The following is a 41,349-nucleotide window of genomic DNA, read 5'->3' on the forward strand; positions in this document are numbered from 1 at the left end:
CCAGCAGGTTCTGGTGGCCTCGCGCGGCGACCGCAAGATCCAGTGGGTGCGCTTCGCGTCCAATGGCGACAGCGGCAGCGTGGTGCGCGAATTCCGCGACACCCGGATGACCGACCCGATCGCCGTGGAAGACGCCGACAACTTCGCCAGCGACAACATGGTGCTCAGCGTGGCCGACTATGCCGGCAAGAAGGTCTCGAACTACCGCTATGGCGCGGTGGTCTTTGCCAACCGCGGCGGCCAGTGGGCCTGCCAGCCTCCCAATGGCTGCGCCGTGCAGGGCACGGCCGGCGTCAACGTCGAGTTCGGCGGCAGCTATGCGGTGGAAGGCCGGCCCTTCCACGTCCGAACGTCCAACGTGCCCTGACGCTGCAAGGGCCTTCGACCCGACGACACACGGCCCGCCTCACGCGGGCCGTGGCGTTCAGGGGAGGGTCTTGTCGGCCTCCGTCGTGAAAGCATCCGCGAAGAACTCCTCTTCGGGCAGGCCGCGCTTCGACACGTAATCGCGCTTGGCCGAGTCGACCACCACCGGCGCACCGCAGGCATACACCTGGTAGCCCGACAGGTCGGCGATGTCCTCCATCACGGCCAGGTGCACGAAGCCCGTGCGGCCGCGCCAGTTGTCTTCGGGCACCGCGTTTGATACCACCGGCACGTAGCGCAGATTGCGCATCGCGGCCAAGGCGGAACGCACCCAGTCGTCCATGTACAGGTCTTCCGGCCGCCGCCCGCCCCAATAGAGCGTGGCCGGCCGGTCGATGTTCTTGAACTGCATGTGCTCCAGCAGCGCCTTGATGGGCGCGAAGCCCGTGCCCGACGCCAGCAGCACCATCGGCTTCTCGGAGTCGTCGCGCAGGAAGAAGCTGCCATAGGGCCCTTCGATGCGAAGGATCTCCTTCTCCTTCATCGCGCCGAACACGTGGTCGGTGAACTTGCCGCCCGGCAGGTGCCGGATGTGCAGCTCGATGCCCGTGCCCGGCTCGCCCAGCGTGTGCGGCGCATTGGCCATCGAATAGCTGCGCCGCGTGCCGTCGCGCAGGATGAATTCGATGTACTGCCCGGCGTGGAACTGCAGCGGCTCGCCGGCCGGCAACTGCAGGCGCAGCATCACCACGTCGTGCGACTTGCGCGATATCGACTGCACCCGCACCGGCATCTTGCGGATCGGGAAGGCATTGGCGTCCGTCACTTGGCGCGATTCGAGCACCACGTCGCTCTGGGGCTGCGCACAGCAGGTGAGCACGTAGCCAGCCTGTTCTTCTTCGGCGCTCAGCGCCTTGCTCTGGTGAAGTCGATGCGTCACCGCACCCGACAGCTTCTTGCACTTGCAGGAGCCGCATGCCCCGTCCTTGCAGCCGTAGGGCAGGCCGATGCCCTGGCGGATGCCCGCTGCGAGGATGGTTTCGTCGGCATGTGCGGTGAAGCTGCGTCCGCTCGGCTCTACCGTGATGTGAAAGCCCGCCTCGTCCGGCGCTGCACTCGTCATGGGTATTCTTCGTGTCTCGTTCAGCAGAAGGAACCGATTTTGCCCGCATTCAACAGCCCGGCCGGCAGCAGGCCTACGCGCTTCCGCCGGCAACGGGTGCTCGTGGTCGGCTGCGGCGACGTGGGGCTGCGCGCCGCGCGCCTGTTGCGCGGCCGCGTGCGCCTGTTCGCGCTGACCTCCTCGCCGGACCGGGTGGCCGCCCTGCGCGAGGCCGGCCTCACGCCCATCGTGGCCGACCTCGACCGCCCCGGCTCGTTGCGCCGCCTGTCGGGCCTGGCCACCCGCGTGCTGCACCTCGCCCCACCACCGCGCGTCGAAGGCAGCGGCTGGTCGCGCGACGCACGCACCGTCGCCCTGGTGCGGGCCTTGCGCCTGCGCAGCCTGCCCGATGCGCTGGTCTACGGCTCCACCACCGGCGTGTACGGCGATTGCGGCGGCGCGCGCATCGACGAGACGCGCACCGTGCGCCCCGACACCCCACGCGCCCACCGCCGCGTCGATGCCGAGCGGGCCGTGCGTTGGCTGGGCCGCGCCGGCGTGGCAACGCGCATCCTGCGAATTCCAGGCATCTACGCCCCCGACCGCGAAGGCGGCACGCCGCGCGAGCGGCTGCACAAGCGCACGCCGGTGCTGCATGCCGAAGACGACGTCTACACCAGCCACATCCACGCCGATGACCTGGCGCGTGCCTGCGTCGCGGCGCTCTGGCGCGGCGGCACGCAGCGCGTGTTCCACGCCAGCGACGACACCGAACTCAAGATCGGCGACTACATCGACCTCGCCGCCGACCTCTACGGCCTGCCGCGCCCGCCCCGCATCTCGCGCGCCGAGGCACGTGCGCAGCTGCCGTTGCTGCAGATGAGTTTCATGAGCGAGTCGCGGCGGCTGGACAATACGCGGCTCAAGCGCGAACTCCGCTTGCGCCTGCGTCACCCGACCGTGGCCACGGGCCTCGTGCCCTGATCGAACGAACGAGTCAAAGGATCTTCATGCCGGCAGCCCAGCTTTCCGTCTACTTCTTCCTGCAGGTCGCGGTGATCATTGCCGTGTGCCAGCTGGTCGGCCGGCTGGCGCAGCGCCTGGGCCAGCCGCAGGTGGTCGGCGAGATGATCGCCGGCGTCATGCTCGGCCCTTCGTTGCTGGGCCTGTTCTTTCCCGAGTTGCAGCGCGCGTTGTTCCCCAAGGAAACGCTGGGCATGCTCTACGTGGGCGGGCAGCTGGGCGTCGGCATGTACATGTTCCTGGTCGGCACCGAGTTCCGCGCCGACCATTTCCGCCGCCGCTTCAAGAGCGCAGCCGCCGTGTCGCTGGCCGGCATCGTCGTGCCCTTCGTGCTGGCCTTCATGCTGGTGCCGTGGCTGCAGCACATCCCCGGCCTCTTCTCCGAGCGCGTGAAGCCGTTCGAGGCCTCGCTCTTTCTGGGTGCTGCGATCGCGATCACGGCCTTTCCCATGCTGGCGCGCATCATCCACGAGCGCGGCCTGGCCGGCACCTCGCTGGGCACACTGGCGTTGACGGCCGGCGCCGTCGACGACGCGGCCGCCTGGTGCATCCTGGCCGTGGTGCTCGCCAGCTTCGGCGGCTCCTGGGGCGGTGCCTACGCGGCCATCGGCGGCGGCGTGGCCTACGCGCTCTTCATGATCTTCATCGGCTCGCGCCTGCTGCGCCGCCTCGCGGCCCACGTGCGGCCCGAGGCGCCGCTCTCCGCGTCGGTGCTGGCCCTGGTGCTGGTGCTGTTCTGCCTGAGTGCCTTCGCCATGGACGCCATCGGCATCCACGCCGTCTTCGGCGGCTTCCTGCTCGGTGCGGGCCTGCCGCGCGGGCCGCTCACCGACAAGCTGCGCGAACAGCTGCAGCCCTTCGTGGTCATCTTCCTGCTGCCCATGTTCTTCACCTACTCGGGCCTGAACACGCGGCTGGCCGTGCTCTTCGAGCCGGCCATCCTGATGGGCGCCGTCGCCATCCTGGCGGCATCGTTCTGCGGCAAGGGCATCGCCTGCTGGGCCGCGGCGCGCATGGCCGGCGAGCCGCAGCGCGATGCGATGGCCATCGGCGCGCTGATGAATGCGCGCGGGCTGATGGAGCTGATCATCATCAACATCGGCTTGCACGCCGGCGTGATCCTGCCGGGCCTGTTCTCGATCCTGGTGATGATGGCGATCCTCACGACCTTGATGGCGACGCCCTTGTTCAACTGGGTCACGCGCGAGCGTCACGCCAAGAGCGCGGCGGCGAAGCTGCACGCTTAGCGTTTCGCGCTTCGACTCGTGGCGTCGCGAGATTGCGCGGCACCGATCGCGCGACACCGTTACTCGTCCCCAGGCTCGCTGAGCCGGCGCGAGCACTTCGCGCGATCCAAGACACCCGAGAAGAGTTTTATGAGCGACGAAAAGTTCACGCCCTTCTGCGTGCGCGTCACCGCGGCCCCCCTGAGCTCGAATGGCTGCAAGCAGGCAACCCGACCATTTCGAGAAGACTTCAACGCATGGACTCGGCCGACATCCAACGCCGGCACCGCCCAAACGTTCCGGCACAGAACCGCCATTCGATTCGATCGCCTGTCATCGGCGGTTGGAGTTCGCTGAACAGGATGCACGATCGCCTCCTCGGCATCCTCGACCAAGCCAGCTTCGTCGCTTTGAGCCTCAAGCACACGCGGCCAAGCTGGTGTTGGGCACGTTCGGGCTGACCGACGCGAAGCTGGCACCTCATGTCGCGGCCCTGCAGCTCAACCATTCGCTGCAGGCATTCGAGACACGCAAGCGCGATATCGAGGGCGAGAACTGGCATGCCTTGCAAGCGCTGACGAAGCGCAACCGCCTCACGCTGGCCCGTTCATAGCCGATGCGCGATGAGGCGAATGCGTTAACCGTCCCTCGAATCGATGGACCGATCGGCGCGCGCCGTTGCTGTGGAACGGCTGCCTCGCTGCGGGTGACAGAGCGCAGGGTCCGACGCATCACGCGCGCGCTGCGCACCAGAAAACGGTGGCGACCCCTCGCCGTGATGCAACGCCCTGTTCTTTGATCCTGAATCCCCGGAGCAACCCATGTACTTCCCTCACACGATATCGAGGACCTCGCTACCGAGCCAGCAGCCGCTGCCGTACTCGAAAGACGACAACGACACCGAACAGCGCGCCATGATCGGCGATGTCCCCGCAGCGCAATCGACTTCGCTCGACCGGCCCTCCGATCTCGTTTCCCACGTTGTCTTTGGGATGGGGCCCCGCTTCCCCAACGGCAAAGCGATGCTCGATAGGTATCGCGAGGCCGCCGGAGGCCTGGAACTGCAGGTGCTCGGTGATGGCGTTCGAGGGCTGAAGCTCGACGACTTCCAAGAGATGGCGAAGAAAGTTCCTCCTGGCACGCCCGTCATCCTGCAGATACATGGGGAGATGCAAGAGATGATGGGCCATGTGCTTGAAATGGACGAGCGCGGCAACAGGATTCCGACCGTAGAGGTGATGCGAGCCTGCGTGCAGGCGGGCTTCTCAAAGGTAACGTTGGTCGGTTGCTATGCCAGGCGCGCCACGGGGGAGCTCTGCCGGGATCCAGACTTGACAGGCCAGCCGGGCTTGAGCTTCAGGCTCGATGGGGGACGCAGGAAGTTCGCTCAAGGTGATGGTAGTTCGGCGATCGTGGAGCAGCTCAGCTACTACAGCGACTGCTATCGAAACGGCGAGGTGCCGACCGACGTCAAGGAGGTGCTGCATGCGCTGGTGCACACGTCCCACTGCTTGGCGATCATGCAGAGCCACGCGGATCCCTTGTCGGACGCGACGGTAGCCCATTTTCACAAGTGCAACCTCCAGGGGATCGATCGGCAGATCGTCATGTCGCGCATCGAAGGACTCGATGTTCACTACAGCTCTGGGCAGCGAGCGCACGATGTCGAGAGGCAGCTGAAGGACGGACTGCTGAATGCCGTCGGCGAACCATTGGACGACGCGCAGGTGGCCAAGCTGCGCAACACGGCCCTGTTCAGGGCCGCCAGTGCCGGCAAGATTGAAGTCGTCGACCTGTTGCTCCAGGAGCGCGACGTCAACATCGACTTCCGCTCGGAGGACGGGCTGACGCCGCTTGCGGTCGCTGCGGCACGGGGACACTTCCAAGTCGTCAAGATGCTTTGCGAGGGACGCGCCAATCCCGACATTGCGGACGAATTGATGTGGACGCCCATCCATTTTGCCGGCCAAGACGGTCGACTCGACATCGTCAAACATCTCGTCAATGCCGGCGCAGACATCAACCGGCAATGCGTCAGAGGCATCACGCCCTTGGCGCAGACGATCGGGGTCGGTTCGGTCGAAGTGGTGGGCTACCTCTTGGATCACGGCGCGAATGTGAATGTAGGGCTGAAGGACGGGACGATGCCGTTGTGGTTGGCCGTCGAGCGAGGGGACGTATCCATCCTGAAAAGTCTTCTGAAAAAGCAGCCGGCGATCGACCTCGGGCATGCCGATGGTTCGACGCCGCTGTCGCTTGCCGCAAGGCGAGGCCGTGTCGATCTGGTGACGGTGCTGCTGGACGCGGGCGCCAATATCAATGAGCCCGACATGGCTGGTTGCACGCCACTTTTCAAGGCAGCAAGAAATGGTCACCTGGACGTCGTGAAACTGCTTCTGGAACGTAAGGCGGATCCCAACGTCGAGAGCGAGGGTGTGACTGCGGCCGAGATCGCGAAGATCCTTGGTTTCCAAGAGGTCGCCAACGTACTGCTGAACGCTTCTTAGCCCGAGTGCGCCATCGACCGCAGCGCCTGCCCATCCGGGCAGTAGCCGCAGGCCATCCGGCTTTCGACAATGACATCGAAACCAGGAGCCGACATGCCAGACACCCCTTCCAACTTCTCCCTCGACGCATGGTCCACCGCCGTGGCCGATGCGGTGAGTTCCGCTGCACCCGCCGTGGTCGCGATCCAGACCCGCCATGCACGCGCCAGCGGATTCGCATGGCGACCCGGCTGGATCGTGAGTTCCGACGAAGGCTTGCCCGAGGACGAAGACGCCGAGATCACGCTGCCGGGCGGCGCGACGCTGCCGGCCAAGGTGGCGGGGCGCGACCCCACCACCGACGTGCTGCTGTTGCGCTGCGAAGGCCTCGAGGCCGGGCAGGTCGAGTTCGACGCCACGCCGCTGCGTGCGGGTGAACTCGCGATCACGGTCGGCGCGCGCGAGGGGCTGCCGGTGGTGGCGAGCGGGCTGGTTTCGCTGGCCGGCCCGGCTTGGCGCAGCCTGCGTGGCGGCGACATCGATGCGCGCGTCGAACTGGACCTTCGCCTGCGCCTGGGCGCCGAAGGCGGGCTGGTGCTCAATGCGCGCAGCCGGCCGGTAGGCATGGCGACCTTCGGGCCGCGTCGGCGCGTGCTGCTGATTCCCGGCAGCACGGTGGAGCGCGTGGCGGCGCACCTGGTGGCGCACGGCCGCGTGGCGCGGGGCTATCTGGGCCTGAGCCTGCAGCCGGTGCGGGTGGACCCGCGCGGCGTGGGCGCGATGGTGATGGGCGTGGCCGCACAAGGGCCCGGCGACGCGGCCGGCTTCCGGCAGGGTGACGTCATCGTCGCGGTCGACGGACAGCCGATTCGCAGCGTGCCGCTGCTGCTGCGGCGGCTGGGGCCGGCGAGCGTCGGCGCGGTGCTCGCGTTCACGCTGCAGCGAGCGGGCGAATCGCTGGAGGTGACGCTCACCGTCGGTGAAAGGCCGGCGGATTGACCGCTGCCGCGGCCCACAATGGCGCAATGAAGCCGATCGTGATCGCGCTCGAGTTCGACGATGCGGCGCTGTCGCAGCGTCTGGCCGCTGCCTTGGCCACGGTGCCCGACATCCGCATCGCCGATCGCGGTGAAGCGGCCGACCTGGCCGTGGTGCTGCCGGAGGCGGCGCAGCGTGGCGACCCTGCGGACTCGACGCTGACGCCGCGCGAGCTGGAGGTGCTGGCGCTCGTTGCCGAAGGCGCGTCGAACAAGCTCATCGCGCGCCGGCTCGGCATCTCGATGCACACCGCGAAGTTTCACGTCGGGTCGCTCATCGACAAGCTCGATGCAACGGGCCGCACCGATGCGGTGGCGCATGCCGCGCGCTTGGGTGTGCTGAATCTTTGAGTTCAGCCTTGCCGCAGCGGGCAGAAGGGTCGTCCCTCGACGACGGCCCATACGCAAGCCCGAATGCAGGCGATGGCAAGGTGCGCATCGGGCGCGCACGGCACGGTCTTCATGACGATGAACATGATGTTTCTCCCGTGGGAGGTGCGCCGTCGTCAGGTCGCCCAGTGCGAGTAGTGCAAGACCACATAGCCCAGCGAATGCCAGAAGCAGGCTTCCGAATGGCTGCGGGTCAGGATGCGGGAGCCATTGAGGCCGAGGCATTCGTAGCCCCTGCCATCGCCCGTCGAGTCCAGGATGTTTTTGTCCATGACGCATCTCCAATGACTTCTTTGTAGGCCGCCAAGGCGCCAGCGGCCAGCGGTTGGCGGCCCGGAGAGTCGTCGGCACGCGAATGCAGCGCGTGTCCGCTTCTTCCACGCAACGGATATCGGCATCGGCTGACACTCGTGCATGCGTGCCCAGCGTGGGGGCCTCGACATCCAGGCCGAGGCGATGCAAGCTACGCGGGTGCTTGGCGGGGTTGGAGACGTGAGCATCTGCGCGCTGGCACGCTGACCTTCAGGGATCCATGGCTTCAAGAAAGGACACTCCATGAACAGCACGCCAGCCCAGACCAAGAAGGGCCTGCCGCCCGCGGCCTGGATCATGATCGCGATGGTGATCGGCATCGTGATCGGATACATGGTCTTCGTGAGCTTCCCCGACAAGAAGTCGGCGACCCAGATCGCCGGCTACATCTCGATCTTTTCCGATGTGTTCCTGCGGTTGATCAAGATGCTGATCGGCCCGCTGGTGTTCTCCACGCTCGTGGTGGGCATCGCCCACATGGGCGACGCGGCCTCGGTGGGCCGCGTGTTCGGCAAGGCGCTGGGCTGGTTCGTCACAGCCTCGCTGGTGTCGCTGGTGCTGGGCCTGATCATGGCCAACCTGCTGCAGCCGGGCCACAACCTGGGCCTGCCGCTGCCCGACATCGGTGCATCCGCCAACCTGGCGACATCGAAATTCACACTCAAGGATTTCGTCAGCCACCTGGTGCCCAAGAGCTTCGCCGAGGCCATGGCCAACAACGAGATCCTGCAGATCGTGGTGTTCTCGATGTTCTTCGGCGTGGCGCTGGCGTCGCTGGGCGACAAGGCACGCACGCTGGTCAACGCCATCGACGAGCTGTCGCACGCGATGCTCAAGATCACCGGCTACGTGATGAAGCTGGCCCCGCTGGCGGTGATGGCCGCCATGGCCGCCACGGTGGCGGTCAACGGTCTGGAGATCCTGCTCAAGTTTGCCGTGTTCATGGGTGACTTCTACCTGGGTCTCTTCGTGCTGTGGGGTGTGTTGATCCTGGCGGGCTTCCTCTTTCTCGGCAAGCGCATCCTCAAGCTGCTGGTGCTGATCAAGGAAGCGTTTCTGCTGTCCTTTGCCACCGCCAGTTCGGAGGCGGCCTATCCGAAGATCCTGGACGCGCTCGACCGCTTCGGTGTGAAACGCAAGATTTCGAGCTTCGTCATGCCCATGGGCTATTCGTTCAACCTCGACGGCTCGATGATGTATTGCACCTTCGCGGTGCTCTTCATCGCGCAGGCCTACGACATTCATCTGTCGCTGGGCACGCAGGTCACGATGCTGCTGATCCTGATGCTCACGTCCAAGGGCATGGCCGGCGTGCCGCGCGCGTCGTTGGTGGTGATCGCGGCCACGCTCAACCAGTTCAACATCCCCGAGGCGGGGTTGCTGCTGATCCTGGGCGTGGACACCTTCCTCGACATGGGCCGCTCGGCCACCAACGCGGTGGGCAATTCGATCGCCACCGCGGTGGTCGCCAAGTGGGAAGGCGAGTTGCTCACCGAGAGCGAGGCGACGGCCAACGAGCAGGCCCTGGACGCCGAGCGTGCCGCCACGCTGTCGCACCCGGTGCATGCCTGACGGGGCGCGGCCATGAAATCCCTGCGACTGCTGCTGGCCGTGGCCCTGATGGCGGGCACGGCGGCCTGGTCCCAGACCGAGCCCGCGCCGAGCGCGCCTGTCGCGCTCGCCGGCACGCTGGCCAAGGTGCGCGATACCGGCGCCGTGGTCATCGGCTACCGCGAATCGTCGGTGCCCTTCTCATACCTGTCGACGCGCAACGAGCCCATCGGCTACTCGATCGAGCTCTGCAAGCTGCTGGTGGCCGCGATGGAGGAGGCGGTGCACAAGAGCCTCGAGACCAAGTGGGTGCCCGTCACCTCCGAATCGCGTATCGACGCGGTGGAAAAAGGCCAGGTCGACATCGAGTGCGGCTCGACCACCAGCAACCTCGAACGCCAGAAGCGCGTGGCGTTCTCGCCGACCATCTTCGTGTCGGGCACGAAGCTGCTGGTGAAGAAGGGCTCGCCCATTCGCGAGTTCAAGGACCTGGCCGGCCGCAAGGTGGCCGTGACGCGCGGCACGACCAACGAAAAGACCATGCAGGAGCTGTCGCAGAAGTTCAAGCTCAACCTGCAGCTGCTGGTGCAGCGCGACCATGCCGAATCGTTCGCGCAGGTGGTCGGCGGCAACGCCGACGCCTTCGCGACCGACGACGTGCTGCTCTATGGCCTGATCGCGCAGAACAAGGGCAAGGTGCCGGGCGACTATCTGGTGGTGGGCGACTTTCTGTCTTACGACCCCTACGGCGTGATGTACCGCAAGGGCGACCCCGAGATGACGCGCGTGGTCAACGAAAGCTTCGCCGCCATGGCGCAGGACGGCGAGATCGAGCGGCAGTACAAGCGTTGGTTCCTGCGGCGGTTGCCGCTGTCGACCACCAGCATCGACCTGCCGATGAGCCCGCAGCTCGAAACGATCATCCAGACGATGGCGGTGAAGTCGGAATGACGTCCGAACGCCACCGGCGCAGGGCTGAACGAGCGTCATAGAACTTTTGGTGGATCGCGCCGCGCCCAGTTTTCGGTAGAAAGTGAGAACTAATGCGTGACAAGATGTTTACAAGAGCGCTTGCACCTACAGCGCCGCCCCGTCGACTGAAGCTACAAGAGTTCAGTTTCCGCTCGCTTCCGCCAAGGAGGATTCGATGTTCAGCTTTTTCCAGTCCAACCGAAACGGCCATCTGCGGCGTGTGATGACGCTGCTCGAGGAGGCGCAGCTCGCGCGCATCGAACACCAGGCGGCCGCGGAGCACCACAAGGCACTGGCGACCATGTACGGTGAGCGCGCGAAGCGGCTGGAGCGCGAGCTCTACGGCACGGCCCAGGTGCCGATCGGCGATGCCACCAAGGACGAGAAGGCGGTGCTCTACGCGCTGGACGCCACCCGCCGGCTCGAATCGCAAGCCAAGGGCTAGGGCTAACGCAAGGGCTAAGCTTCGGCGCCGGCTGGCATCTGCGCCAGTGCCGCGGCAGCCACACCCGGAATCAACCCCGCCAGCGCCTTGCTGGCCAGCGTGAATGGCCGCTGCGCGCTGGTCGCCAGCAGCACGTGCTGCCTGAACATGCGTTCCGCCAAGGGCACGGCAGCGAGCGCGCCGGTGCGCAGTTCCTCGGCCACCGCGTGCCGCGGCAACACGCTGGCGCAATCGTGGCGGGCCAGCATGCTTTTCACGATCACCGACGAGCTGCCTTCCAGCACCAGGTTCAACGCCAGCCGATGCCGGTGCGCGACCTCGTCGAGCAGGTTGCGGATCGCGTTGGGCGGCACCGGCAGCACCAGCGGCAGTCCGGACAGGCCTTGCAGCGTCGTCTGCTGCGGCCAAGCGGACTTCGTGCCGGCCTTCTTCGGCGCCAGCGCGCGCTGCAGGAAGGCGCGCCGGCCGACCACGCACAGCTGGGAATCGAAGAGCCGCCTGTAGCTGTTGCTGCCCTTGGCGCGATAGCGGTTGAGCACGGCCAGGTCGATGCGGCCCTGCGTGAGCGCGGTTTCCATGTCGCCGCTGTAGCCCTCGATGACGCGCAGCCGCACCTGCGGGTACTGCTGCGTGACGACGCCGTAGAGCGCCGCGGCCAGAAAGCCCGAGACGCCCGGCACCAGGCCCAGCGTGACCAGGCCACTCGGCGTGCCCGACAGTTCGCGGCCCGTGTGGGCCAGCTCCTCGGCCTGGGCGAGCAAGGCCTCCACGCGCGGCAGGATGCTGCGGGCCAGCTCCGTCGGCTGCACGCCGCGGCCGGTGCGGTGGAAGAGGGCGCCGCCGAAGGCCCGCTCCAGTTCGCCGACCTGCCGGCTCACCGCCGACTGCGCCAGGCCCAGCGCCACGGCCGCGCGCGTGAGGCTGCCGGCCTGCGCGACGGCGGACAGGGTGCGCAGTGCGCGCAAGGTCAAAAGGTCGGCGATGTCGCCCGTGGTCGAAGAAGCCTGAGTCATCTCGAAAGCGGATAGCTGATTTCCAGATTGGACATTGGCCCGCGAAGTCCGCGCAACTAGAGTCTTCCTCAGGAGACGCAACGACATGACCGGACCCCTCACAGGCCTTCGCGTGCTGGACATCGCCACGATCATCGCGGGCCCTTCGGCCGCCGCGCTGCTGGGCGACTACGGCGCCACCGTGGTGAAAGCCGAGCTGCCCGGCAGCGGCGACGGCGCCCGCGACTTCCCCCCGCACAAGAACGGCAAGCCGCTGTGGTGGAAGGTGACCAACCGCGGCAAGCGCATGATCACGCTCGACCTGCGCAAGCCCGAAGGCGCCGCGCTGCTGCTGAAGATGCTGCCGCGCTTCGACGTGCTCGTCGAGAACTTCCGCCCCGGCACGCTGGACCGCTGGGGCCTCGACAAGGAAGCGCTGTGGGCGGCGCAGCCCAGCCTGGTGATCCTGCGCGCCACCGGCTTCGGCCAGACAGGCCCCTACCGCAACCGGCCCGGCTTCGCACGCGTGTTCGAGGCGATGGGCGGCTTGACGCACCTCACCGGCGAGGCCGGCGGCGAGCCCATGCACGCGGGCTACCCGGTCGCCGACAACGTGGGCGGGCTGTTCGGTGCCATCGGCGTGCTCGCCGCGCTGTGGCGCCGTGCCCGCGACCCGAAGGCGCCCGGCGAGGAGATCGACCTGTCGCTCACCGAGGCCACGCTCAAGCTGCTGGAGTTCCTGCCCATCGAGCACGACCAGCTCGGCACGGTGCGCCAGCGCTCCGGCAATGCCAACCAGTACTCGGCGCCGGCTGCCGTCTATCGCACGGCCGACGGGCACTGGGTGTCGCTGGCGGGCAGCACCAATGCGCTGTTCGCGGCCAACTGCCGCGCGATCGGGCGGGCCGATCTCGCCGCCGATCCGCGCTTTGCGAACAACAGCGCACGCGTCGCCCACGCGGCCGAACTCAACGGCGTGTTCGCCGCCTGGTGTGCGGCCCATTCGCTGTCGGCCGTGCTGGCCGCCTTCGAGGCTGCACAGGGCACCATCGCACCGATCTACGGCATCGACCAGATCGAGGCCGACCCGCACCTGCGCGCACGCCAGGCCATCTGCGACGTGCCCGATGCCGACTTCGGCCGCGTGCGCATGGCCAACGTGGTGCCGCGCTTCGCGGGCGCGCCCTGCGAGATCCGCCACAGCGGCGGCGCGCTGGGCCAGGATAACGCCGACTTCTACCGCCGCGACCTCGCGCTGGACCCCGAGCACATCGAACGCCTGCAAGCCGCGGGCGTGATCTGAAACACCCCAACCAGGAAGCACCCATGCCCCTTCATGCAACAACCCATCCGCTCGTGAAGCTGTCGCCGGCCGAGGCCGCGCTGCTCGCCCGTACCCAGGCCCTGGTGGCCGAGAAGATCGGCCCCGATGCCGAACGCGTGGCGCGCGAAGACGTGTTCGCGTGGGACACCTTCAAGCTGCTGTCGGCCGAGGGCATCGTGGCCACCGCTTTCCCGCGCGAACACGGCGGCAGCGAGGCCAGCATGCTGCTGCGCGTGCGCATCATCGAGGAGCTGGCCGGCGCGTGCTCGACCGCGGCATCGTTGATCACCGGCACCGACCTGTCGTCGAGGCCGATCGTCGCGGGCGGCAGCGATGCGCTCAAGCGCGAGCTGATCGGCGACCTGGCGAGCGGCGCACGGCAGTCCGCGTTCGCCTTGACGGAGCCCGGCGCGGGCAGCGACGTGGCCCGCCTGGCCGCGCGCTACACGACCTCGCCCAAGGGCGGCTGGGTGCTGAGCGGGCGCAAGAAGTTCATCACCCGCGCCAACGTGGCCGACATGTTCGTGGTGGTGGCGCGGCAGGACGACGGCCCGGCCGGCGCCAAGGGCCTGAGCGCCTTCGTGGTGCCGCGCGACGCCAAGGGCGTCAGCGTGTCGCCGGTGATCCCCAAGCTGGGCTGGTACGGCGTGCCGATCGCGATGGTCGACTTCGAGAACGTGCAGGTGCCCGAAGGCTATCTGCTGGGCAAGGAAGGCGAGGGCATGGCCTTGGCGCAGGACACGCTGCTGCGCGCGCGCATCGGCCATGCCGCCATCGCACTCGGTCGCGCTGCCGGCGCCTTGACGATCGCCGCGCAGTACGCGAACCAGCGCCAGGTCTTCGGCCAGGCGGTGGGCGGGCACCAGGGCATCCAGTGGATGGTGGCCGAGATGGCGGCGCAGATCGAGGCCGCGCGCTGCCTGGTCTACAGCACGGCGCTGCGCTACGACGCGGGCGACGCGGACGTTGCGATCCATGCCTCGATCGCCAAGATGCATGCGACCGACCTGTGCATGAAGATCGTGGTCGACTGCCTGCAGCTGCTGGGCGGCAACGGCTACCTGAAGGCCTTCCCGCTGGAGCGCTTCATGCGCGATGCCAAGATGAACCAGATCGGCGAGGGCACGAGCGAGGTGCACAAGACCTTGATCGGCCGCCACGTGCTGCGCACGGCGGGCGAAATGCCGCGCCACCCCTGCCTCGACATGGAACCGGACCTGTGGTGCCATGGCTGAAGCGCTCGCCGATTCGCTGACCAACCCGCTGTGCCGTCGGCTCGGCATCCGGCTGCCCATCTTCGGGTTGGCGCATCGCGTCGAGGTGGCCGCTGCCATCTCGCGCGCAGGCGGGCTGGGCGTGTATGCCGCGGCGCGCGACGGCCCTCACGAACTCGAAGACAAGCTGCGCCTGCTGCGCCGCCTGTGCCCCGACCATCCGGTCGGCGTTGACCTGCTGCTGCCCAGCGGCCTGCCCGAGCACGACTCGCGCGAGGCGGTGGCCGCGGCCGTGCCGCAGGCGCATCGCGACTTCGTGCGCGGGTTGTTCGACGCGCACCGGGTGCCGCCGGCCACGCACGGCAACTTCTTCTCGCAGTACGTGCGCTCGCAAAGCCTGTTCGACGAGCAGATGGATGCAGTCGTCGCGAGTGGCGTCGATGTCTTCGCTGCAGGTGTGGGCACGCCGCCGCAGGTGCTCGGGCGCGCACGGGCGGCGGGTCAGCAGACCATCGCTCTGGTCGGCAGCGTGCGCCATGCCGAGAAAGCGATCGCTGCCGGTGCCGACATCCTCGTGGCGCAGGGCTACGACGCGGGCGGCCACACCGGGCCCATCGGCACCTTCACACTGGTGCCACAGATCGTGGCCGCTGCTGAGGGCAGGCCCGTGATCGCCGCCGGCGGCATCGGCACCGGCGCACAGGTCGCGGCCGCCTTCGCGCTCGGCGCGCAGGGCGCGTGGCTCGGCACGCTGTGGCTGGGCACGCGCGAGCACGAGCTGCCCGCTGCGCTGGCCGCCAAGCTGATGGCGGCCCGCAGCGAGGACACCGTGATCACGCGCGCCCACAGCGGGAAGCCCTGCCGCGTGCTGCGCAGTGCCTTCAGCGATGCGTGGGATGCACCCGGCGCACCGCAGCCGCTGCCCATGCCCTACCAGCAGGCGCTAACCGGTGAATTGCTGGCGGCGGTGGAAGAGCACGAGATCGCGCCGCTGATGTACGAAGCGGCCGGGCAGAGCGTGGACTGGCTGCGCCGCATCGAGCCGGTGGCCGACGTGATGCAGCGGCTCGTGCAGGAGACGCGCGACGCGCTGCGATCCATGACGCCCTACATGAGCTGAGCTCGAGCCAGACAACGACAGGAGACAGACGACATGCAACGCCGCCAGTTCAACATCCGCGTCCTCGCCGCCATGGCCGCGGGGCTGCCCCTTGCGCCCGGCCTGGCCTCGGCCGCCGTACCGCCCGGCCCCGGCGGCTTTCCCGACAAGCCGGTGAAGATCGTCGTGCCCTATCCGGCGGGCGGCATCGTCGACGGCCTCGTGCGTGCGGTCTGCGATCCGCTGTCGGCCGACTTGCCGCAGCGCATGGTGGTCGAGAACCGGCCCGGTGCCGATGGCCGCATCGGCCTCGACGCCGTCGCGCGCGCCGCACCCGACGGCTACACCTTGCTCGGCGCGTCACCGTTGCTGTCGGTGGGCGAGCATCTCATGCCGGACATGAAGGCCCGCGGCAAGGAGTTCGTCGGCATCTGCGGCATCGCGGCGGCGCCCACGGTCTTCGTGGTGCACAGCGGCGTGGCGGCGCGCACGTTGAAGGAGTTCGTCGCGCTTGCGGCTGCGAAGCCCGGTGAGCTCAACGTCGCCAACCCGGGTGTGGGCAGCTCGATCCACCTGGCGCAGGAGCTGTTCTTCGAGCGCACCGGCCTCAAGCTGACGAACGTTGCGTACAAGGGCCAGCCGCCGTCGCTGGTGGATCTCGGCTCGGGACAGCTGCAGTTCGCGATCGTCACGCAGAACCTGGCGCTGCCGCTGATCCAGGCGGGCAAGGTGCGCGCGCTGGCGGTGAACGCGGCTGCGCGCACCCGCTCGCTGCCCGACGTGCCGACGGTGGCCGAGGCCGGCTACCCCGACACGCTGGTGCAGTCGTGGTACGGCGTGGCCGCACCGAGCCGCACGCCCGCGCCGGTGGTGGCTTGGCTCAGCCAGCAGTTCCAGCGCGGCATGGCCCAGCCCGAAGTGCGCAGCCGGCTCGCCGGCTTCGACGCCGAGGTGCTGGCGCTCGACGGCGCGCGCTTCGATGCGTTGATCGACAAGGAGCGCCAGCGCTGGGGCGACCTGATCGCCCGGCGGCGCATTCAGGTGCAGCAGTAGGCTGTGCGCATCAGCCCAGGGGCGCGGGCATGGCCGGGCTGCCGGTCCAGGTGCTCGCGGCCGGAATCCGCTCGCCCTTCATCACGAGCGTGAGCGGACCGAGCTGCGCGCGGTCTTCCACCGTCGCGCCGTAGAGCACCGTGCTGCGCGGCCCGATGGTCACGCGCTCGCCGATGCGCACGTGATCGATCTTCATCACGCGGTCTTCGAACAGGTGGGTCTGCGGGCAGCATTGCGCATTCAGCTCGCTGTGCGCGCCGATGTGCACGCAGTCGAACTCGGTGATGTCGGTCGTGTCGAGGTACACGCCGCGGCCGATGCGGCAGCCCAGCAGGCGAAAGGCCACGGGCAGCCAGGGCGTGCCGCGCAGGTAGTGCATGAAGTTCGGCACCGCGATGCCTTCATACAGGTTGGTCGCGGCCTCCGACAGCCACACGAAGGGCGTCCACATGGGAGCCTCGCGCGGCTTGTATCGCCCCAGGAGCAGCCATTTGAAGAGCGCTACGAAAACGAAGGTGCCCAAGCCGAAGATCAGTCCGTCGACCATCAGGTACCAGGCCACCGCGCCCCATTGGCCGGCTGCGGCCAGCGGCATGACGGCGAGCACGATGCTGTAGCCGGCCGCGATCACGATCGCGTGCGGCGCGACGATGCGGAAGGCCTCCACCAGCGTGCGTCCGATCCGGCGCAGGGCCGAGGGCCGGTAGGTCAGCGCTTCGGGGTGGCCCTTGACGGTTTCGCGCGCAGGCAGGTGCATCGCCGGCGAGCCGGCCCAGGTGTCGCCGCTTTGGATCGCATGGCGGTCGGGCACCCGCGACAGCACGCCGATCAGCACGTTTTCGGGCAGCGTGGTGCCGTCGGGCACGTAGGCGCCATTGCCGATGAAGCTGCGGCGCGACACGACGGTGGGCTGCATGGTCATCCAGCCGCCGTCGACTTCCTCGTCGCCCAGCAGCACGGCGTCGGCGACGAAGGTGTCGTCGCCGAGCGTGAGCATGTCGGGCACCACGCCCAGTGCGGTGGAAATCTCCGCACCGCGGCCCACGCGCGCGCCCAGAAGCCGGTACCAGAACGGCGCGAACACCGTCGCATAGAGCCCGTGCAGCACATTCAGGCTGCCTTCCTGGATCTGGTTGATCAACCAGCGGGTGCAGTAGGTGCGGCTGTGCACGGGCCAACTGCCGGGCTTCAGCCGGGGCATCAGGCTCCAGCGGACGGCGGCGGCCGCCAGTACCGTCAGCAGCACCATCACGGCGCTCGCCGGGAGCGCAAACACGAAGTACTTGAGCAACTGCAGCGCCGTAGAGCTGGTCTCGAGCCACGGGAAGCGTTCGGTGTCGTCGAGCACGTCGATCAGCATGAAGCTCGGAAACACCGGCAGGAAGAACAGCACCGACGCGAGTGCCGCGCCGGCGACGAAGAAGGCCGTCTCCAGTGTGCGGCGGCGGGCGCTGGCGACGACGCGCGGCGGCAGGGAAGCCGGATCGAAGGCGCCGCCATCGCGGGCGGGTGAGCCCACCCAGAGCCGGCGTTCGGGCACGGCCTGGCCTTCGCGCAGCGCCGACTGTCCGTCGAGATGGCCCCAGGCGCCGATGCGCGTGCCGCCTTCGAGCACGGCGTAAGACCCGACGTGTGCGTCGGCGTCGATGTCGATGCGCCCGAGCACCAGCTCACCGCGCTCGACGCGCGCATTCTCGAAGAGGACCGCGTTGCCGACGCTCGCACGGTCGCCCAGCGCGAGCAGGTCGGGCGCGCGCAGCTTGATGGAGCCGATCACCACGTCGTCGCCGATGCGTGCACCGAGCGCGCGCCACCACCAGGCATGCAGCGAGGCGCCGCTGAGCAGGTACGTCGGCGCGGCGTCGACCAGGCGGTCGGCCAGCCACCACCGGTAGTAGACGAGGCCCCACAGCGGATAGCGCCCCGGCGCGAGCCGGCCTGCGATGAGCCACTTGCCACCGATCGCGAGCGCGAATTCGAGCACCGTCGCCGCCAGGAACATCGCCACCGACATGGCGATGGCGTACGGAATCGAATCGCCCGGGCTGCCGGTATGGAAGTGGTAGGTGAAGAAGGGCGCGAGCCACTGCATCATGCGCAGCGCCACCAGCAGGGGAATGGCGGCGGCCTGGGCCATCGCACAGCGCCAGCGGCGCAAGGCCGAAGGCGGTGCCCAGTCGGGCGTGGGCGACGCCGGGCCGGCGTCGCGTTCCAGCGCAGCGGCAATGCGGCCGATCACGCGGTGTTGGTAGATGTCGCGCACGGTGGCATGCGCGAAGCGCGGGTCGGCGCGTAGCGTCGAGGCCAGGCGCGCGGCGAGCAGAGAGTGCCCGCCGAGATCGGCGAAGAAGTCGGCGTCGCGCCGGATGGCGAGGCCCGGGAACAGACGCCCCAATGCAGCGAAGAGCGCTTCTTCGGCGGCGCCCTGCGGCCGATCGGATTCCTCGTCGTCGTTGGCCGCGGCCAGTTGGTACGCCTTGAGTGCCTTGCGATCGATCTTCCCCGATGTCAGGCGCGGCATGGCTTCCAGCCGCTCGAAGCGCGCAGGCAGCATGTAGGGCGGCAGACGAGCGGCCAGCGCCTCGCGCAGCGCCGTGGCGGACATCGGTGCTTCGGCCACGATGAACGCCACGAGCTGGTCGATGCCGTCTTCCGCGCGCAGCAGCACGGCGGCGGTGCCGATGCCCGGCTGCTGTGCGAGCGCGGCCTCGATCTCGCCCAGCTCGACGCGGAAGCCGCGGATCTTGACCTGGTCGTCGGCCCGGCCCAGGCACTGCACACGGCCGGCCGGATCGATGCGTGCGAGGTCGCCCGTGCGGTACAGGCGCTGGTCGTGCTCACCGGTGGCCCAGGGGTTGGGCAGGAATTTTTGTGCCGTGAGCTCGGGACGGCCGAGGTAGCCGGCGGCGACCCCGGGGCCGGTGATGCACAGCTCGCCGACCTGGCCGCGCGGTAGCAAACTGAGGCCGAGCTCGCCGTCCGAGTCGGCATCGATGACCAGGAGCGCGTAGTTGGGCAGCGGCCGCCCGATGGTCACCTGCTCGCCGGGGCGCAGCTCGGCGAGGCTGGCCGAGACGGTGGCTTCGGTGGGCCCGTAGGTGTTGAAGACCTTCCGGCCAGGACGGGCCCAGCGCGCGGCCAGGGTGTCGGGGCAGGCTTCCCCGCCGAGGTTGACGATGCGCAAGCCCGGCACGTCCGACGCGAACAGCGCCAACAGCGTGGGCACGGCGTGCAGCACGGTGATGCCGTGGGCCTTCAGCGCCGCGGGCAGGGCCTCGGGATTGGACGCGACGTCCCGGGGCGCGACCCACAGGGTGGCACCGGCCAGCCAGCTGATCCAGATCTCCTCGAAGCTCATGTCGAAAGCGACCGAGAAGCCCTGGTACACGCGGTCGTCGGCGCGCACGCCGAGCACGTCGTTCTCGCTGCGCAAGAAGTGGCAGATGCTTCCCTGCGTGATGGCGATGCCCTTGGGCTTGCCGGTCGAGCCCGAGGTGTAGATCACGTAGGCCGGGTGCGTGGATTTCGCGCCCTCGCGTCGGCGCAAGGGCTGGTTCGGCGCCGGCGCGAGCAGGGCCTTGGCCGTCCATACCGTGCGGCCCAGTGCGGCCAGGCGCTCCGCCCCTTCGTTTTCGGTCAGGATGCCGGCCGCATCGGCATCTTCCAGGCACACGCCGATGCGATCCACCGGGGTATCGGCATCGAAGGGCAGCCAGGCCGCGCCGGTCTTGGCGATGGCGAGCTGCATGGCGATGAGCTCGATGCCGCGTGGCAGCCACAGACCGACGATCTGGCCCGGTCGCACGCCGGCTTCGATCAGGCGGGAGGCGGCGAGGTTGGCAAGCGCGTCGAGTTCGCGGTAGCTGAGTATGCGGTCGCCGAAGACCAGCGCCGGATGCTCGGGCTGCGCCGCGGCGGTGGCCTCGAACAGGTCCGCGAGCAGTTCGTCGCGCAGCAGGTCGGGACGAGACGGCCCATGCAGGATGTCGTGAGCTGTGGCTGACTGCGGGAAAGGGAGAAGGAGTGCGGACATGTCGACAGGCCAACGTCCCACCGCTCGGCGCGGATGACGAGGTTTCGCGACAACTTGGAAGGAGCGGACTTTCTGTGCATCAAGACGGAAGAGCTCAGGAGAAGCGGGTGGTCGCGGTCTTCAGGCAGGCCTCGAATTTTTCGGGGGCAGATCATCTGCCGCGAGGCATCGCGCAAGCCGCTCGCCTGCCACGCGCAGCCGTTCCTTCAGCGCGGCAGGCGCCTGCACCTCGTAGTCCACGTCGAGCGCCATGAGCCAGTAAACGAGTTGATCGAGCGCGTTCGCGCCGCACAGCAGCAGGCAGCGCCCGGCGTCGATCTCTTCCAGCATGCCGGCCGATGGCGGAATGCGCCGTGCCATCTCCGCGCGTGGCGAATGCAGCACCACGCGCGCCTGTTCCGAGTAGGGGCTGACCGCGAGCGAACGCGACACGTAGGCGCGCAGGTCACCGCCTTCGGGCGCGGGCCGTGGCGCGAAGTGGGCGCCGGTGGCGAGCGCGCCTGCGATGCGGTCGATGCGGAAGGTGCGCCAGTCCTCGCGCGCCGGGTCCCAGGCCACGAGGTACCAGCGTTCGCCCGTGTGCACCACGCCCTGCGGCTCGACGGTGCGCGTGGTCGCGCGGCCCTGGCTGTCGCCGTAGTTGAAGGACAGGCGCAATTGCTCGCGGCAGGCCGCAGCGAGTTGCGCGAGCTGGTTCGCATCGACCACCGGTCCGGTGCGGTCGAGCGGCAGGATGGCCGAGCGCAGGGCCTCGATGCGCCGGTGCAGGCGCGACGGCATGACCTGTTCGAGCTTGACGAGCGCGCGCAGCGAGGCTTCTTCGATGCCGCCGACGGCACCGGCCGTGGCGGTGCGCAGGGCGATGGCGGCGGCCAGCGCCTCTTCGTCGTCGAGCAGCAGCGGCGGCAGCGCGCGGCCCGCGCGAAACGCATAGCCGCCGGCCACGCCGCTGCTGGCATGCACGGGATAGCCCAGCTCGCGCAGGCGATCGATGTCGCGTCGCAGTGTGCGGGGGTGAACCTCCAGGCGCTCCGCGAGCTCGGCGCCTGCCCAGTGGCGGCGTGTCTGCAGCAGGGAGAGCAGGCGCAACAGGCGCGAGGACGATGTGAGCATGGATCTCGACTGTAGCCCGCATCGAGGGCCGAATCTGTCCGCAATGGCCACTAGAGTTCATCCCATCGCTGCTGCGGCCGACACGTGTTCCGACCTCGACCTGCAACCCATCCAGGAGCTTCTCATGTCCCTCGTTCTTTACTGGCATCCCATGTCCAGCGCCACCCCGATCGCCTGCGCGCTCGCCGAACTCGGCGTGCCGCACGAGCGCGTCAAGATCGACATCCGCAGCGGCGAGCAGCGCAAGCCCGATTACCTGGCGCTCAATCCGAACGGCAAGGTGCCCACGCTCACGGTGGACGGCGCATCGATGTTCGAGGCGCTCGCCATCCATCTGTGGCTGGCCGAACGCTACGGTGTGGCGCGCGGGCTGTGGCCGCAGGCGGACACGCCCGAGCGGCTGCAGGCCATGTCGTGGTGCACGTGGTCTTACGTCACCTACGGCGCGGTGCTGGTGCGGCTGCAGGTCGCAGCGCACGGCGACGAAGCCCTGCGCAGCGCGACCCACGCCGAGGCGGCGCGCGAAGGACTGAGTCAGTTGCTTGCGTTGCTCGATGCGCGATTGGCGCAGCAGCCCTGGATGCTCGGCGCGGACTACTCGCTCGCCGACCTGGTGGTCGGCTCGGTGATCGGCTACAGCGTGTTCATCGGCGCGCCGGTGTCCTCGCACCCGCATGTGCAGGCCTGGCTGGAGAAGGTGCAGGCACGGCCCGCGATGCAGATCGAGGCCTGAACGACAAGGCTTCGTTGCCGTGGTGCGCAGGCGAAGGGCCTCATCTCGATCGGAGATGGACCCCCCTGCAATCCATATGAATCTTGCGCGTTAACCCGCTGCGGGCGCCGCATGCGCAGCCGCGACCATCGATGCATCGAGCAACGACCCACGGACGCTGACAACGCATGACCACCACCCGCGCCATCCCATCGCTGCAGCCGCAGCACCGGCCACTGGCAGCCGACGACAAGAGCACCGCCGACGCGGTCTACCGCAAGGTGAGCCTGCGGCTCATACCACTGCTCTTCATCTGCTACATCGCGGCCTACCTCGACCGCGTGAACGTAGGCTTCGCCAAGCTGCAGATGCAGGGCGACCTGCAGTTCAGCGAGGCGGTGTACGGCCTCGGCGCCGGCATCTTCTTCCTGGGCTACTTCCTGTTCGAGGTGCCGAGCAACGTGATCCTGCACCGCGTCGGCGCGCGGCGATGGATCGCCCGCATCATGATCACCTGGGGCTTGCTCTCGGCCGCCACGATGTTCGTGAACTCGCCGACCACGTTCTACGTGATCCGCTTCCTGCTCGGCGCGGCCGAGGCCGGATTCTTCCCCGGCATGATCCTGTACCTCACCTACTGGTACCCGGCGGCGCGTCGCAGCAAGGCGACCTCGCTGTTCCTGGCGGCGATTCCCTTCGCTGGCATCCTGGGCGGCCCGATTTCGGGCTGGATCCTGCAAGGCATGAACGGCGTGCACGGCTGGGCCGGCTGGCAGTGGCTGTTCGTGCTGCAGGGCCTGCCGACGGTGGCGCTCGGTGTGCTGGTGTGGCGCCGCCTGGACGACCGGGTGCGCGACGCGAAATGGCTCAGCACCGACGAGCGTGAACTGATCGCACGCGACGTCGCTGCCGAAGACGCCGGCAAGGTCGAGCCGAAGCTGCTGCAAGTGCTCGGCAATGGCCGCGTGTGGCTGCTGGCGTTGGTGTACTTCGCTTTCACCTCCGGGCTCTACGGCATCTCGTTCTGGCTGCCGAGCATCATCAAGGCGATCGGCGTGAAGGGTGCGCTCGACATCGGCCTGCTGAGTGCCATACCGTGGACCTTCGGTGTGGTGGCGATGTACCTGGCGGCGCGCAACGCCGACCGCCATCTCGAGTACCGCTGGCATTGCGCCGTGGCCGCGGTGGTCGGCGCCATCGGGCTGGTGCTGAGCGTCGCCTTCCATGGCAACGCGGTCTACGCGATGGCCGGCCTCACGCTGGCGACGATGGGGATCATGTCGACGCTGCCGATCTTCTGGGGCATGCCCACCGGCTTCCTGGGCGGGGCGGCGGCTGCGGCGGGTATTGCCTTCATCAACTCCTTCGGCAACCTCTCGGGCTTCAGTGCGCCTTACATGATCGGCCTGATCAAGGACGCGACGAAGAGCACCGATGCAGGCCTGCACATGCTGGCTGCGCTGCTGGTGATCGGCGCGGTGCTGGTGCTGTTCGTGCGGCCCGCGCGCGCCGCTGCCAAAGCCTGAGCCCCTCCGCGACGCCGCCCTGGCAGCGTCGTCACTTTCCCCGATCTTGAAAAGAGGCCCCTACATGGAAGCGGTTGCGACCATTCCTGCGCGCACGACGGCCGGCGATCCGGCCCGACGCTCGCCTTCCGCCGATCTGATCGCGCGCCTGCAGCGCCGCTTCGGCGACCGGCTGTCCACCAGCCGCGCCGTGCTGCTGCAGCACGGCACCGACGAGTCGGCCTATGCGCCGCAGGCACCCGATGCGGTGCTGTTCGTGCAGAGCACGGACGACGTGGCCTTTGTCGTGCGCGCCTGCGCGGCCGAGCGCGTGCCGATCATCGGCTTCGGCGTAGGCTCGTCGGTCGAAGGCCACCTGCTGGCCGTGCAAGGCGGCGTGTGCGTCGACTTCTCGCAGATGAACAAGGTGCTGGCCGTGCGGCCCGGCGACCTGACGGCCACGGTCGAGGCCGGCGTGACGCGCGGGCAACTCAATGCGGCGCTGGCCGAGACCGGCTTCTTCTTCTCGGTCGACCCAGGCGCCGATGCGTCCATCGGCGGCATGGTGGCGACGGCGGCGTCGGGCACGAACACCGTGCGCTACGGCACCATGCGCGACAACGTCGTCAACCTCACGGTGGTCACGGCCACGGGCGAGGTGGTGCGTACGGCGTCGCGTGCACGCAAGAGTTCGGCTGGCTACAACCTCACGCAGCTCTATTGCGGCTCGGAAGGCACGCTGGGGCTGATCACGGAAGCCACCGTGCGCCTGCATCCGCATCCCGAGGCCGTCGCGGCCGCGGTGGTGCATTTCCCGTCGGTGCGTGCGGCGGTCGACACCGTGATCGAGGCCATCCAGCTCGGCGTGCCGCTGGCGCGCGCGGAGATGCTGGACGCGCTGACCATCCGCGCCGTCAACGCCCACAGCCGCACCAGCCTGAGCGAGAACCCCACGTTGTTCCTCGAGTTCGGCGGCACCAAGGAGCAGATCGAGGCGCAGGCCGAGGTCATGCGCGAGATCGCCGACAGCCATGGCGGCGGCGCCTTCGAATGGGCCCTGCGCCAGGAGGAGCGCACGCGCCTGTGGACGCCGCGCCACCACGCGTACTTCGCCTGCCTGCAGCTCAAGGCCGGCAGCCGCAGCCTGACCACCGATGCCTGCGTGCCGCTGTCCGAACTCGCGCAGTGCATCGACGAGACGCAGGCCGACATCGACGCGCATGGTCTGCTGGCGCCGGTGTTCGGCCACGTCGGCGATGGCAACTTCCATTGCCTGGTGCTGGTCGACCCTGCAGACGCGTCGCAGAACGAGGAAGCCGAGGCCTTCAGCCGGCGGCTGGTGGCGCGTGCGCTGCGCCATGGAGGCACCTCGACCGGCGAGCACGGCGTGGGGCTGCACAAGATGCACTACCTCGAAGACGAGCATGGCCGCGAGGGCGTGGCACTGATGCGTGCGCTGAAGCAGGCGCTGGACCCCGACAACATCTTCAACCCCGGCAAGGTCGTGGCGATCTGAAGCCGTTCGGCCGGCGCATGCACGCGCCCGGCCTTCCAACCAGGAGACATCGATGAGCATCCCGAATGCGGGCGGCGCGCTGCGCCTCGCCCTGATCGCCATGGCCCCGGCCATCCTCGCGGCCTGCGGCGGAGGCGGCGGTGGCACCGTGCTGCCGCCGGTGGCGTCCGCGCCCGAGGTCTCGCGCAACCTGTCGGAGAAATGTCCCACGCTGCGCGGCGAAACGCTGGCCGGCGGCACGGTCGTCATCGACGACGCGCGCCTGGTTGCTGCGCAGTCGCCGCAGCCGGCCTACTGCGTGCTCACCGCGCGCTTCACCCGTTCGAGCCTGCGCTTCGAGGCCAAGCTGCCCGTGGAAGGCTGGAACGGCAAGCTTGCCTTTCTCGGCGGCGGCGGCTTCGATGGCCAGTTTCCCAAGGCGACCGATCCGCAGTTCAGCCCCTCCATCTTCAGCGAGCGCTACGCGACCATCGGCACCAACGGCGGCTACGACTACGGCGGCCCGCCCGACGCCGGCTACTTCGCGGCGCGCTTCGCTCTCGACGACACCAAGCTGCTCGACTTCACGCAGCAATCGGAGCACCGCGCGCTGCCGCCGGGCAAGGAGGCGATCAACAAGTTCTTCGGCAGCGCGCCGTCGCGCAGCTACTTCGAAGGCTGCTCGATGGGCGGCCACGATGCGCTCATGCAGGCGCAGCGCTTCCCGGAGGACTTCGACGGCATCGTGGCGCGTGCGCCGGCGGGCAACATCATGGGCTTGTTCGTGCAGTTCAACCGCATCTCGAAGCAGGTGCGGCAGCCCGCGAACACGTTGAACGCGGCCAAGCAGAGCCTGCTGGCGAAGTCCGTGCTCGCGCAGTGCGACACGCTCGATGGCCTGGCCGACGGCATCATCTCCAAGCCCTCGGCCTGCAACTACAACGCGAGTGCCCTGCGCTGCACGGGCGGCGCCGACACCGGTGATGGTTGCCTGTCGGATGCGCAGATCGCGACGGTCAACACCATCACATCGCCGGTGGCGACCGCGCACGGCGCGTGGTCGCACCCGGGCTACAACTTCGGGCTGGAAGACCAGCCCAAGGGTTGGGGCGAGTACATCTGGCCGCAGGCCGCGCTGGGCGGCAACTCGATCCAGGGCATGTTCTCGGACGGCTTCGTGCGTTCGTTCATCGCACGCGACGCGGCCTACGATCCGCTCGGCTGGAATCCCGACCAGTGGCTGCCGCGCATGGCGGCGGTGGGCGAGCTTTTCAGCGCGAACGATCCCGATCTGACGCGGCTCAATGCGCGCGGCGCCAAGCTGATCCTGTGGAACGGCACCAACGACACCTCGGTCAGCGCTCGCGACACCGCGCGCTATTACGACAGCGTTCGCAATACGCTGGGCGCTGCGCGAACCAACGAAACGGTGGAGCTGTTCCTCGCGCCCGGTGTCGGCCATTGCTACGGCGGTGCGGGGCCCGACCGCGTCGACCTGCTGCAGGCCATGGCCACCTGGGTGGAACGCGGCGTGCCGGCGTCGAGCCAGCAACTCCAGCATCGCAAGCTCGATGCCGCGGGAGCGACCACCATGGCTCGCCCGCTGTGCAAGTACCCGGCCTATGCGCGCTACAACGGCGCGGGGGACGTGAATTCGGCTGCGAGCTATCAGTGCGTGGAGTGAAGTTCGACGCGGCCGGGGCGGTGCGGTCCGCGGCCTAGAATGGCCCGGCCCGCCGCGACCCCCTCAGGCGCGGCGCGGCCGGAGACATCCTGGATGGAACTGCGGCAGTTCAAGTACTTCGTCGCCATCGTCGACAGCGGCAGCCTCTCGCGTGCGGCGCAGCAGCTCTACATCGCGCAGTCGGCACTCAGCAAGCAAATGGCTGAGTTGGAATCCGAACTCGAAACGCAGCTGCTGCTGCGCAGCCGCAATGGCGTGGCGATGACCGAGGCCGGCAAGATCTTCTACGAATACGCACAAGGCATCACCAAGCAGGTCGGCGATGCCCGCGCGGCGGTGCATGCGGCGGCCGATGCGGTCACGGGCACGGTGGTGGCGGCCCTGCCGCAGAGCGTGTCGCCGATGATCGCGCTGCCGCTCATGCGCGCGGCCGCGCGCCGCTACCCGCAAGCGGTGCTGCATTTGAACGAGGAACTCACCGGCAACATGGCCGACCAGCTGTTGCGTGGCCGGGTCGACGTGGCGGTTTTCTCGCCGACCATGCCCAAGGAAGACATCGCCTTCACGCCGCTGATCGAAGAAGACTTCGTGTTCCTCGAGTCGCCGCAGAGCCCCGATGCGCTGCCGGCGGGCGAGGTCAGCATCGAGCAGGCGATCGCGCGGCCGCTGGTGTGGCCGGCCAACGCGCATGGGCACTGCACACGCTGGCTGGTGGATGCCGCACTCGAGGCCGAAGGCTATCCGGCGGCTCGCGTGGCGGCGGAGATCAATTCGGTCTACACGCTCAAGTCGGCGGTCGAGGCCGGGCTGGGGCCGACCATCATGCCGCTGGGCCTGGCGCAGCGCGAGGTGGCCGAGGGCCGGCTGGCGGCGCACCGGCTGAACTCGAAGGTTATGCACCGCACGCTGGGCTTGTGCGTGTCGGTGCACCTGCCCACCAGCAATGCCAAGCGCGCGATGTGCAACTTGATCGCGGACGTGCTGCGCGATCTGGCCGAGACGGGGCAATGGCTGGGCGCGCGTGCCATCAAGGCACCCGCGCGGCCGAGCGCATCGCGGCGCGCCTGAGGGCTCGCGTTCGCGTCAGCCTTCGTCGAATCCCAGGAAGGACGCGAACTCGTCGACGGCGGCCCGAGGCATGTCGAGCCGATTGAGCGCAGCATCCGGCGCTGCATACCCCATCGACATGCCGCACGCGATGGTGCGACCCGCCGGCAGTTGCAGGGCATCGAGGATGACCGGCTCGTGCCGCACGAACGAGACCTGCGGGCAGGTGTCCAGCCCTCGCGACCGTGCCGCGAGCATGAGCGTCTGCAGGAACAGCCCGAAGTCGAGCCAGCTGTGCCGGGTCAGCCGCGAGTCGATGGAGAAGATGAGCCCCACCGGCGCATCGAAGAAGCGGTAGTTGCGCCCGGTCTGCCGGTAGCGGCCCGTGGCGTCGTCGCGGTCGATGCCCAGCGTGCGGTAGTAGCGGGTGCCGAAGTCGGCTTGGCGGTCCTTGCACGACGGGGGAAGATCGCTCGGGAAATGCCGTGAAGCGGGCAACTCGTCGCTCTCGTGCGAGCGCATCAGCGCTTCGGTGAGCCGCTGCTTGGCGTCGCCCTGCAGCGCGTGGACGAACCACGGCTGCGTGTTGGAGTTGCTGGGGGCGAAGCGCGCGACGTCGAGGATGTCCATCACCATCGACCTGGGCACCGGCCTCGGAAGAAAGGCGCGCACCGCCGTTCTCGACTTGACGACCGCGTCCATGACGCGCCGCGCTTCCGCTTGCGTCGGCGTGTCGGCATCGTTGCGGAAGGGTGGCGGGTCTGCGAGGTTCATGCCCTGATGCTGGCAGCAGACCGGTGCGCGATTAATTGAATCCTGTGCAAGGGCGACGTGCAGATTGTTCGCTTCCGTGCCGACGCGTCCGCTGGCACTGTGCGGCCATGAACGATCGAGACCAACTCATTTCCGCCAGCCTGCCCTTTCTCGCGGAGGTGCAGGACATGACCGCCGGCACCGAGGTCGAGCGCTGGCTCAATGCGACGCACGGACCGGGTAGCACGCTGTACGAGGAACTGGCGGCACTGGTGAAGGCCGGGGTTCGCGATGGCTGGGCAGCCAACATCGAGATCGACGGACCGCGCTACCGCCGCAGCCGCATCTGCGATCCGAGCGCCGAGACGCTGGGCTTCAGCATCACGGCGGTGTACATGAGCAGCAACGACAACCCGCAGCGCAACCCGGGCGACAGCTACCGCGGGCAGTACCACGCGCATCCCTACGGCGAGTTCAACATGGTCGTGCCGCTCGACGAGAGCGCGGCACTCGCGGGGCCGAACGGCTGGTGCCATGCAGGCTGGACGGCGCCGGCGCCGGGCAGCCATCACTATCCGGAAGTCAGGCGAGGGGCGGTGATCGCGTTGTTCTTCTTGCCGGCAGGGCGAATCTCGTACAACGTCGAGGTGCCTGATTCACTGCCAGCCATTCCGGACTGAGGGGCGGCGCGCCTTGCCCAACCCGAGGCGCGGAACGCCTACGGGAATCGATGAGGAACGCTGGGATTCGTGGTGCCCGGGGCCGGAATCGAACCGGCACGCCTTGCGGCGGGGGATTTTGAGTCCCCTGCGTCTACCAATTTCACCACCCGGGCAAGGGAAGGAAGGAAGCCCAAAATTATGGCACAGTGCCTGCCATGGCAAACCCGAACTACCCGACGATCGAGGATGCGATCGGCAAGACGCCCCTGGTCGCGCTGCAGCGCATCGACCATGCCGAGAACGACAAGCGCGGCAACGTCATCCTTGCCAAGCTGGAAGGCAATAACCCCGCGGGTTCGGTGAAGGACCGGCCAGCGCTGTCGATGATCAAGCGCGCGGAAGAACGCGGCGAGATCAAGCCCGGCGATACGCTGATCGAGGCGACGTCGGGCAACACCGGCATCGCGCTCGCCATGGCGGCGGCCATCAAGGGCTACCGCATGGTGCTGATCATGCCGGAGGACCTGTCGGTCGAGCGGGCCCAGACCATGAAGGCTTTCGGCGCTGAGCTCCTGCTTACCCCCAAGAGCGGCGGCATGGAATACGCCCGTGACCTGGCCGAGCAGATGGTGGCGCAGGGCAAGGGCCGCGTGCTCGACCAGTTCGCCAACCCCGACAACCCACGCATCCACTACGAGACCACCGGGCCCGAGATCTGGGCCGACACCGGCGGGCGCATCTCGCATTTCGTGAGCGCGATGGGCACCACGGGCACCATCACCGGCGTGTCGCATTTCCTGAAGGAGAAGAACGCCGCGGTGCGCATCATCGGCGCGCAGCCCGAGGAAGGTTCTCGCATTCCAGGCATCCGCAAGTGGCCCGAGGAATACCTGCCCAAGATCTACGAGCCCAGCCGGGTCGACCAGCTGGTGCTGGTGAGCCAGGACCAGGCGGAGGAGATGTGCCGGCGCCTCGCGCGCGAGGAAGGCATCTTCGCCGGCATCTCCTCGGCCGGCGCGTTGTGGGTGGCGCTCGAGATCGCGAAGACGGTGGAGAACGCCACGATCGTGTTCGTGGTCTGCGACCGCGGCGACCGCTATTTGTCGACCGGCGTGTTCCCGGCCTGAGCGCGATGAGCGACCCCAAGTTCTGCACGGCGTGCGCCACGCCGCTGGCACACATCGAACTGGCGGAAGACGGTGGCCCCAAGTCGCGCCTGCGCTGCCCGGCCTGCGGCTGGACCCACTGGAACAACCCGACGCCGGTGCTCGCCGCGATCATCGAATACCGCGGCCAGGTGCTGCTGGCGCGCAACGCGGCCTGGCCGCACAAGATGTACGCGTTGATCACGGGCTTCATGGAGGCCGGCGAGACGCCGCAGGACGGCATCGCGCGCGAGATCAAGGAAGAAACCAATCTCGACGCCAGCGCGTTGAACCTGGTGGGCGTCTACGACTTCCAGCGCATGAACCAGGTGATCATTGCCTACCACGCGGTGGCAGACGGCGAGGTGCGGCTGTCACCGGAACTGGTGGACTACCGGCTCTACGACCTGGGCCAGCTGCGCTGCTGGCCGGCCGGCACCGGCTACGCGCTGGCCGACTGGCTGCGCACCCGCGGGCACGAGCCGCAGTTCATGGACTGGCCGCGCCCGGCGGACCCGGCGGCGGGCACGGCGCCTGCCGCCTCCTAGAATCCGCCAGCCGGACAAGGAACACCGATGGACATCCACAAAGAAATCGACACCCGCGGACTCAACTGTCCGCTGCCCATCCTGAAGGCGAAGAAGACGCTCAATGGCATGCAGAGCGGTCAATTGCTCAGGGTCGTGTCGACCGACGCAGGCTCCGTGCGCGACTTCCAGGCCTTCGCGCGCCAGACCGGCAACGATCTGGTCGAGCAGCAGACGGTGGGCGACGACTTCATCCACGTGCTGCGGCGCCGTTGACGGTAAGGCCGTGAAGCGCGGCGTCCGCCTTGCCGCAGGAGCCCTGGCGCTGGCCGTGGCGGCCGGTGCACTGACGCTGGGCCTGTGGAGCGACGGCATGCCGAACGACAACTTTCCTCCCAGCACCGCTGCGCCCGGGTCGATTCCGCTGGCCGTCCTGGGCGATTCCAACAGCCATTCGTACCAGGACCATGCCTGGTTTCCGGCGGGCGGGGGCGAACGCGGTGGGCCCCTGCGTTCGCGCACCTTTCAATGGACCGAGGTGCTCGCGAAGCTGCGGGGCCAGCAAGTGGATCTGGGGCCCTGGGTGCGCTGGGGGCGCCCCGGTGTGGTCGCGCTGGCGCGCGAATGGATGGGGCTGCCGGGCGGCCGCGCGCCCCTCAAGGAAGACTATCTCTACAACTTCGCCAATTCGGGTGCGTCCTGCAAGAACCTGATGGACGGGCGCTTCCGCCAGGCGCCGCGGCTGGTGGCTTTGATGGACCAGGATCCCGAGCGTTGGAAGCGCGGCGCGGTGGTGATCCGCATCGGGTTCAACGACTGGGGTGGCTCGGTGGACCTGCAGGCGAGCGACCCGACCGCGGCGCCCTTGCGCGAAGCGACGGCCCGTTGCGCGGGCGACATCGGCGCGGCGGTGGCGTTGATCCGGCGCACGCATCCGTCCACACGGATCATGCTGGTCGGCATCGGCAACGAGGCGGACGATCCGGCCAACTTCGAGCGCTGGGCGTCAGCGGACGCCACCCGCAACATCGATACCGCGCTCGGCGGCTTCAACGGGGCGATCCGCCGCCTGGCAGAGGGTGACGCGCAGGTCGCGTATTTCGACGACCTGGCCTGGTTTCGCTCGAAGTGGGGCACGCGGGCTGCCGATGGGCGGCCGGACTACAAGGCGGTTGAATTGGGGCCATCGCTGCGCGTGGCCAACGCCATCGGCGACGACCCGCGCAATTCATTCCTGGAAGACCGGCACCCGGGATTGGTGTTCAACGCGATGTGGGCGCAATCACTGGTCGCCCGTTTGCGCGACGACTTCGGCCTGCCGCTCACGCCGATCGGCGACGAGGAACTGCTGGGCTTCCTCGGGCCGCTGGTGACGGCTGCGCCGCCGTCGGGGTCTGCTAAAGCTCCAGGGTCTTGAGGTAGGCGCGAAACTGCGCGCCGACTTCAGGGTGAGCCAGTGCGAGCTCGACGCTGGCCTGCAGGAAGCCTTCCTTGCTGCCGCAGTCGTAGCGCACGCCCTGGTAGGCGTAGGCGTAGACCGATTCCTTCTTCATCAGCGCGGCGATACCGTCGGTGAGCTGGATTTCGCCGCCGGCGCCCTTGGGCTGGTTGCGGATCTCGTCGAACACGCCCGGCGTCAGGACGTAGCGCCCGGCCACGCCGAGGCGCGAGGGAGCGTCTTCGGGCTTCGGCTTCTCGACCATGCGGTTGACCTTGACCATGCCTTCCTCGATGGTGTCGCCAGCCACGATGCCGTAGCGCTTGACCTGATCGAGGGGGACTTCCTGCACAGCGATCAGCGAACCGCCGAGGCGTTCGAAGGCGCGGGTCATTTGGGCGAGCACCGGTTCGCCGTTCGGCGGGCCGACCATCAAGTCATCGGCCAGCAGCACCGCGAAGGGCTCGTCGCCGACCAGGTGCTCGGCGCACAGCACGGCATGGCCCAGGCCCAGCATGCGGGGCTGCCGCACGTAGGAGCAGGTCATGTCGTCCGGCATCACCGAACGCGCGATGTTGAGCAGCTCAGTCTTGTTGCTGGCCTCGAGCTGGCTTTCGAGCTCGTAGGCGGTGTCGTAATGGTCTTCGATGGCGCGCTTGTTGCGGCCAGTCACGAAGATCATGTCGCGGATGCCGGCGGCATAGGCTTCTTCGACCGCGTACTGGATCAGCGGCTTGTCCACCACCGGCAGCATTTCCTTGGGCTGGGCCTTGGTGGCCGGCAGGAAACGGGTGCCGAAGCCGGCGACGGGGAACACGGCCTTGCGGATGCGCTTGGTGGTAGTGGACATGGGCTTGGGCTTCTGGTCGAAAGGGATGGAATCTGGAGAGGCTGGCGCACCGAAGCGCCGACCCCGAATACTAAAGCTCTCCGCCTCCAGGCAGTGTCAGCCGAGGCGCACAAGCTGCTCGCGCAGCCGCTCCAGAGTGGCGTTGAAGTCCACCAGGCGCTTGCGTTCCTGCTCGATCACCGCGGCCGGCGCCTTGGCGACGAAAGCCTCGTTGCCGAGTTTGCCGTCGACCTTGACGATCTCGCCTTCGATACGCGCGACCTCCTTGCCGATGCGGGCTTTTTCCGCGGCCTTGTCGATTTCCATGTGCAGGCACAGGCGCACGTCGCCCACCACCGCCACCGGGGCGGCTTCGGCCGCGGCGGCCCAGGACGCCTGGTCGTCGAAAACCTTGACTTCCTTGAGCTTGGCCAATGCCTGCAGGACGGGCGCGGCCTCGCGCACGAAGGCCGTGCCTTCCGGCGAATCGCCGACGGCGTAGAGCGGCAGCCGCAGGGCGGGCGAGATGTTCATTTCGCCACGCAGCGTGCGGCAGGCATCCACCAGTTGCTTGAGGCGCGCGACGTGCGCCTCGGCCGCCGGGTCGATCTTCTCGGGCTGGCTCTCGGGGTAGGGCGCGACCATCACCGATTCGCCGGCGCGGCCGGCGACAGGCGCGACCTTCTGCCACAGCTCTTCGGTGATGAAGGGGATGAGCGGGTGCGCCAGGCGCAGCAGCGCCTCGAGCGAGCGGATCAGCGTGCGGCGGGTGGCGCGCTGTTGCGCTTCGTCGCCCTGCTGGATCTGCACCTTGGCGATCTCGAGATACCAGTCGCAGAACTCGTCCCAGGCGAACTGGTAGATGGCATTGGCCACGTTGTCGAGCCGATATTCTTCGAAGCCCTTGGCGACTTCGGCTTCGACCCGCTGCAGCTGCGAGGCGATCCAGCGGTCCGCCTGGCTGAACTTCATGTAGCCGTGCGCCGGCCCGCCCGGGGCGCATTCGGCCTTGGTGTGCTCGCGCAGGCCGCAATCCTGGCCTTCGCAGTTCATGAGCACGAAGCGCGTGGCGTTCCACAGCTTGTTGCAGAAGTTGCGATAGCCCTCGCAGCGCTTCGAATCGAAGTTGATGTTGCGGCCCAGCGATGCGAGCGATGCGAAGGTGAACCGCAAGGCGTCGGCACCGAAGGCCGGAATGCCCTCGGGAAACTCCTTTTGCGTGTTCTTGCGCACGGTCGGCGCCGTTTCGGGGCGGCGCAGGCCCACCGTGCGCTTGTCCAGCAGTTCGGGCAGCGCGATGCCGTCGATCAGGTCCACCGGGTCGAGCACGTTGCCCTCGGACTTGCTCATCTTCTGCCCGTGCGAGTCGCGCACCAGGCCGTGGATGTACACGTGTTTGAAAGGCACCCGACCGGTGAAGTGCTTGCTCATCATGATCATCCGGGCGACCCAGAAGAAGATGATGTCGTAGCCGGTGACGAGCACGGTGGAGGGCAGGTAGAGGTCGTAGTCTTGCGTTTGCTCCGGCCAGCCCAGCGAAGAGAAAGGCACCATGGCCGAGGAATACCAGGTGTCGAGCACGTCCTCGTCGCGCGTGAGGGTCTTGCCGGGCGCCTGCGCCTGGGCCTCGGCCTCGTTGCGTGCGACGTACACCTTGCCGTCGGCGTCGTACCACGCGGGAATCTGGTGGCCCCACCAGAGCTGGCGCGAGATGGTCCAGTCCTGGATGTTCTCCATCCAGTGGTTGTAGGTGTTGACCCAGTTCTCGGGAACGAAGCGCACTTCGCCGGAGCGCACCGCGTCGATGGCCTTCTGGGCGATCGATTGGCCGTTGGCGTCGGGCTTGTTCATGGCCACGAACCACTGGTCGGTCAGCATCGGCTCGACCACGGCGCCGGTGCGTGCGCAGCGCGGCACCATGAGCTTGTGCTTCTTGATTTCGACGAGCAGGCCGAGCGCCTCGAGGTCGGCCACCACGGCCTTGCGCGCGTCGAAGCGGTCGAGGCCGCGGTACTTCTCGGGTGCGTTGTCGTTGATCGCGGCATCGAGCGTCAGCACGCCGATGATGGGCAAGTGGTGGCGCAGGCCGACGGCGTAGTCGTTGGGGTCGTGCGCGGGCGTCACTTTGACCACGCCGGTGCCGAATTCCTTGTCGACGTAGTCGTCGGCGATGACCGGGATCAGTCGATCGACCAGGGGCAGCCTGACCTTGCGGCCGATCAGGGCCTTGTAGCGTTCGTCTTCCGGATGGACCATCACCGCGGTGTCGCCCAGCATGGTTTCGGGCCGCGTGGTGGCCACCGTGAGCGAACCCGAGCCGTCTTCCAGTGGATAGGCGATGTGCCAGAGGAAGCCTTCTTCCTCCTCGCTTTCGACTTCCAGGTCGCTCACGGCGGTCTTGAGCATCGGATCCCAGTTGACCAGCCGCTTGCCCCGGTAGATCAGGCCTTCTTCGAAGAGCCGAACGAAGGTGTCGGTGACGACGGCCGAGAGCTTGTCGTCCATCGTGAAGTATTCGCGGCTCCAGTCGACCGTGTCGCCCATGCGGCGCATCTGGTTGGTGATGGTGTTGCCGGACTGCTGCTTCCATTCCCACACGCGCGCGACGAAGTTCTTGCGGCCCAGGTCGTGCCGGCTGATCTTCTGTTCCTGCAACTGGCGCTCGACCACGATCTGCGTTGCGATGCCGGCATGGTCGGTGCCCGGCACCCACAGCGTGTTGGCGCCCTTCATGCGGTGATAGCGCGTGAGGCTGTCCATGATCGTCTGGTTGAACGCATGGCCCATGTGCAGCGTGCCGGTGACGTTGGGCGGCGGCAGCTGGATCGCGAAGGCGGGCGCTTCCGCTTTCGGCGCGCCCGTGCCGCGGAAGCCTGCCGCGGCGTAGCCGCGTCGCTCCCATTCGGGGCCCCAACGCGCCTCGAGGGCGGCGGGTTCGAAGGACTTGGACAGGCTCTGGAGGCCGGGTTGGGACGTGGTGTCGCTCATGGCTTGTGCGGGCAGTGCGGGCAGTGCAAAGACCAAAACGGCATCCCGCAGGATGCCGTCTCGAAGGATGGGGAAGCGGCGGATTTTATTCGAGTGCGAGCGCCATCGTGCTTAGCGCCCGGGCGCGTAGTTCACGGGAATCCAGACGTAGCCGTTGCCCTGCGCGCGCAGGCGGCCGATGCCCGGGAAGGACAGATGCGCGCCGCCCACCAGATAGCCTTGCGCGGCCGCTTCGGTGTAGGCCTTGCGGCGCTGTGCCGCGGCGGCCTTGGAATCGGTGTCGAACTGGATCGTGATGGACGGGTTCTCGAATTGCACCGCGGCCACGTGCATCAGGTCGCCCCAGAAGGCCATCTTCTGGCCTTTGCTCTCGATGAAATACACGGTGTGACCGGCAGTATGGCCGGGAGTTGCCCGGGCCTTGAGGCCCGGCAGCAGATCGGTGTCGCCGTTGAAGGGCTTGAAGCGGCCGGCCGCGACATAGGGGTTGAGCGACGCCATGGCGCCCTGGAAGAAGCCCTTGGCGTCGGCGGGCGCCTTGTCCATGTTGGCCTGGCTCAGCCAGAAGTCGGCGTCGTGCTGATCGGCTCGCACGACTGCGTTGGGGAAGGCCGGCTTGCCGTCTGCCACCAGGCCGCCCACGTGGTCCGGGTGCATGTGCGTGATGTAGACCTCGTCCACCTGTTCGGGTTGGTAGCCCGCCGCCTTGAGGTTGGCCGCCAGGCGGCCCAGCGTCGGGCCGAACAGGCCGGCGGCACCAGCGTCGATCAGCACCAGCTTGTCGCCGGTGTTGACGAGGTAGCCGTTGACGGAGGTTTCGAGCGGGCTCTCGAGGTGCGAGCGTGCCAGTGTCTTCTTGACCTGGGCGGGAGACGTGCGCGTGAGCAGATCGTGCACCGGCAGCGCGACCGTTCCGTCGGAGAGGGCCGTGACCTCGAAGTCGCCGACCATGATGCGGTAGTAGCCGGGGGCGGCTTCCTTGGCGAAGGGCGCTGCCGCCCGGGTGGGCGTCGGCAGGGTCCATGCCGCCAGCGCACAGGCGGCGGCGAGGAAGAAGGCACGGGTGCGTGGCAACGAGGCAGCCATCATCAGGGTCTCCTGCGGGTCGAGTGGATTGAAATGCAGGCGGACTCTATACCCCTTGCCGATCGCCTGCTGCGGCGCCGAAGATAATTCGCCGATGCTTTTTCTGCTTTCCCCGGCCAAGTCGCTCGACTACGAAACCCCCGTTCCCGGTGCGCTGCCTGCGACGACGCCGCACTTCGAAGGGCCGCGCAGTCCGGCCGCAGAGCTGATCAAGATCCTGCGCCAGAAGTCTCCCCAGGACATCGGCGAACTCATGCACCTGTCGGACAAACTGTCGGCGCTCAATGTCGCACGCTACGCGGCCTGGGCGTCGCGAGGCACGGAGGCGAACGCGAAGCAGGCGGCGCTGGCATTCGATGGCGATGTCTACGGCGGGCTCGATGCAAAGACGCTGAGCCCGGCGCAGCTCGATTGGGCGCAGGATCACGTGTGCATCCTCAGCGGCCTTTACGGCGTGTTGCGCCCGCTGGACCGGCTGCAGCCGTATCGGCTCGAAATGGGGACGCAGCTCGCCAATCGGCATGGCAAGGATCTCTATGCCTTCTGGAACTCGCGCATAGCCGATTACCTCAATCAGCGGTTGGTGGCCGATCGCACGCCGGTGGTCATCAACCTGGCCTCGCAGGAATACTTCAGGTCGGTCGACCTGAAGACGTTGAAGGCCCGCGTGGTCGAATGCGTGTTCGAGGAGTGGAAGAATGGCAAATACAAGGTCATCAGCTTCTTCGCCAAGCGCGCCCGCGGCCTGATGGCGCGCTGGGCCGTGATGCACAAGGCCTCCACGCCGCGGGCGTTGGAGAAGTTCGATCTCGAAGGTTACGTCTTCGACGCGCATGCATCGGCGCCGGAGCGTTTCGTATTCCGAAGGAAAACAGCGTGACGGGTCAAGCCATCAGTCCGGAACTGCGCGAGTGGATCGTTGCCCAGCTGGCAGCCGGGCACTCCATCCCGAGTCTGCGCGTCTCGATGCGCGAAGCCGGCTGGCAGGCCGACGTCGCCGAGTCCGCGCTGGCCGAGTTCGACCCTTCGCGTCCAGTGGCGCCGGTGGCAGCGCCTGTTGCGCAGGTTGCACTGCCTGGGCCGGACTTGTCGAGCGCGCCGCTCTACATCGACACTGGCGATCGTCGCGTGCAGGTGTTGCAGACCGTGACTCACCCGCGCGTGATCGTATTCGGCGATCTGCTGTCCGACGAAGAATGCGAAGCGTTGATCCTGGGGGCGCGCCAACGGCTGGCGCGCTCGCTCACCGTCGAAGCGAAGACCGGCGGGGAGGCCCTCAACGTCGACCGTACGAGCGACGGCATGTTCTTCGAGCGCGGCGAGAACCCGGTGGTCGCGCGGCTGGAGCAGCGCATTGCCACGCTGCTGCGCTGGCCGCTGGAGTTCGGCGAGGGGCTGCAGATCTTGCGCTATTCGCCGGGCGCGCAGTACCGGCCGCACTACGACTACTTCGACCCGAGCGAGCCCGGGACGCCGACCATCCTGCGTCGTGGTGGGCAGCGCGTTGCGACGCTGGTGATGTATCTGCAAGAGCCCGATCAAGGCGGCGCCACGACTTTTCCCGATGTGGGGCTCGAGGTCGCGCCCAAGCGCGGCACCGGTGTTTTCTTCAGCTACGACAGACCCGATCCGGGAACGCGGACGCTGCATGGAGGCGCACCAGTGCTGTCCGGTGAGAAGTGGGTCGCGACCAAGTGGCTCCGTGAGCGCGAGTTCACCTAGCCTGTGCGCAAGTCAAGCTGAAGAAGCCATGAAGCTCAATGCCAACGGAATCCAGATCGAGGTCGAAGACAGCGGCGGCGAAGGGCGGCCGGTGGTGCTGCTGATCATGGGGTTGGGCATGCAGTTGATCGCCTGGCCGGATGACTTCGTGCAGACGTTGATCGATGCGGGCTTTCGGGTGGTGCGGCACGACAACCGGGACATCGGGTTGAGCCAGGGCTTCGATGAAGCGCCTGCCGCAAATTTGCTCTGGCAGAGTGTGCGGCAACGCATCGGCTTGCAGGTGCGCTCCGCCTATTCGCTGCAGGACATGGCGAACGATGCGCTCGGCGTGCTGGAAGCGCTGGGTATCCGGCATGCGCATGTGGTCGGGGCGTCGATGGGCGGCATGATCGCCCAGCGCGTGGCTGCCAGTGCGCCGGATCGCGTGACCAGCCTGGTGAGCATCATGAGCTCGAGTGGTGCGCGTCAGCTGCCGGGGCCACGTGCCGATGTCGCTGCGGCGCTGATGCGGCGTCCGGCCAGCCGGACGGAAGCCGCCTTGGTGGCTCACAGCCTTGGGTTGGTTCGACTGATCTCCAGCCCTGCCTATCCCCAGGAAGAGCGGGCGCTGACGGAGCGCATTACCCGCGGATTGCGCCGCGCCTATCGGCCAGCGGGCGTCGTGCGGCAGATGCTGGCCATCGGTGCGGACAGTGGCCGGCATGTGCTGCTGAGCCGCATCGCCAGTCCGACGCTGGTGCTTCACGGCGATGCCGATCCGCTGGTGCCCATGGCATGCGGACAGGACACGGCTCGCCGCATCCCTGGCGCGCGTTTCGTATCGGTCGCAGGCATGGGCCATGACATGCCGCCGCCGGTGTGCGACATCCTGCTGCAACACATCATTCCTTTCATGCAGACTGCCGAGAAACAAAACGGGCATGAGCCTCGACAACACCCCTGAACAATCGCAACTGGGCCGTGCCTCGGCCTACGTGGACCGCTACGACGCCGGGCTCCTCTTTCCGATCCCGCGGGCGACGCAGCGCGAAGCCATGGGGATTCGGGCGCAGCAGCTGCCGTTCTTCGGGGCCGACCTTTGGACCGCCTTCGAGCTCAGCTGGCTCAATCCACGCGGCAAGCCCCAGCTGGCGATCGCGCACTTCACCGTGCCGTGCGAAACGCCGAACATCATCGAGAGCAAGTCGTTCAAGCTCTATCTCAACAGCTTCAACAGCAGCGTCTTCGAAGGCGCCGATGCCGTGCGCGAGCGCTTGCGGGCGGATCTGAGCGAGGCGGTTTGGCGTGGCGCCGACCGCGTGGCTGGCATCGGGGTAAAGCTGATGGCGCCGGAGGCCTTTGACCGGGAGCAGGTTCAGGAGCTGGATGGAGTCGATCTCGATCGACTCGATATCGAGTGCACGCACTATCAGCCGGCGCCGGAACTGCTGTCGAGCGACTCGACGCAAACGCCGGTCAGCGAAACGCTGTGCAGCCGATTGCTCAAGAGCAACTGTCTTGTCACTGGCCAGCCCGATTGGGGAAGCGTGCAGATCCGCTACAGCGGGCCGCAGATCGACCAGGCGGGGTTGCTGGCGTACATCGTCAGCTTTCGGAACCACAACGAGTTCCATGAGCCTTGCGCCGAACGCATGTTTCAGGACATCTGGCGAAGGTGTCAGCCAACCAAATTGGCGGTCTATGCGCGCTACACGCGACGAGGCGGTTTGGATATCAGTCCGTTCCGCACCAGTTGGCCTCAGGCGTTGCCGGCGAACGTCCGGACTGCGCGTCAATAGTGGACCGCGCGCTGGCAGTGGCGCAGGGCAGAAGGCATCCACAAAAAACTTGGCAGTCGTTGCGCTGGGCGCAATATCTGTGTCATAATCAAAGGCTCCGCTCAAGACGGTGGCTGATGTGGATTCTCTGTGGTCTGCGTGGTTCGAGGTCTTGTGTGGGGTGGTTGGGGGTGATGAGGTATGTCTGCGAGGGCTGCTTTAAAAAAACTTCAAAAAAGTTAGCTGGTTCTTCAAAAA

37 protein-coding genes, 1 tRNA gene and 1 pseudogene are annotated in these 41,349 nt (G+C 67.7%); 28 read left to right on the top strand and 11 right to left on the bottom strand.

All coding sequences use genetic code 11. The annotated features are described in order from the left end of the window. Window positions 1-367, top strand: a pseudogene (locus B0W80_RS35685) (hypothetical protein); the annotation flags it as partial. A 57-nt stretch (window positions 368-424) separates the two neighbouring features. On the opposite strand, the gene B0W80_RS25860 reads toward B0W80_RS35685, so the two are convergent. Continuing rightward, window positions 425-1,489, bottom strand: a complete 1,065-nt coding sequence (locus B0W80_RS25860) for a CDP-6-deoxy-delta-3,4-glucoseen reductase (protein WP_077002027.1) — start codon at window positions 1,487-1,489, stop codon at window positions 425-427. 39 nt (window positions 1,490-1,528) lie between these two features. Between B0W80_RS25860 and B0W80_RS25865 the strand changes: the two genes are divergently transcribed. The 6 genes from B0W80_RS25865 (at window position 1,529) to B0W80_RS25885 (ending at window position 7,591) form a co-directional block, all read left to right on the top strand. After that, window positions 1,529-2,452, top strand: a complete 924-nt coding sequence (locus B0W80_RS25865) for an NAD-dependent epimerase/dehydratase family protein (RefSeq protein ID WP_077002028.1) — start codon at window positions 1,529-1,531, stop codon at window positions 2,450-2,452. Between the two features lie 26 nt (window positions 2,453-2,478). Continuing rightward, window positions 2,479-3,738, top strand: a complete 1,260-nt coding sequence (locus B0W80_RS25870) for a cation:proton antiporter (RefSeq protein WP_077002029.1) — start codon at window positions 2,479-2,481, stop codon at window positions 3,736-3,738. A gap of 190 nt (window positions 3,739-3,928) precedes the next feature. Further along, window positions 3,929-4,330: a hypothetical protein gene (locus tag B0W80_RS35160; protein ID WP_143684788.1), complete on the top strand. Its 402-nt coding sequence runs from the start codon at window positions 3,929-3,931 to the stop codon at window positions 4,328-4,330. 208 nt (window positions 4,331-4,538) lie between these two features. Beyond that, window positions 4,539-6,224: an ankyrin repeat domain-containing protein gene (locus B0W80_RS25875; protein ID WP_077002030.1), complete on the top strand. Its 1,686-nt coding sequence runs from the start codon at window positions 4,539-4,541 to the stop codon at window positions 6,222-6,224. Between the two features lie 93 nt (window positions 6,225-6,317). After that, window positions 6,318-7,202 (top strand): S1C family serine protease, encoded by an 885-nt coding sequence (locus tag B0W80_RS25880; RefSeq protein ID WP_077002031.1) that lies wholly within the window; start codon window positions 6,318-6,320, stop codon window positions 7,200-7,202. A gap of 26 nt (window positions 7,203-7,228) precedes the next feature. Beyond that, complete coding sequence (locus B0W80_RS25885; RefSeq protein ID WP_077002032.1) at window positions 7,229-7,591, top strand: response regulator transcription factor; 363 nt, start codon at window positions 7,229-7,231, stop codon at window positions 7,589-7,591. 2 nt (window positions 7,592-7,593) lie between these two features. Here B0W80_RS25885 and B0W80_RS36295 read toward each other — a convergent pair whose 3' ends face one another. Further along, window positions 7,594-7,716 carry a hypothetical protein gene (locus B0W80_RS36295; protein WP_256856689.1) on the bottom strand — a complete coding sequence of 41 codons (123 nt, stop codon included), beginning with the start codon at window positions 7,714-7,716 and terminating at the stop codon, window positions 7,594-7,596. A gap of 30 nt (window positions 7,717-7,746) precedes the next feature. After that, complete coding sequence (locus B0W80_RS35690; protein ID WP_179107028.1) at window positions 7,747-7,902, bottom strand: hypothetical protein; 156 nt, start codon at window positions 7,900-7,902, stop codon at window positions 7,747-7,749. A 283-nt stretch (window positions 7,903-8,185) separates the two neighbouring features. On the opposite strand from B0W80_RS35690, the gene B0W80_RS25890 reads away from it, so the two are divergent. From B0W80_RS25890 to B0W80_RS25900, 3 genes are all read left to right on the top strand, one after another. Next, a complete protein-coding gene (locus B0W80_RS25890; RefSeq protein ID WP_077002033.1) occupies window positions 8,186-9,514 on the top strand; it encodes a dicarboxylate/amino acid:cation symporter in 1,329 nt (442 codons plus the stop codon). 12 nt (window positions 9,515-9,526) lie between these two features. After that, window positions 9,527-10,444, top strand: coding sequence for an amino acid ABC transporter substrate-binding protein (locus B0W80_RS25895; RefSeq protein ID WP_077002034.1), 918 nt, complete (start codon window positions 9,527-9,529; stop codon window positions 10,442-10,444). 196 nt (window positions 10,445-10,640) lie between these two features. Then, window positions 10,641-10,910: a hypothetical protein gene (locus B0W80_RS25900; protein WP_077002035.1), complete on the top strand. Its 270-nt coding sequence runs from the start codon at window positions 10,641-10,643 to the stop codon at window positions 10,908-10,910. A gap of 14 nt (window positions 10,911-10,924) precedes the next feature. On the opposite strand, the gene B0W80_RS25905 is transcribed toward B0W80_RS25900, so the two are convergent. Beyond that, window positions 10,925-11,923: a LysR family transcriptional regulator gene (locus B0W80_RS25905; RefSeq protein WP_077002036.1), complete on the bottom strand. Its 999-nt coding sequence runs from the start codon at window positions 11,921-11,923 to the stop codon at window positions 10,925-10,927. Window positions 11,924-12,008: 85 nt separating this feature from the next. Here B0W80_RS25905 and B0W80_RS25910 point away from each other — a divergent pair, with 85 nt between their 5' ends. From B0W80_RS25910 to B0W80_RS25925, 4 genes are read left to right on the top strand one after another with little or no spacing between them, the layout of a single operon-like run. Continuing rightward, window positions 12,009-13,205: a CaiB/BaiF CoA-transferase family protein gene (locus B0W80_RS25910; protein WP_077002037.1), complete on the top strand. Its 1,197-nt coding sequence runs from the start codon at window positions 12,009-12,011 to the stop codon at window positions 13,203-13,205. A 23-nt stretch (window positions 13,206-13,228) separates the two neighbouring features. Then, window positions 13,229-14,461, top strand: a complete 1,233-nt coding sequence (locus B0W80_RS25915) for an acyl-CoA dehydrogenase family protein (protein ID WP_077002038.1) — start codon at window positions 13,229-13,231, stop codon at window positions 14,459-14,461. Then, the gene (locus B0W80_RS25920) at window positions 14,454-15,560 is read left to right on the top strand and encodes a nitronate monooxygenase family protein (protein WP_077002039.1); all 1,107 of its coding nucleotides are present in this window, start codon (window positions 14,454-14,456) and stop codon (window positions 15,558-15,560) included. The genes B0W80_RS25915 and B0W80_RS25920 overlap by 8 nt, the downstream gene beginning before the upstream one ends. A 33-nt stretch (window positions 15,561-15,593) precedes the next feature. Beyond that, entirely contained in the window at window positions 15,594-16,592 is a 999-nt protein-coding gene (locus tag B0W80_RS25925) for a tripartite tricarboxylate transporter substrate binding protein (protein ID WP_077002040.1), read from the top strand. A 10-nt stretch (window positions 16,593-16,602) separates the two neighbouring features. On the opposite strand, the gene B0W80_RS25930 is transcribed toward B0W80_RS25925, so the two are convergent. Beyond that, window positions 16,603-20,625 carry a Pls/PosA family non-ribosomal peptide synthetase gene (locus B0W80_RS25930; RefSeq protein WP_077002041.1) on the bottom strand — a complete coding sequence of 1,341 codons (4,023 nt, stop codon included), beginning with the start codon at window positions 20,623-20,625 and terminating at the stop codon, window positions 16,603-16,605. Window positions 20,626-20,745: 120 nt separating this feature from the next. Beyond that, window positions 20,746-21,738 (bottom strand): YafY family protein, encoded by a 993-nt coding sequence (locus B0W80_RS25935; protein ID WP_077002042.1) that lies wholly within the window; start codon window positions 21,736-21,738, stop codon window positions 20,746-20,748. A 124-nt stretch (window positions 21,739-21,862) separates the two neighbouring features. Here B0W80_RS25935 and B0W80_RS25940 point away from each other — a divergent pair, with 124 nt between their 5' ends. The 5 genes from B0W80_RS25940 (at window position 21,863) to B0W80_RS25960 (ending at window position 28,202) form a co-directional block, all read left to right on the top strand. After that, window positions 21,863-22,471, top strand: a complete 609-nt coding sequence (locus tag B0W80_RS25940; RefSeq protein ID WP_077002043.1) for a glutathione S-transferase family protein — start codon at window positions 21,863-21,865, stop codon at window positions 22,469-22,471. A 167-nt stretch (window positions 22,472-22,638) separates the two neighbouring features. Further along, window positions 22,639-23,976 (top strand): MFS transporter, encoded by a 1,338-nt coding sequence (locus tag B0W80_RS25945; RefSeq protein ID WP_077002044.1) that lies wholly within the window; start codon window positions 22,639-22,641, stop codon window positions 23,974-23,976. Window positions 23,977-24,040: 64 nt separating this feature from the next. Continuing rightward, on the top strand, window positions 24,041-25,471 hold the full coding sequence (locus tag B0W80_RS25950; protein ID WP_077002045.1) for an FAD-binding oxidoreductase: 1,431 nt from the start codon (window positions 24,041-24,043) through the stop codon (window positions 25,469-25,471). Window positions 25,472-25,523: 52 nt separating this feature from the next. After that, window positions 25,524-27,134, top strand: coding sequence for a tannase/feruloyl esterase family alpha/beta hydrolase (locus B0W80_RS25955; protein ID WP_077002046.1), 1,611 nt, complete (start codon window positions 25,524-25,526; stop codon window positions 27,132-27,134). A gap of 93 nt (window positions 27,135-27,227) precedes the next feature. Beyond that, entirely contained in the window at window positions 27,228-28,202 is a 975-nt protein-coding gene (locus B0W80_RS25960; RefSeq protein WP_077002047.1) for a LysR substrate-binding domain-containing protein, read from the top strand. Between the two features lie 15 nt (window positions 28,203-28,217). Here the strand turns inward: B0W80_RS25960 and B0W80_RS25965 are convergent, their stop codons facing one another. Beyond that, complete coding sequence (locus B0W80_RS25965; RefSeq protein ID WP_083745645.1) at window positions 28,218-28,955, bottom strand: nitroreductase; 738 nt, start codon at window positions 28,953-28,955, stop codon at window positions 28,218-28,220. A gap of 107 nt (window positions 28,956-29,062) precedes the next feature. Between B0W80_RS25965 and B0W80_RS25970 the strand changes: the two genes are divergently transcribed. Then, window positions 29,063-29,614: a DUF4863 family protein gene (locus B0W80_RS25970; RefSeq protein WP_077002048.1), complete on the top strand. Its 552-nt coding sequence runs from the start codon at window positions 29,063-29,065 to the stop codon at window positions 29,612-29,614. Window positions 29,615-29,684: 70 nt separating this feature from the next. Here B0W80_RS25970 and B0W80_RS25975 read toward each other — a convergent pair. Continuing rightward, a tRNA-Leu gene (locus B0W80_RS25975) sits at window positions 29,685-29,769 on the bottom strand. A 42-nt stretch (window positions 29,770-29,811) separates the two neighbouring features. Here B0W80_RS25975 and cysM point away from each other — a divergent pair. Genes cysM through B0W80_RS25995 form a run of 4 tightly spaced genes read left to right on the top strand, consistent with a single transcriptional unit; the run spans window position 29,812 to window position 32,685 of the window. Then, window positions 29,812-30,723 (top strand): cysteine synthase CysM, encoded by a 912-nt coding sequence (gene cysM, locus B0W80_RS25980; RefSeq protein ID WP_077002049.1) that lies wholly within the window; start codon window positions 29,812-29,814, stop codon window positions 30,721-30,723. A 5-nt stretch (window positions 30,724-30,728) separates the two neighbouring features. After that, window positions 30,729-31,289: an NUDIX domain-containing protein gene (locus B0W80_RS25985; protein ID WP_143684789.1), complete on the top strand. Its 561-nt coding sequence runs from the start codon at window positions 30,729-30,731 to the stop codon at window positions 31,287-31,289. A 27-nt stretch (window positions 31,290-31,316) separates the two neighbouring features. Then, on the top strand, window positions 31,317-31,544 hold the full coding sequence (locus tag B0W80_RS25990) for a sulfurtransferase TusA family protein (RefSeq protein ID WP_077002050.1): 228 nt from the start codon (window positions 31,317-31,319) through the stop codon (window positions 31,542-31,544). Window positions 31,545-31,554: 10 nt separating this feature from the next. Continuing rightward, a complete protein-coding gene (locus B0W80_RS25995) occupies window positions 31,555-32,685 on the top strand; it encodes an SGNH/GDSL hydrolase family protein (RefSeq protein WP_077002051.1) in 1,131 nt (376 codons plus the stop codon). Here B0W80_RS25995 and galU read toward each other — a convergent pair. The 3 genes from galU to B0W80_RS26010 all read right to left on the bottom strand — a co-directional run bounded on the left by galU (window position 32,666) and on the right by B0W80_RS26010 (window position 37,609). Then, window positions 32,666-33,556 (bottom strand): UTP--glucose-1-phosphate uridylyltransferase GalU, encoded by an 891-nt coding sequence (gene galU, locus B0W80_RS26000; protein WP_077002052.1) that lies wholly within the window; start codon window positions 33,554-33,556, stop codon window positions 32,666-32,668. The genes B0W80_RS25995 and galU overlap by 20 nt on opposite strands. Window positions 33,557-33,652: 96 nt before the next feature. Next, complete coding sequence (locus B0W80_RS26005) at window positions 33,653-36,523, bottom strand: valine--tRNA ligase (RefSeq protein WP_077002057.1); 2,871 nt, start codon at window positions 36,521-36,523, stop codon at window positions 33,653-33,655. 111 nt (window positions 36,524-36,634) lie between these two features. Next, window positions 36,635-37,609: an MBL fold metallo-hydrolase gene (locus B0W80_RS26010; protein ID WP_256856690.1), complete on the bottom strand. Its 975-nt coding sequence runs from the start codon at window positions 37,607-37,609 to the stop codon at window positions 36,635-36,637. 94 nt (window positions 37,610-37,703) lie between these two features. On the opposite strand from B0W80_RS26010, the gene yaaA reads away from it, so the two are divergent. Genes yaaA through queF form a run of 4 tightly spaced genes read left to right on the top strand, consistent with a single transcriptional unit; the run spans window position 37,704 to window position 41,112 of the window. After that, window positions 37,704-38,489 carry a peroxide stress protein YaaA gene (gene yaaA, locus B0W80_RS36300; protein WP_077002058.1) on the top strand — a complete coding sequence of 262 codons (786 nt, stop codon included), beginning with the start codon at window positions 37,704-37,706 and terminating at the stop codon, window positions 38,487-38,489. Then, complete coding sequence (locus tag B0W80_RS26020; protein WP_306171875.1) at window positions 38,486-39,331, top strand: 2OG-Fe(II) oxygenase; 846 nt, start codon at window positions 38,486-38,488, stop codon at window positions 39,329-39,331. The genes yaaA and B0W80_RS26020 overlap by 4 nt, the downstream gene beginning before the upstream one ends. 28 nt (window positions 39,332-39,359) lie before the next feature. Beyond that, window positions 39,360-40,277 carry an alpha/beta fold hydrolase gene (locus B0W80_RS26025; RefSeq protein WP_077002054.1) on the top strand — a complete coding sequence of 306 codons (918 nt, stop codon included), beginning with the start codon at window positions 39,360-39,362 and terminating at the stop codon, window positions 40,275-40,277. After that, on the top strand, window positions 40,255-41,112 hold the full coding sequence (gene queF / locus B0W80_RS26030; protein WP_077002055.1) for an NADPH-dependent 7-cyano-7-deazaguanine reductase QueF: 858 nt from the start codon (window positions 40,255-40,257) through the stop codon (window positions 41,110-41,112). The genes B0W80_RS26025 and queF overlap by 23 nt, the downstream gene beginning before the upstream one ends. Window positions 41,113-41,349 lie beyond the last annotated feature (237 nt).

This window comes from Variovorax sp. KK3 (assembly GCF_001984055.1).
GTDB lineage: Bacteria > Pseudomonadota > Gammaproteobacteria > Burkholderiales > Burkholderiaceae_C > Variovorax.

What these genes read in the sequence shown, in the direction of transcription:
- B0W80_RS25960 (WP_077002047.1), top strand. Translation starts at nt 27,228, where the DNA reads ATGGAACTGCGGCAGTTCAAGTACTTCGTCGCCATCGTCGACAGCGGC.
- B0W80_RS25940 (WP_077002043.1), top strand. Translation starts at nt 21,863, where the DNA reads ATGTCCCTCGTTCTTTACTGGCATCCCATGTCCAGCGCCACCCCGATC.
- B0W80_RS25895 (WP_077002034.1), top strand. Translation starts at nt 9,527, where the DNA reads ATGAAATCCCTGCGACTGCTGCTGGCCGTGGCCCTGATGGCGGGCACG.
- B0W80_RS25915 (WP_077002038.1), top strand. Translation starts at nt 13,229, where the DNA reads ATGCCCCTTCATGCAACAACCCATCCGCTCGTGAAGCTGTCGCCGGCC.
- B0W80_RS25945 (WP_077002044.1), top strand. Translation starts at nt 22,639, where the DNA reads ATGACCACCACCCGCGCCATCCCATCGCTGCAGCCGCAGCACCGGCCA.
- B0W80_RS25910 (WP_077002037.1), top strand. Translation starts at nt 12,009, where the DNA reads ATGACCGGACCCCTCACAGGCCTTCGCGTGCTGGACATCGCCACGATC.
- B0W80_RS26010 (WP_256856690.1), bottom strand. Translation starts at nt 37,609, where the DNA reads ATGGCTGCCTCGTTGCCACGCACCCGTGCCTTCTTCCTCGCCGCCGCC.
- B0W80_RS25885 (WP_077002032.1), top strand. Translation starts at nt 7,229, where the DNA reads ATGAAGCCGATCGTGATCGCGCTCGAGTTCGACGATGCGGCGCTGTCG.
- B0W80_RS25905 (WP_077002036.1), bottom strand. Translation starts at nt 11,923, where the DNA reads ATGACTCAGGCTTCTTCGACCACGGGCGACATCGCCGACCTTTTGACC.
- yaaA (WP_077002058.1), top strand. Translation starts at nt 37,704, where the DNA reads ATGCTTTTTCTGCTTTCCCCGGCCAAGTCGCTCGACTACGAAACCCCC.
- B0W80_RS25860 (WP_077002027.1), bottom strand. Translation starts at nt 1,489, where the DNA reads ATGACGAGTGCAGCGCCGGACGAGGCGGGCTTTCACATCACGGTAGAG.
- B0W80_RS25950 (WP_077002045.1), top strand. Translation starts at nt 24,041, where the DNA reads ATGGAAGCGGTTGCGACCATTCCTGCGCGCACGACGGCCGGCGATCCG.
- galU (WP_077002052.1), bottom strand. Translation starts at nt 33,556, where the DNA reads ATGTCCACTACCACCAAGCGCATCCGCAAGGCCGTGTTCCCCGTCGCC.
- B0W80_RS25985 (WP_143684789.1), top strand. Translation starts at nt 30,729, where the DNA reads ATGAGCGACCCCAAGTTCTGCACGGCGTGCGCCACGCCGCTGGCACAC.
- B0W80_RS25925 (WP_077002040.1), top strand. Translation starts at nt 15,594, where the DNA reads ATGCAACGCCGCCAGTTCAACATCCGCGTCCTCGCCGCCATGGCCGCG.
- B0W80_RS25990 (WP_077002050.1), top strand. Translation starts at nt 31,317, where the DNA reads ATGGACATCCACAAAGAAATCGACACCCGCGGACTCAACTGTCCGCTG.
- B0W80_RS25920 (WP_077002039.1), top strand. Translation starts at nt 14,454, where the DNA reads ATGGCTGAAGCGCTCGCCGATTCGCTGACCAACCCGCTGTGCCGTCGG.
- B0W80_RS35160 (WP_143684788.1), top strand. Translation starts at nt 3,929, where the DNA reads ATGGCTGCAAGCAGGCAACCCGACCATTTCGAGAAGACTTCAACGCAT.
- B0W80_RS25880 (WP_077002031.1), top strand. Translation starts at nt 6,318, where the DNA reads ATGCCAGACACCCCTTCCAACTTCTCCCTCGACGCATGGTCCACCGCC.
- B0W80_RS35690 (WP_179107028.1), bottom strand. Translation starts at nt 7,902, where the DNA reads ATGGACAAAAACATCCTGGACTCGACGGGCGATGGCAGGGGCTACGAA.
- cysM (WP_077002049.1), top strand. Translation starts at nt 29,812, where the DNA reads ATGGCAAACCCGAACTACCCGACGATCGAGGATGCGATCGGCAAGACG.
- B0W80_RS36295 (WP_256856689.1), bottom strand. Translation starts at nt 7,716, where the DNA reads ATGTTCATCGTCATGAAGACCGTGCCGTGCGCGCCCGATGCGCACCTT.
- B0W80_RS26025 (WP_077002054.1), top strand. Translation starts at nt 39,360, where the DNA reads ATGAAGCTCAATGCCAACGGAATCCAGATCGAGGTCGAAGACAGCGGC.
- B0W80_RS25955 (WP_077002046.1), top strand. Translation starts at nt 25,524, where the DNA reads ATGAGCATCCCGAATGCGGGCGGCGCGCTGCGCCTCGCCCTGATCGCC.
- B0W80_RS25890 (WP_077002033.1), top strand. Translation starts at nt 8,186, where the DNA reads ATGAACAGCACGCCAGCCCAGACCAAGAAGGGCCTGCCGCCCGCGGCC.
- queF (WP_077002055.1), top strand. Translation starts at nt 40,255, where the DNA reads ATGAGCCTCGACAACACCCCTGAACAATCGCAACTGGGCCGTGCCTCG.
- B0W80_RS25870 (WP_077002029.1), top strand. Translation starts at nt 2,479, where the DNA reads ATGCCGGCAGCCCAGCTTTCCGTCTACTTCTTCCTGCAGGTCGCGGTG.
- B0W80_RS25930 (WP_077002041.1), bottom strand. Translation starts at nt 20,625, where the DNA reads ATGTCCGCACTCCTTCTCCCTTTCCCGCAGTCAGCCACAGCTCACGAC.
- B0W80_RS25935 (WP_077002042.1), bottom strand. Translation starts at nt 21,738, where the DNA reads ATGCTCACATCGTCCTCGCGCCTGTTGCGCCTGCTCTCCCTGCTGCAG.
- B0W80_RS25900 (WP_077002035.1), top strand. Translation starts at nt 10,641, where the DNA reads ATGTTCAGCTTTTTCCAGTCCAACCGAAACGGCCATCTGCGGCGTGTG.
- B0W80_RS25875 (WP_077002030.1), top strand. Translation starts at nt 4,539, where the DNA reads ATGTACTTCCCTCACACGATATCGAGGACCTCGCTACCGAGCCAGCAG.
- B0W80_RS26005 (WP_077002057.1), bottom strand. Translation starts at nt 36,523, where the DNA reads ATGAGCGACACCACGTCCCAACCCGGCCTCCAGAGCCTGTCCAAGTCC.
- B0W80_RS25970 (WP_077002048.1), top strand. Translation starts at nt 29,063, where the DNA reads ATGAACGATCGAGACCAACTCATTTCCGCCAGCCTGCCCTTTCTCGCG.
- B0W80_RS25965 (WP_083745645.1), bottom strand. Translation starts at nt 28,955, where the DNA reads ATGAACCTCGCAGACCCGCCACCCTTCCGCAACGATGCCGACACGCCG.